The following is a 57,671-nucleotide window of genomic DNA, read 5'->3' as shown; positions in this document are numbered from 1 at the left end:
ACTCCAATCCGGCGACCATTATGACGGACCCTGACATGGCGGACAAGGTCTACATTGAACCCCTGACGCCTGAGTTTGTTGCACAGATTATCCGCCGGGAACGTCCCGACGGACTGCTGCCGACGCTCGGCGGTCAGACTGGATTGAACTTGGCCGTGCAACTCGCGGAGATGGGCATCCTGGAACAAGAATCGGTGGAACTGCTCGGTACGCAGCTCACGTCCATCCAGGAGGCAGAAGACAGAGAAAAATTTCGGGCCTTGATGCGTCGACTGGAACAACCCGTCCCGGAAAGCGCCATTGTGACGAACGCGGAAGAGGCTCGGGCGTTCGCGCGCAAAATTGGCTTTCCTATCATCGTCAGACCCGCATACACACTCGGTGGAACGGGTGGCGGGATTGCGACCACGTGGGACGAGTTCGACGAAATTGTGGAACTCGGCCTGACGCTGTCCCCGATTCACCAAATCCTCGTGGAGCAAAGCATCGCCGGGTACAAGGAGATTGAGTATGAAGTCATTCGCGACGGCGCAGACAACTGCATTGTCGTCTGTAATATGGAAAACGTGGATCCGGTCGGGGTCCACACCGGCGACAGCATCGTCGTTGCCCCGAGTCAGACGTTGTCCGACGCGGATTACCAGATGCTACGGTCCGCGAGTCTGAAAATCATCCGCGCGCTTCAGATTGAGGGCGGATGCAACGTACAGTTCGCGCTGGATCCACACAGTCAGCGGTACTACGTGATTGAAGTCAACCCGCGCGTCAGCCGCTCCAGCGCGCTCGCGTCGAAAGCAACCGGATACCCCATTGCTCGCGTCGCCGCCAAAATCGCAGTCGGCTACCGTCTGGACGAAATTCGCAATCCTGTGACAGGTGAGACATTTGCCAGCTTCGAGCCCGCGCTGGACTACATCGTCGCCAAGATTCCGCGTTGGCCATTTGATAAGTTCCAGAGTGCCAATCGCAAGTTGGGTACGCAGATGAAGGCGACTGGGGAAGTCATGGCCATCGGCCGCTCCTTTGAAGAAGCGTTGATGAAAGCCATCCGCTCCCTGGAAGTCAAACGCGATTCGTTGTGGACGAAGGAAGCGCCAGCCTGGTCAAACGAAGAGTTGGAGCGGCGTTTGAAAGAACCGGACGACGAGCGCTTGTGGGTGATTGCTGAGGCATTTCGCCGTGGCTACTCGGTCGATGAGATTCACGATTTCACGAAGATAGACCGTTGGTTCCTCTACAAACTTGGGAACCTCGTCCAGGTGGAATTGGACCTGAAAGCACAAGCAGCGACTGTATCCAACCCGTTGGACCTGTTCCACGAGCACCCTGAATGGTTGCGCGCCTTGAAGGAGATGGGCTATCCAGACACGGCGATTGCTCGGTTCCTCGGTGTGCACGCGGCCGACGTGACGGCCATTCGGCGGGATCTCAACCTGCGTCCGGTGTACAAAATGGTCGACACCTGTGCCGGGGAGTTCGCAGCGGCTACGCCGTACTACTACAGCACGTACGAGGAGGAAGATGAAGTCGAAACGTCGGATAGGAAAAAGCTCCTGGTGCTGGGATCTGGTCCTATTCGAATTGGTCAGGGCATCGAGTTCGACTATTGTTCGGTACACGCTGTGTGGGCCATTCGCAAAGCCGGGTACGAAGCCGTTATCATCAACAATAATCCCGAGACAGTGTCTACCGACTTCAACACTTCTGACCGGCTGTATTTTGAACCCTTGCACATCGAAGACGTGATGCACGTGGTGGAGCGGGAGCGCCCAGACGGAGTGATTGTGCAGTTTGGGGGGCAAACCGCCATCAACCTGGCGGAGCCGCTGGCCAAAGCGGGCGTGCCCATCTACGGCACATCCATGGAGGACATCGACAAAGCGGAAGACCGCGAAAAGTTCGATGCCCTTCTCGCAGGGCTCGATATTCCACGCCCAGAAGGCTATTCCGTCACGTCGCTCGAAGGGGCTCTGGATGCGGCGCACAAGCTCGGGTATCCCGTCCTGGTTCGCCCATCCTACGTGCTGGGCGGCCGCGCAATGCAAATCATCTATTCCGACGAAGAACTGCGCGGCTACATGGATGAAGCGGTGGAAGTCTCGGACAGCCATCCGGTGTTGGTCGACCGTTACTTACAAGGCGTGGAAGTGGAAGTGGACGCTATCAGTGACGGAGAAACGGTGGTCATTCCCGGCATTATGGAGCACATTGAGCGCGCAGGCGTGCACTCCGGTGACTCCATCGCCGTCTACCCACCGCAGTCCATCGGCCAGGCGGTCAAGGACCGCATCGTCGACTACACCATCCGCATCGCGCGGGGGCTGCATGTCAAGGGGCTGGTCAACATCCAGTTTGTCGTACAAGGTGACAAGGCGTACGTTCTCGAAGTCAATCCGCGGTCATCGCGGACAGTACCGTTCTTGTCCAAAGTGACCGACGTCCCGATGGTTCAACTCGCCATGCAAGCGGTGCTTGGGCAGTCCTTGGCGGCGGCAGGTTGGAGCACGGGCCTCGTTCCAGAACAGCAGCGCGTGTCTGTGAAAGTGCCGGTGTTCTCGTTTGCAAAACTTCGCCGCGTCGACATCACGCTCGGGCCAGAAATGAAGTCGACGGGCGAGGTGATGGGGTCGGAAACGACGTACGCCAAGGCGCTCTACAAAGGTCTGTTGGCCGCCGGGACGACGATACCGCTCTACGGCACGATATTGGCCACCATTGCTGACAAGGACAAGGAAGAATCATTCCCGATTTTGGAAGGGTTTGCGAACCTCGGGTTTCGTCTGGCGGCGACGGAAGGCACCGCCAAGTACCTGCGTCAACGCGGGCTCGAGGTGCGCGTGGTCAACAAACTCGCGCAAGGAACCCCCAACCTCGTCGACGATATTCGCGATGGACAGATTCAGTTGGTCATTAACACGTTGACCAAAGGCAGGAAGCCAGAACGTGACGGATTCCGCATCCGCCGCACTGCGGTGGAGCACGGCGTGCCTTGTCTCACATCGCTGGACACGGCGGCTTCACTCCTTGAGGTACTGTCAACCATTCGATTTGCAACTGTACCGCTTGCGAGCACCAGCCAAGGCGGTGGCCAGCCGTGACGAATGTGTTAGATATGCTCGCGAGTCATGCGTACGACTTTGCGCGCAGCCATTCGTACATTGCGCTGGACGTCCCTTCACTCGAGCGTGCCAAATCGTTGGTGGAGCTGTTCGGGAAAGCCGTGGACGGCTACAAGGTCGGCCTGGAGTTGTTTCACGCCGCGGGCATGGACGTGGTGGAGTGGCTCGTGCGGAGCGGAAAGCGCGTCTTTTTGGACGTCAAGTTGCACGACATTCCCAATACCGTGGCGGGTGCCTTGCGGGTGTTGCGTGACAGCGGCATCGACATGGTGAACGTACACGCCTTGGGTGGTGCAAAAATGCTGGAAGCCGCCCGGAATGCCTTGGAAGGAAGTGCACACCGCCCGCAGCTGATTGCAGTGACCGTGTTGACCAGCCTCGGGGACGATGCGCTGCATCAGATGCAGCTGCCGCCGTCGTCGGCGCTGGTACCCCAGCTTGCCCAGTTGGCCTACCAGTGCGGGCTAGACGGGGTGGTTGCATCTGCCCTTGATATCGAAGCGATTTATACACACGTGCCCGCGCCGTTTGTTACGGTCGTGCCAGGTACTCGGCCAGCGGGCGCCGACGTACATGACCAAGTGCGCACGCGGACGCCGGGGCAAGCGATTGCATCCGGCGCGACGCACCTGGTCATCGGGCGAGCCGTCACCCAGGCGGCCTCTCCGCTTGCCGCGCTGAAGTCCATCTGGGACGAAATGGAGCGAGCGCAGATGCACAGAGTGGACACAGAGAGGAGTCATACGTCGCATGAGTGAATTGGTATTTTTGCGGAGTCCCTCGGACGTGAGTCGCAGTTTGGCGCTTGGGTTGTTGCAGATCCGGGCTGTGGAACTTCGTCCCGACGAGCCCTTTACTTGGTCCTCGGGATGGAAGTCGCCGATATACTGCGACAACCGCCTGATTTTGGGTTATCCCCTCGTACGAGAACACGTCGTCCAAGGATTCACATCCATTATCGAAGCATACTATCCAGGCGTGGACATCATTGCTGGAGCTGCAACGGGTGGGATTGCGCACGCTGCGATGGTCGCGGATCGGTTGGGTCTGCCCACGGCGTACGTGAGAAGCAGCGCAAAAGACCACGGGCGGCAGCAACGAGTGGAAGGCCGCGTGTTTGCAGGTGCGTCCTGTATTCTCGTGGAAGACACGCTGTCCACTGGAAAATCTGCGTATGACGCGGTGGAGGCTCTGCAGGATGCGGGCGCTCGCGTGCTGGCGGTCTGCTCAATCTTTTCATACGACTTCGAACACGCTGCACAGCGGGTTGCTGCCTCCGGGATTCCGGCGTACCGCTTACTGGACTACGAAACGCTCATTGACGTGGCCGTCGAGCAAGGGTACGTCACATCGTCCGATGTCGAGCGGCTGCTCTTGTGGAGGAGCGCTCCGGATCAGTACGGACAATCGGGACAATCGCAAAAGTCGGAGTGACGAACTTGGCTTGGTGCGGCGGCACCCATGTTGCGTAGTTTCAACACCGTGTGAGCGGCATGTATATACAAGCAAGGGCGTGTTCCACCGCGTGGACACGCCCTTTGTTGATTTGGTAGCGACGCTATGCAATGGTCGGTCCAGGAATCTGGTTCCAGGTGTCCTTTTTGCGTGGGACAGACTGGCCGACGTAAACGGTCCCGTCTGGATCCACCTTGTAGTCGTATACCGCGAGCGGATCTGGCGCGGGTGAACTCGGTGTCGGTACGCCGTAGATGTCGTACATGCTGCCGTGGCAAGGGCACGTGAACCAGCTCTGGCCGTTGTTGTACTTGGCAGCGACTGATTTTCCGCCATCCTCGGATCCGTTCACGTGACAACCCAGGTGCGTACACGTGTGGGACATAATCATCAACTTGTTCTGGTACTTGATGACGAAGACGTCGTTGTCTTTGTCCTGAGAATTCCAGGCGTCGTCAATGTGCTCCTTGAACTTGACGTGTTTCGGAAGTTTGTCATCGAAATCGGACACTTTCCAGCCCGTTTTGCTGTAGGAGCCGCTGGCGCTGCGATGTAGGGGATCGAAAGCACTTACCACCATGGGCGCTAGCATTAAGGTTCCCATGAACGCACCGGTTCCACCTAATACGTAGCTGAGGAACTGGCGGCGGGTCAGGCCTTTGTCGTCATCGAACGAAACGTGTGGCTGCCCTGCATCGTCTTTCCGGTCCATCCCTATGCCTCCTTACAAAGCGTCTACCATCTACAGTCGCGATGCAAACGTCGATAAATTCAGATAAGTACACACTACCTTTATACTACCATGTTGAAACATCCAGTCATAGCATAATTGTATAGATTCATGGAATCATCTGAAATCTATGTGTGCAGGTACCCATTCTTCTGTAAACAGGTTGCGCACAGCCCCTGCGGACGGCAGGAGATTGTGCGCAATCGCAAGCGTTTCTAGACCCAACCGCGCCAGCGCATGGCCTCGGCAAACGGCTTGACACCCATCATGTATGCGGCAAGCCGCGTGGATACTTTATAGCGTTCGGCCGTCTTTAAGACGTTGTGCACCGAGCCTACCATCAAGGATTCCAAACGGCGATTGACTTCCTCTTCCGTCCAATACAAGCCTTGGCTGTTCTGAACCCATTCGAAGTAGGAGACCGTCACGCCACCGGCGTTGGCCAACACGTCCGGTACAACGAGAATGTTGCGTTCGGCGAGAATTTCGTCTGCCCTCGGCGTGGTGGGCCCGTTCGCCGCTTCCACGATGATGGACGCCTGGATGTCATTCGCATTTTTGCTCGTGATCTGATTCTCCAGGGCCGCTGGAATGAGGACGTCGCACGGTTTCAACAGGAATTCATCCTGCGGCAACACGTGGCTAAACGCGGGAGTCACCATCCCGAAGGAATCCCGCTTCTCAAACAACTCGGGAATATTTAAGCCGTTCTCGTCGTATATGCCGCCGCCAGCGTCGCTGATGCCGACCACTTTTGCACCCATTTCGTGCAGAATCATGGCCACGTTGCTGCCCACGTTGCCAAATCCCTGGACAATCACGCGCAAATCCTGCACCGACCGATTTTGCGTCGCGGCCGCTTCGCGCATCGCCACGCACACGCCCAGGGCGGTCGCCCGTTCACGTCCTTGCGATCCGCCGAGGACGAGCGGCTTTCCTGTAATAAATCCGGGTGAATCATACTCGCGAATGCGACTGTACTCGTCGTACATCCACGCCATGATTTGGGGGTTGGTATACACGTCTGGTGCTGGAATGTCCTTCGTTGGACCGACGATTTGGCTGATGGCTCGAACGTAGCCGCGGGCGAGCCGTTCTTGTTCGCCGATAGACATTCCGCGCGGATCGCAAATAATACCGCCTTTTGCACCGCCGTAAGGGAGGTTGAAAATGCCGCATTTGATGCTCATCCAGATGGAAAGCGCCTTGACTTCGTCAAGAGATACGTTGGGATGAAAGCGAATGCCGCCTTTGGTCGGGCCAACGGCATCGTTGTGCTGCGCGCGAAAACCGGTGAACACTTCGACGTGACCGTCGTCCATGTGAACCGGGATGCGCACCGTCAGCACGCGAATTGGTTCTTTCAACAGTTCATACACGGCCTCACTGTACCCGAGTCTGTCCAAGGCCGATTTGACAACTTGTTGCGTATTTGTCAGCACGTTGTCTCCTGGTGCCGGCATGCTTGCCCCTGCAGCCAGTCTTTTGCTGACTTTTGCCATGTTGTGACGCTCCTCTCAACGACATGGGCCCTTCTCGGCCCATTATGTTTGAGTCTCCGTTTCATAATAAATCAGTCGGGGCAGGATGGAAAGTGTAATTCCACAGAATGCGGGGTGCGGGCCGTGCAGAAAACTTCCATATCTAGGAGAATTGCGCTCTGGAGCCATTTGCGCATGGCCGCGTCGTCCTTTGTGTTTCACTTGTTGATCTCGCTGCTGGTGTTGGTTTTGGTGTTTCTGCATCCGCCAGACATGTTCTCCGGCGACACCGACACTGCTAGAAATTACCTAAACACCATTATTTCGTCGCTATCCACCATCCTGGCGCTGTGTATCTCCATCATCTTGGTGGCCATTCAGTTGACCGCAAGCAACTACACACACCGCGTGCTGGATTTTTACATGCGGCTACCCTACAACGTGTCTCTGTTTCTCTTCTACCTTGTGACCATCATGCACAGCTTCATTTTGATGGCCGACATCAAGGATCCGGAGCGAGATCCGCTGCCCTCCTCGCTAGCCCGGGAAATGAGCGCGGACCTCGTCCTCGTCGTCATCTGCTTTGTCAGCCTGCTCATCTACATGTACGCGGTGGTGCAGCTGCTGAAGCCGGAGAAGATTATCCTGCTCGTCCTCCGAGACTACCGGAAGGCGTATGAGCGCGGTAAATTTCAGGCTGCCCTGGAAAACGTGGAACAGATCTGCGACATTGCGAAACGCGCCGCGTCGTTCAGTGACTCTGTCACCGGCATGCGCTGCATGGAAGCCATGCTCGTCATTGCAGCAGACTTGCCCTTACCGGCTGGGCTGGACGATCCGCTCCTCAGCATCCACCAGAATCTCGTAGACCAATGGGTGGAAATCATCGGCGTCGCCGTGAAGGAGAAGGAGACCGGGTTGATTTATGGCGTCCTCGACGGTTTACAGGTGCAAGGTGAGAATTACGTCCGTCAGGGTGCTTGGCAAGCAGCAGAGTTGGTCATCCGCGCGTATCGGCATTTGACGTTCAGCGACTTCCTCGCCGACGGACAGGTGTTTTATGCGGACAAGGTGGCAGACCGACTCTACGCCCTGGCTCACTGTGCAGCAAAGCAGGGGGATAGAGGGGAAACGTTCTCGGTTCGCACGTGGAACGTGATTCGTACCATTGGCGAGAATACGTTTGTGGAACATCCGTCTTCCACGTCGAGTTTGACGGACGGATTTCTCATGTCCAGCAAGTTCTGTGAGACGCTGGGTATGATGAAGGATGCACAGGAGCGAACGAAAGGCATGGTTCTTTATTTTCAACTGTGGAAGGCGTTTGTTGTCGCAGCGATGCGTCGCGACGTGGCGCGTTGGGCTCGTTGGTGGGACGAACACATGATGGACCCAGGGGTGCGTGAGCAAGGGCGAGAACTGGCGCTGCTCATCGCGCTGCATGAGGACAAGCAGGCGGCCAAAGACACCCTGTGTTACATCTGGCAGGTGTCCCTACACGACGTGGATTTAACGCGGGCGCACGCGATGGCCGACCACTACGCGGTGGCACTGTTCGACGGCTGGCCGTGGGACGCTGTGGTGCAGCGAGTGAAGGAGACGTAGGGTCTAGTCCAGCGTGTAGGTTCGTGGGAGCGGGACGAGGGAGCACGTGCTCTCTTGTCCGCTCCAAGCCATCGCACATCACTGCTTCCGGCGTAAAATCTCTTCCACGTGACCGCGCTCCGGCGTGACGTACAGCGTTTTCTGATGATCGTACAGCACGTGACCAGGCCGCGCTCCGTTCGGTTTCCACACATGTCTGATCTGTGTAAAGTCCACAGGCACGTTCGCTGAGTTCCTGCCTTTGCTAAAGTAGGCAGCGAGCAATGCCGCTTCTTCCAACGTGCGCTCCGGCACCTCTGTCGCCCGATTTGCCGTAATCACCACGTGGCTTCCGGGCATGTCCTTGACGTGCAACCAAATGTCAAACGGTTGACTGGACTTCAATGTCAATCTGTCGTTCTGGGCGTTGTTGCGCCCGACGCGGATGGTGTACCCATCGGAACTCACGTAGACGTCAGGCGTTCCTGCTCCGCCGCTCGCTCGCTTTTGCGGATGGCTGCGCCGCTTCCTCGTGGCTTTCGGCTGGAGAAAGCCTTCTTTTTCTAGTTCGTCACGCAGTGCCTGCAACTGCTCGGCGTTGGCGTCCTGCAGGTACACGAGGATGTTCTCCAAATATTGCATATCCTGCTCAATCTGCTCGAGCTCTTTCTCGAGGAGCGGCAGGGCGCGCTTCTTCTTGCTCGCCAAGCGGAAGTAGCGCTGGGCGTTGTGGGTCGCCGACAGGGCGGGGTCCAAGGGAATGGTCAGCGGTTTCTCATCGTCGTAGAAGTTTGGCAGCGTCACTTCCGTGGCACCTTTTTGGACCAGGTGTGCATAGGCCGTCAACAGTTCCCCCTGTATGCGGTACTGTTCAAAGTCCTGACTTTCCGCATGTTGTTCTTGCATTTTTTGACGCTTGCCGCGCAGTCGGTCCAGGTGAGCCAGCACGGCGTTTTCCAGGTCGCGCGACAGATTCGACGTGTGGACTCTACCTACAGCTTCGGCGTAGACCAACTGTAGCGCATCGCTCAGCGACTCAACGGCCCGAAAAGAGGGATAGCTATGCAGTGCGTAAGGCGCTGCCTCGGCTGGGATACCCAATTCATCGAGTCCAATACTCGGATGTTCCGTTCCGTGTAGCACCCCGTCTACCAGGCTTCGCAGTTCACGAACCACCGCATCTGCGCGTACTGGCACACCTTCTTCCGCACTGCCGGCTCGGTACAGAATTTCCCGGGCGGCCGTCGGTCCGATGCCAGCGACCAAGCCGCACAGGGCGAGGTTCTTTCGTTTGCCGGACTTCTCGGATAGCTCGAGTGCAGCGACGTCTTCCACCGTCACCTCTAGGTACGACTTTTTGTTCTGAGGCGGCGCAGGTTGGTAGGGGAGGCCTGGCAACACCTGACGTACACGGGACATCTCGCGCGTGACATGCACAATACTGTCCACAATCCGCTCGGGTTGGCCTGCATCGTTCGCCGTTGTCAGAATCAGGTTGCTGTGCTTGCCCATGACTTCAAGAATGAGCACGTGTTGCACCGTGTCGCCAATCTCGTTCAGAGATTCAAATACGAATTCCAGGACTCTGTCCCACCCCTGCTGTCTCACCTCCAGCAGTCGCCCGGACTCCAGTCGCTTGCGCAACAACATGCAGAACATCGGCGGTTCTTCTGGATTCTTCGGCCGTTCGCCAGTGAACAAATGCGCGCGGGCAAACGTTTTGTGCGCGGACAACAGAAGGCGGTGGGTGGCTTCCCGCGTCCGCAGTGTGAAAATCAGGTCTCGCTCACTCGGTTGGTGAATTTTATCAACGCGCGCCAGTTTGAGGCGGCGATTCAAGTCCATGCACAAGGCGCGAAGGGTCAACGCGTCCATCGAATGTCACTCTTTCCAATCGGGGTTTTGTCGTGGATAGGGGCTCGAAGGGAGCCACTTCCGTTGATCTGTTTCCTACTTTACCAGATGTTTGGCCTCGGGTCGCCGCTTCTCGCGCCGCGCAAGACCGAGTTGGACATCTTTCCTCCGGTACAAGCATACAGATTACGAGACACGATTCACGAAGGGGTGGCTCCAGTGGGGAATAACTGGCATTCGCTGACGGCGAAGGACTGCCTCGGTTTGCTCGAATCCCAGCCGGCCGGGCTGACCGAAAGCCACGTTGAGGAACGGCGACAGAAGTATGGGGCAAACCAACTGGTCGAGGGCGAGAAGATGTCGCTGCTGACCATCTTCTTTAACCAGTTCCGCGACTTTATGATCATTGTCTTGCTCGCAGCGACGCTGATCTCCGGCATACTGGGCGAGTACACCGACGCAATTACGATTATTGCCATCATTGTGCTGAACGGTATCCTCGGCTTCATTCAGGAAGTCAAGGCCGAGCGTTCACTTGCTACGCTGAAGGAATTGACTGCTCCCATGGCACGCATACGCCGCGACGGGAACGTGGTGACCGTTCCGGCCAAAGAGCTCGTCCCGGGCGACATCGTCTTACTGGAAGGCGGTGACCGGGTGCCGGCCGATGGACGGATTTTGACTTCTGCGGGATTGGATGTAGAAGAGTCGTCGCTCACGGGTGAATCGGTGCCGGTGACCAAACAAGCAAACACCGTGGTGGATCCCGCGTCGCCCGTCGGAGACCGGGTGAACATGGTGTATATGGGGACGTTGGTGACGCGCGGCAAGGGTGAAGTACTCGTCACTGAAACTGGAATGAGTACGGAAATGGGGAAGATTGCTGGACTCATGCAGCAGTCGGAGGAATCGCTGACGCCGTTGCAGCGTCGCCTGGATCAATTGGGCAAGGTGTTAGTTTGGGTTGCCTTGGGCATTACCGTCCTTGTGGTCATGACGGGTGTCATGCACGGCCACAAGTTGTACGAGATGTTCCTTGCGGGCGTCAGCCTTGCGGTTGCCGCCATTCCAGAAGGACTGCCAGCCATTGTCACCATTGCTTTGGCCCTTGGTGTCCAGCGCATGATCAAGCGCAACGCCATTGTGCGCAAGCTTCCGTCTGTCGAGACGTTGGGGTGCGCGACAGTCGTCTGTTCGGACAAGACGGGGACACTGACGCAGAACCGCATGACCGTGCAACGCGTGTGGGCCACCGGCGAATGGTTCCGAGTGACAGGTTCTGGGTATCATCCTGCGGGTGAATTCCTCTACGAAGATAGGTCCATTCAGGCGCTGCGCAGACCCGCCCTCAAGTGGCTGGTGGAGATTGCGGCCGCGTGTAACAACGCGGTGATGAAGTTGCAGGTGACCGAGGACGGCGAACAGTGGCAGTGCGAAGGGGATCCTACCGAAGGCGCGCTGTTGGTCATGGCCAAAAAAGCAGGATTTGACGACCCAGACGGAACGTATACACGCGTCGACGAGCTGCCGTTCGATTCGGACAGGAAGCTGATGTCTGTACTTGTCAAACGGGGTGAAGACGTTTACCTGTTGACGAAGGGCGCTCCGGATGTACTCCTCGACCGATGCACAAAAATTCTTTCCGGCGAGCGTGAAGAACAGATGTCTTCGGGACTTCGCAAACAGGCGCTCGCAGCCAACCAACAGATGGCGGGAAACGCCCTGCGTAACCTAGGTTTTGCCTATCGGAAGTTCCGAAGCGTCGAAGCGGCCAAAGCAGAAAAGGATCCGGAGTTGAACCTCGTATTTGTCGGGATGTGCGGCATGATGGACCCACCGCGTGAGGAAGTGTACGATGCCATACGCCGATGCCACACGGCTGGCATACGCACCGTGATGATTACGGGCGACCACCAGGAGACGGCCACTGCGATAGCTCGTCAGCTGAACATTCTCCCTCCAGGTGGATTGGTCCTCTCTGGCATGGAGTTGGATGCAATGGACGACGACGCGTTGCGCCACAATGTGGAAGACACGTACGTTTTTGCCCGGGTGTCGCCTGAACACAAGTTACGAATTGTCAAAGCGCTGCAGGCAAACGGGGAGATTGTAGCCATGACAGGTGACGGCGTCAACGACGCGCCGGCCATCAAACAGGCGGACATCGGTATCGCCATGGGGATGTCTGGGACGGACGTCGCCAAGGAAGCGTCAGCGTTGGTGCTGTCGGATGACAACTTCACCACGATTGTGGCTGCCGTGGAAGAAGGGCGCGGCATCTACGACAACATCAAGAAGTTCATCCGCTACCTGCTGGCGAGCAACGTCGGCGAGATTGTCACGATGTTTGCTGCCATGCTAGCCGGTTTGCCCCTCCCCTTGTTGCCGATACAGATTCTTTGGGTGAATCTGGTGACGGACGGGTTGCCAGCCATCGCGCTCGGGGTGGACCCCGCGGAGAAAGACATCATGGATCGGCCGCCGCGTGACGTCAGGGAAGGCATCTTCGCACACGGTCTCAGTACCAAAATTCTCAGCCGCGGACTGCTGATTGGTCTAGTGACACTGGCCGTGTTCTACTGGTCATGGAGGACGACGGGCGACGTCGCGAGTGCACAGACGATGGCCTACAGCACGCTGACCATGTCGCAGTTCATTCTTGTGTTCGATTGCCGCAGCGTCGAAGGGGGCATCTTGAAGCGCAATATGTTTGAAAACGTGTGGCTACTCTTGGCGGTGGCGTCCTCCTTGGCGTTGTTCCTGCTCACGATATACGTGCCAGCCATGGCCACCGTGTTTCAGACCGTGCGACTGGGGCTGCGGGAATGGTTGATTGTCGTCGTGGCGGCCGCGGTGCCAACATTTGCCCTCTCGTTGCGACGTGCCGGACGAAAGGCTTTGAAAGCGAAAATGGCGACACACTAATTCTCACGTGCGCCTTGGTGTTTAGGGGCTGTCTGCTGTGGAACCGCGGTTCCACAGCAGACAGCCCCTTTTCTGCCTCTTAATGCGAGGAATCCCCTGAAAATCGAACCTAGGGCGAGCAAGGAGGAGATAACTTGTATCCTTGGCCTCATGTAGAGTAGAATAGTATCACGTTTAGGGGGCACGTCAATGGCGTTGTGCAGCATGACTGGATTCGGGCAGGCTGTGGTAGAGCAGGAATCGTACCGCGCAAAGGTCGAAATCCGCAGCGTGAACCACCGGTTTGCGGAGTTTAACATACGCGCACCGCGCGATTTGCTGTTCGTGGAAGAAGAGATACGGGCGTATCTGTCGACACGTCTAGCGCGTGGGAGATCCGATGTCTTTGTGTCCGTCGAGGAAGTTGCGGCTCGACCGTACAACGTCCAAGTAGACTGGGGACTCTTCGACGCGTTGTGTCGTGTGGAGCGCGAAGCGGCAGCGAGGAGCGGGCAGGTTGCGCCAGCCTCTGTCTCCTGGACGACGTGGCTGACGTATCCGAATGTCTTGCAAGTGCAATCCGCGGTGAATGAGATAGAACCGTTGCGCCGAGTGGTCATGGCAGCGGTGAAACAGGCGTGTGATGCGCTCGTGGCCATGCGCGAGCGTGAGGGCGCGCGGTTGAAACAAGACCTGCTGGCAAAACTGTCGGAGTTGAGCAGAGTTGTCGGCGGGATGTCCGATGTGTCTGGAGAGGTGAACCAGCAGTTACGCGACAAGTTGCAGCAGCGCCTGGCTGAATGGCTACCACAAGTCGACGAACAGCGGTTGTTGATGGAGGTCAGCCTTTTGGCTGAGCGGAGTTCGGTCGACGAAGAGCTGGTTCGTTTGCGAAGCCACATCGACGAGTTTCAATCGTCACTGGGCGAAGGCAGTCCAGTCGGCAGGCGACTTGACTTTATTGTTCAGGAGATGCACCGCGAAGTGAACACCATCGGGAGCAAGTCGTCCGATATCCGTATGTCGAAGGCGGTCGTGAACGCCAAGACGATTGTCGAACAACTGCGGGAGCAGGTACAGAACATTGAGTAGCCAGCCGAGCATTCAATCACGCTGTGGGCGGCGCATGTCGCCGTTCGTAAAAAGGGGAGCTTCGCGGTGAGTATTAAGCTGATTAACATCGGTTTTGGAAACATCGTCTCGGCCAACCGTATCATTTCGATTGTCAGCCCCGAATCTGCACCTATCAAGCGTATCATTCAGGAAGCGCGCGACCGGGGTATGTTGATTGACGCCACGTATGGGCGCCGGACGCGAGCGGTGATTATTACGGACAGTGATCATGTGATTCTCTCAGCCGTGCAACCGGAGACCGTGGCACATCGCCTAACCGCGAAAGACCAAATCCTTGACGACGAGGAATGATACACATGCCGAACAATCATTCAGGGATCTTATTTGTGTTGAGTGGGCCATCCGGAGCCGGAAAAGGTACCGTGTGCAAGGCGTTGATGGAACGCATACCAGACATGTGCCTCTCGGTGTCCGTGACGACGCGTTCGCCTCGTCCTGGAGAACAGCATGGCATCAATTATTTTTTTCACACCAGGGAACAGTTCGAAGAAATGATTCGCAATGACGAGTTGCTGGAATGGGCCCAGGTGTTTGATAATTATTATGGAACGCCGCGAAGTTTTGTGGAGAGTAAACTCGCGGAGGGTTATGATGTACTTCTGGAGATTGACATCCAGGGGGCGATGCAGGTCAAACAGACGTACCCGGAAGGCGTGTTCATTTTTCTGATCCCGCCGTCTGCCACCGAGTTGGAAGCACGCATCTTAGGCCGGGGGACAGAGACTGACGAATCCTTCCGCATGCGCTTTGGAGCGGCGCGGCACGAACTGCAAATGATGAAAGAGTACAACTACGTCGTCGTCAACGATGTGGTGGACGCCGCATGTCAACGCATCGAGTCCATCATCACGGCGGAGCACTGCAGCGTGTCTCGGAATTTGTATTTGCTCTCTGAATGGTAAGAATGGAGTAGGACACGAAGCGTTGTCACATCGCTCTCGCAGAGCGCGCTGTGACAACGACCGGATGGACGCTTCTGGATTGAAGCGATTTCGGAAAGGAGCAGACGCGATTATGTTGTACCCGTCTATTGATAAACTGATGGAGTTGGTGGACAGTAAGTACAGCCTCGTCGTAGCCACGTCGAAGCGAGCTCGAAAATTGCAGGAGAGGGAGCTCGCAAATCCGGGCTCTTCAACGACGAAAAATGTCAGTCGTGCGCTCTGGGAAATTGCCAACGGTCAGGTCAAGTACTACCGTACACGGGATGGCATCAAGTGACGCACTAAATTGGGCTTGAATCGGTAGCAGAACAACCTTGGTGGTTGTTCTTTTTTCACGTCAGCGGTTTAGAACATAGCGACTCCAATATGTTCAACACCATATATCGTGTTTGCGGCATGAGGAAAACAAATGGGCGTGTTGCCAATCGCTCAACGTAAGTAGTGAAAGCGCTGCGGCGGGACCGTCGCAGGCAAGGAGAGGGTGACGTCGACGTGGGGAAGACCATTCTGTTGGGGGTGGCTGGAGGCATTGCGGCGTTTAAGTCTGCCTCCGTTTGCAGTTCACTTGTAAAAAAGGGCTATGACGTTCAGGTGTTGATGACGGAGAACGCCACAAAGTTTGTGCAGCCGCTGACGTTCCAGGCGCTCAGCCGGAACCCAGTGCTCACGGACACCTTTGAGGAACCCAACCCTGCGGAGATTGCCCACATTGCCAAGGCGGACGCGGCGGATGTATTCGTGATAGCACCGGCCACAGCGAATGTGATTGGGAAGTTGGCGAACGGAATAGCCGACGACGTGTTGACCACCACAGCGCTGGCGGTGACCTGTCCACTCGTGATTGCTCCGGCGATGAACGTCAATATGTATCAGCATCCTGCGGTGACGGAGAACCTCCAACGGTTGCGACAGCGCGGCGCCATCGTCCTGGAACCTGGGACAGGCCTGCTGGCATGTGGTTGGATTGGCAAAGGCCGTCTGCCTGAACCGGAGGACATTGTCGCGGTGGTGGAGGCGGTGTTGCACCGGAAAACCGATTTGAACGGTACGCGGGTTTTGGTGACCGCAGGTCCGACGGTCGAGGACCTCGACCCGGTTCGATACCTCAGCAATTCGTCTACCGGCAAGATGGGCTACGCCATTGCACAGGCCGCGGTGCAGCGCGGGGCGGACGTGATCTTGGTATCCGGGCCCACACACTTGCCGCCGGTCCATGGCGTGGAGATGGTGCGGATTCGCTCTACTGAAGATCTGCTGCACGCTGTGCAAGCACACGCACCTTCCTGCGATGTGTTCATCAGCGCAGCCGCTCCGGCGGACTTTCGTCCGGTGCAGCGGTTGTCCCATAAATGGAAAAAGAGTGACGGAGTGCCTGTCCTCGAATTGGAGCCCACACCTGACGTGCTCGCCACCGTGGCTCAATCGAAACATGATGGTCAAGTGTTCGTGGGATTCGCAGCAGAAACGAAGAACGCCGTCGATTACGGAAGAAGGAAACTCGAACGGAAAAACCTGGACATGGTGGTTGTCAACGACGTGACCGAGGATGGGGCGGGCTTTGGTGTAGATACCAATCACGTGACGATTCTCCGCAAGGACGGACCGGACGTCGCGCTGCCCCTGATGAGCAAGTCAGCGGTTGCGGACGAGCTGTTGGACCTCGTTGTAGAGGCACTGCGTTCAAAACGCAACAGTCATCCGGAGATGGAGCCACATGCCTGAGTTGGCAGTCGAAGTCGTGGTAGACGTACGGGCACGTGCGGTCGCACGTGTGTTTGACTACAAAGTGCCGGATGTATGGGCCGATAGAATACAGGTTGGGCATCGCGTATACGTTTCGTTTGGCAAGCAGTTCTGTCAGGCGTACGTGGTTGCCAAAAAGGAAGTGGCAGACGCCAGTCGGTTGAAACCGGTACTGGAATTGTTAGATGAGCAACCTCTGCTCACGGCAGATTTAATGGAACTCTGTCACTGGCTCTGTTACCGGTACGGCTGCACCCTGCTTGAGGCAATACAGGCGACACTGCCTGCTGCGTTCCGATTGCAGCAGAAACGGGTCTACGAACCGGTTGCAGCATCACCCGGTCCACTGGACCCACTGGGCCAACGACTGTGGCAGGCGCTGCGCTCTGAACCGCTGTCTTTTCACCAACTGGTCGCACGGTTCGGTGCCGAGGCCGTGTTGGTGTTGGAACGGCTCATCCACGACGGATGGGTTCAGGAGAAGCTGGCGCACAAGGACCAGGTATCCGCGAAGACGGAGCCGGTGCTCGTCAGCCGAGGAGACAAAGCGGTGTTGGAGGAAGCGCTCAGAGCCCGACAAAAGCGCGCACACAAGCAGGCTCGGATTTTGACCTACCTTTTGGAGAACGAAGAAATTCAATTGCGGCAACTCGGTCTGAGACCTTCGGACCCTGCAGTGCAGTCGCTTGTAGCGGGCGGGCTCGCAGACATGGTGGACAGAGAAGTGTACCGGACGCCACTTGGCATCGCGGCAACGGATGAGACGCGTTCGGAGACCTTGACGGTCTGGCAGGAGCGGGCGCTGAAAGAGATTGTGGACGCGCTCGCGGAGCCGGCGTTTCGCGCTTTTGTCATGCACGGTGTGACGGGTAGCGGAAAGACGGAAGTGTATATGAGAGCGATGGAAGTCTGCCTAGAGCGCGGGGGCGGGGCGATAGTGCTGGTGCCGGAGATATCGCTCACGCCGCAAATGGTCAGTCGATTCGTTGGACGGTTCGGCGATCGCATTGCTGTCCTTCACTCCGGACTTTCAACAGGTGAAAAACGGGATGAGTGGATGCGCATCCGGAGAGGCGAGGCGCAAATTGTCATTGGTGCCCGATCCGCCGTGCTGGCCCCGGTCAAAAACCTCCAACTGGTGGTCGTGGATGAGGAGCACGAACCTTCCTACAAGCAAGAGGAGTCCCCGCGCTACGACGCGCGCGACGTAGCTTGGTGGCGTGCGGAGCAGAACGCTGCAACATTGGTGCTTGGATCGGCCACCCCATCGTTGCAGTCCCTGCACTTGGTTGAGGGCGGCCGCGCTCAGATTCTATCATTGCCACAGCGGGTCAACGGCAGGCCGTTACCCCCCGTACAAATCGTGGATATGCGGCAAGAGCTGAGGTCTGGGAACCGAAGCATATTTAGCCAGGCATTGCAGGAAGGTTTGGAGAGTGCGGTGCAGGGCGGAAATCAAGCCATCTTGTTTTTGAATCGGCGAGGCTACGCGGCGTTTGTCCTGTGCCGGAATTGCGGGCACGTGCCGGAATGTCCAAGCTGCGACATTTCCCTTACCCTCCATAAAGGGCGACACGGGGAGTGGCTCCGCTGTCATTACTGTGGTTACACGGAAAGTCTGGGCCAACTTTGTTCCGAATGCGGAGAGCCTGCTCTGCGCCCACACGGGCTGGGCACCCAGCAGGTGGAAGAGGTTTTGGCGGAGCGTTACCCGGATTGGCGGGTTCTGCGCATGGACGTCGACACCACGCGCAGGAAAGGAGCGCACCAAAATATCATTGAGCAGTTTTTGCACGGACAGGCGGACGTGTTGATTGGCACGCAAATGGTCGCCAAAGGTCTCGATTTTCCGCAGGTGGCGTTTGTCGGCGTCATCTCGGCAGACACCATGTTGGCCCTACCCGATTACCGCGCAGCGGAGCGAACGTTTCAGTTGTTGACGCAAGTTGCGGGGAGAGCGGGACGCGCGAGCGTGTCAGGCCGGACTGTCATTCAGACGTATCGGCCGGAGCACTACGCCATCACAGCAGCTGCTCGCCACGATTTCACCGGCTTTTACGATGCGGAGCGGAGGTTGCGGGAGACCTTTGGTTATCCGCCGTTCTGCGAACTTGCTGTGTTTACTGCCATTCACCGGGAGCGCAGATTGGCAGAAGGTGCGGCAAAACGTTTTGAACGGGAACTGCGCAGAGCACAGGACGCTGCAGACCTCACGGTGTTGCCCGCCGTGCCTGCGGGTGTGGAGCGTATTGAAGATTATTACCGATTTCAAGTTGTGGTAAAGTATTCTCAGTGGTTTTCCGTGCGTTCCGCCGTCGTGGACGCATTCAGCCTGGTTCAGGAAAAAATGAGGGCGTTCTCCGGAACGTGTACCCTCGATGTCAACGCAGGCCGCATCTAGAGGCTGTCATATATCGCGCTGACCCTGCATGTGAAAGGAGTCTGTTGACGTTGTCCATTCGAATCATTCGCACCGGGGATGACCCGGTTTTACGTCAAATCGCCAAACCCGTTCCGCAGATTACGCCCGCCATTCACAAATTGCTGGACGACATGGCCGAGACGATGTACGATGCGGAGGGAATTGGCCTCGCGGCCAACCAAATCGGCATCGCCAAGCGAATTGTCGTGATTGACGTAGGAGAGGGTTTGGTTGAGCTCGTCAATCCGGAAATCCTGAGCTCCAGCGGCACCCAGACAGATTACGAGGGCTGCCTGTCTTTGCCTGGCATCCGAGGCCGTGTGACGCGTGCTATGAACGTGCGCGTTCGGTTTCAGAACCGCCACGGCGAGACGGTGGAGCTAGATGCCGACGGTTTGTTCGCGCGGTGCATTCAGCATGAACTGGACCATCTCAACGGGATTCTCTTCACGGACTACCTGAAACCGTCCGAAATTGTTTACGAAAAGGAGTCTCAATGATGGGAGACGGCTTGTACCGAGTCGTGTTCATGGGAACGCCAGATTTTGCGGTTCCGAGCTTGCGCGCGTTGGCTGCCCGCAGCGATTGCGTGGTCGCAGCCGTGGTGACCCAGCCGGATAAGCCTGTGGGCCGCAAACGGGTATTGACACCACCGCCTGTGAAACGCGTGGCCCAGGAACTCGGGCTTTCCGTATGGCAACCGCAAAAAGTGGGTGCGGACGACGTGATCAACCAGTTGCGCGAGGTGAAACCAGACGTCATCGTGACGGCTGCCTATGGTCAACTGCTTCCGCAACGTCTGTTGGACATACCGACGCGCGGGTGTCTGAACGTGCACGCCTCGCTGCTTCCACGGTGGCGGGGGGCTGCGCCGATTCACCGTGCCATTCTCGCCGGCGACGCGGAAACGGGTGTGACCATCATGGAGATGGTTCGCGCGCTGGATGCCGGCCCCATCGTTGGGGTGGAAAAGGTGGCAATTGCGGAAGACGACAACGTGGGCACATTGCACGACAGATTAGCCGAAGTCGGCGCAAGGCTGTTGATGCAGGTGCTTCCTGGATATCTCGACGGCTCCATCACCCCGACGCCGCAGCCGGAAGAGGGCGTGACGTATGCGGATCGGATTTTGCGGAGCGACGAATTTGTGGACTGGCGCCGTCCGACGGATGCCGTGTACAACCACATTCGAGGTCTGTCGCCGTGGCCGGGTGCGGTGACGACGTGGAACGGCTTGGATGTAAAAATCTGGGCGGCCGAACGGGTGCCAGGTGAGGTCATTGGCAGTGCGCCTGCGGAGCCAGGGCAGGTGCGGAATGTTGCCGGCGTTGGCATCTGCGTACGGACCGGGGACGGGTGGTTGAAGCTCAAGCAAGTGCAGCCGAGTGGGAAGAGACCCATGTCCGCGGACGACTGGTTCCGCGGGATTGCAGCCGAGACCGTGCAGTTTCAAGCATCTGAGGTGAAGGCATGACGGCAATTGCCCGTACGGCGGCGTTTACGGCACTTCGTGACGTGACGGAGCGCCGTAAGTACACGAACTTAGCTTTGCAGCACGTGTTACAACAGCATACATTATCTCCCCGGGATCGCGCGCTTTGTACTGAAATCGTGTACGGTACCGTACAGCGTCAGCGGTCCCTGGACGCGCTTATACAGCCGTTGTTATCACGGTCGCTCGAGGACTTGGACACCGCCGTTTTGACCATATTGAGGATGACTGTGTATCAACTGGCGTTCTTGGACAAGGTTCCGCCGTATGCAGCGATTCACGATGCGGTGGAGTTGACCAAGCAGTCGTCGAGAAAGGCGACGGGGTTTGTGAACGGTGTATTGCGGAACTTCGCGAGGGACAAAAGGCCGGCTCGTGAACGGCTTGCGCAGCTCGCCGACCGCTGTGCAACCTGGGCGGACAAAATTGGGCTTCTTCACTCGTATCCGACCTGGTTGATTGCGTCCTGGGAGTCCGCATTTGGCCGGGAACGGGCGGTCGCTTTGGCAGAAGCGTGCAACCAACCGTCAGGATTCTCGGCGCGCGTCAACTTGCTGCGAACGTCGCGGGAAGACGTGCTGGCGGAACTGCGGCACGAGTACGGAGATGTGGCTGAACCGTCGCGGTTGGCAGCGTCGGGGATTCGGTTTTACAGTGGACTGGACATTCACAAGTGGTCGGCCTTGCAGGATGGCCGGGTGACGATTCAGGATGAAGGCGCCATGCTCGTCGCACCGCTGCTGAATCCACAGCCAGGCCAGCGTATTCTGGACATGTGCGCGGGACTCGGCACAAAGACCACGCATATTGCTGAGTTGCAAGGCGATGAAGGTGTGGTGGAGGCGTGTGACATCCATCCACACAAGCTGCAACACTTGCGGGCGGCTGTCCAGAGGATGGGATTGCAGAGCATCAGAGTGACGCTGGCCGACGCGAGGTCGTTGCCAGACCGACCTGGTGCAGAGGAAAGGTATGACGCGGTCCTGTTGGATGCACCTTGCTCCGGGTTCGGGGTGTTGCGCCATCGCCCAGACATTCGGTGGAAACGGACGCAGGACGACGTTCGCTCATTGACACAACTGCAGCGTGAATTGCTGCAAAGTGCGGCTCGACTCGTGAAGCCGGGGGGCGTTGTGGTGTACTGCACGTGTACCATGATGCCGGAAGAGAACGAGGAACTTGTGGAATCCGTCCTGGCGGACCCGACGACTGGTTTGACTTGGGCGGATTGGAATGGTGTAGTTGAAGAGGACATGGCAGTTCGGGCCGAGGCGGGCCGCGGGTTACTACTTACTCCAGAGTTGTTTGGGACAGACGGATTTTACATGGCTCGTTTGCGCAAGAAATTGTCCTGACACTATAAAAATTGACACGTAGCCGCCATGGTGCGCGGCAACGCGGCGGTAGAATACAATTCAGCGTTTTGTAAAACGCCATCGAGATCCTGGCCGCCGAACACCTGTAAAATGAGTTTGGCAAAACGCCGAGTGGACGAGGAGTTATGACAATGCCCCATCTATACGATATGACACTGACAGAGATGCAACAGTGGATGGCTGACCAAGGAGAGCCAAAGTATCGCGCCAAACAGATCTTCCAATGGCTATATCAGCGTCGTGCGGTTTCGGTAGAGGACATGACCAACTTGTCCAAGGCACTGCGCCAGCGCCTTGGACAGGAGGCGACCTTGGGCACGTCCCGCGAAGTCACGCGACAAGTGTCCAAGGTGGATGGTACGGTCAAATTTCTGTTAGGATGGCCGGACGGTGTGACGGTCGAAACGGTCTTAATGCGCCACGAATACGGAAATAGCGTCTGCATTTCGACGCAGGTTGGATGCAAAATGGGTTGCACGTTCTGTGCATCCACCCTGGGGGGCATGATTCGCCAGATGACCGCTGGCGAGATGGTGGAGCAGCTGCTGTACAGTCAGCGACTGCTGGATGAGTCCCACGAACGCGTGTCCTCCATTGTACTGATGGGTTCTGGGGAACCGATGAACAACTTTGATGCGGCCATGAAGTTCATTGACATTGTGAACGATCCGAACGGCCTGAATATCGGCCAGCGCCACATCACCATTTCAACCGTGGGTCTGGTGCCTGGCATCATTCGGCTTGCCGACGAAGGTCGCCCCATCACGCTTGCAGTGTCTTTGCACGCCGCGACCGACGAGCTGCGGTCTTCCATGATGCCGGTCAACAAAGCCTATCCCATTGCAAAATTGATGGAGGCTTGTCACTATTATCACAACAAGACAGGCAAGCGGATTTCGTTCGAATACGCTCTGATTGGCGGAAAGAACGACAGCCTGGATGATGCGAGGCGGCTCGCTCGACTGCTCAAAGGGCTGCCGAGTCACGTGAATTTGATTCCCGTGAACTACGTACCGGAACGGAATTATCACCGTACACCGAAGGATCAGATTCAGGCGTTTGTGAATGAACTGCGCAGTCTCGGTGTCAATGCCACCGTGCGACGGGAAATGGGACACGATATTTCCGCCGCCTGCGGGCAGCTGCGGGCAGAGCACGCAGGCAAGCTGTAAATCAAGTCCGGCACACAAGCTGGATGCGGACCTTTGGAGGGATGGGGATCAATGCTGTATGCGGCGAGGTCGCATATCGGTTTGGTACGCCAAGTGAACCAAGATTGTTACTCCGTGCACACGGAACTCACGCCGTGGCAACTGCTGGTGGTCGCAGATGGGATGGGCGGCGCTTCTGCGGGGGAAGTCGCGAGCAGGATGGCTGCAGACGCGGTGAGTCAGTTTGTGCGCGCTGAGATTGAACGTCTCAGTGACTCGCCCGCAGATTTGCTCCTGCACGCTGTCCATGAAGCAAATCGAAAAATCTGGGATGCGGCGAAGTCTGTCGACGAGTACGTCGGCATGGGCACGACGCTCGTTGCCGCCCTCTACAACCACGAGCAAGTCATTTTCGTGCACGTAGGCGACAGCCGAGGATACATATGTCGCGGACAGGAACTGCGTCAAGTGACGCGAGATCATTCCTTGGTTGCGGAACTTGTGCGGAGAGGGCAACTCACTGAGGAGGAAGCGCAGCGCCACCCGCAACGCAATATCGTCACGCGATCTCTCGGAACCGCTGAACACAGCGAACCGGATGTCGACATCATCCAATGGTCACCGGGGGACACGCTGCTGTTGTGCACGGATGGTCTGTCCAATTTGGTCACGCAGCAAGAATTGGCGTCGCTGCTGGAACCGCTGGGACAGGCGACGAGTGACGAGGAAGTGGAAGCCGTTGCGGACCAATTGATTCGGCTTGCGCTGGAGCGCGGAGGCCCGGACAACATAACGTTGGTGCTCGTTGTCCACCGGGAGAGGGGCGATGAGCGATGAGTCAGCGCTTAGGCGAGCGCTACGAGTTGCAAGAGCAAATAGGCGGCGGTGGAATGGCGGTGGTCTATCGCGCGGTGGACACGCTGCTGAATCGCCAGGTGGCGGTCAAAATGCTGCGGCCGCAGTACGCGGGTGACGAAGAATTTGTCAGACGCTTCCGCCGCGAAGCGCAGTCGGCGGCCAGTCTGTCGCATCCGAACATTGTCAACCTGTACGACGTCGGTATCACGCCCAATATGGAGCACTATATTGTGATGGAATACGTGGATGGGCCCACGCTCAAGGAAGTCATCCGCGAGCGCGCGCCTCTCTCTGTGAAAGAGACGCTGGACATCGCTCGGCAGATTTGTGACGCGCTGGAACACGCGCACGATCACAACATCATCCACCGGGACATCAAGCCGCACAACATCTTGCTCACCAAGTCAGGGCACGTGAAAGTCACGGACTTTGGGATTGCGCGCGCTTCCACCGGGAACACAATTACGCACCACCAAAGTCATTCGGTGCTCGGCTCAGTGCACTATTTTTCGCCGGAGCAGGCCCGCGGGGCACCCACCGATGTGAAGAGCGATATCTACTCGCTCGGTGTCGTCATTTACGAAATGCTGACTGGTCGATTACCTTTTTCTGGGGATTCGCCGGTGAGCGTGGCGCTCAAACACTTGCGAGACAAGTTCGTTGAACCTCGTGAAATCAACAAGTCGATTCCGCAAAGCGTGGAGAACATCGTCTTGCGTTGTCTGGTCAAATCGCCAGACGCTCGATACCCAGACATGAAAGCACTCAAAGCGGACCTGCGGGATGCGCTCTTGCACCCCAACGTCCCGAAATTTGTGCCGCCAGACGAAGTGTCGGACCAGACGATTGCAGTGCCGATTATTGGCGGAGGAAGTTTGCAATCCGCCATCAGCGGGTCGAATGCCGAGAAGGAGCCCGAGCCGAAAAAGCGGAAGTGGTGGACAGTTTTAGCCTGGTCAGGCGTTTTCGTGGGCGTCTTGTGCATCGGTGTAGTTGCAGCCTATTACATCGTCATGCGCCTGATTCAGGTGCCAGATATCGCGATTCCAGACGTTCGCAACAAGAACGTCGCACAGGCGGTCAAACTCCTTGAGGCCGCGGGCGTTCCGGAGAGCCACATCAAGCAGCAGCACGAGGCAAATCAGAAGCCCAAGGATGTTGTGTACGACCAGGACCCTGAAGGGCCTACGCACATCAAAGAGGGCCGCGACGTGACGCTCTACGTCAGCGATGGGCAACAGCAGATGCAAATGCCGGATCTCATCAATGTACCGTTTGATCAGGCGAAGCAGGAACTCATTAACTTGGGTATTCCTAAGAACAACATCATCGAACAGGACGTGCAGAGCAGTCAGTATGATGCGGGCAACGTCGTGGCGACGGTCCCTGCTGCCAACGAGAACATTACATTGAACACGAAAATCACCGTACAGGTCAGCCAAGGCAGTATGGTGACGGTTCCCAGTGTGATTGGTATGGACGAAGCAGATGCCAAGCAGGCCTTACTCAATGCTGGACTGCAGGTTGGGGCTACCTCCTACGTGCCCGGGAACGGCGTCGACGGGACGGTTCTGGATACGACACCGTCCAAGCCAGGCGCGAAAGTACCGGCCGGTACCGTCATCAGCCTGTACGTCGTCCGTAATTCCGGGGGATCCGGTGGAGATACGGGCAACGGCTTGAACAATACGAGTGGAATGGGCAATGGCGGTCCTTCAGCGAACCCGCCCGCCAACGCCAAGGCAAAATACGTCACTGTGAACGTGAAAGACAAAGACAAAGTGCCGATTCACGTGCAAATCTTCACGACTGATGCCACCGGTACGCGCGTGCCAGTGGTGGACGAAACCATTAAGTCGACGAAGGCGTGGAAAGTGACACTGTACGTCACCCCGGACAAAGCCGGCGAAGTGATGGTCTACCAGGACGGGCAGATGACGAATGATCAGCCCGTGCCGTATCAGTAAATGATGAAGAAAGGAGGACGGTGTGTGCCAGAAGGGGTCGTTATGCGCGCACTCTCAGGATTTTACGACGTGGCGGATCAAGAGGGGGTGCGCCGCTGCAGAGCACGCGGCGTATTTCGCAAACGTGGTATCACGGTGTTGGTGGGCGACCGGGTCAAGTTTGAGCCGATTGGACGTTCCGAGGGCATTGTAACGGAGGTCTTGCCGCGGAAGACAGAACTCGTTCGTCCGCCGATTGCCAACGTCGACATGGCACTGTTGGTATTTTCCTTGCGGAACCCGACGTTTCACACCAACCTGTTGGACCGAGCTTTGGTCGCAGTGTCGAGTGAAAACATTGAACCGGTGATTGTCGTGACCAAGTGTGATTTGGGAACGAAAGACGAGTTGGAACAAGCCGTCACGCCGTACCAGAAGGCGGGGTACAAAACGTTGGCGGTTTCCGTCCACGCCGGTCACGGCGTCGAGGCCGTACAGGACGTGATTTTCGGCCACGTCGCTGTTTTCGTCGGTCCCTCGGGCGCGGGCAAGTCGTCCCTTGGCAACGCACTGTCCCCTGGCCTTGGGCTCAAGATGGGGGAAGTCAGTGAAAAGTTGGGACGAGGCCGTCACACGACCCGGCATGTGGAGCTGTACCAGTTGAATCCGGAGACCTTTGTCGCCGACGCCCCAGGGTTCAGCCAGCTGGAGATCACCGTAGCCTCTGACCAGCTGCGGAACTACTTCCCTGACTTCCATGAGCCTGCGCTTCGCTGCGCGTATCGAGGATGTCTGCATGTAGACGAAGTGGACTGTGGCGTTCGAAAGGCGGTCGCGGAGGGGGCACTATTAGCGGCCAGGTATGCCAGCTATCGGTCTCTGTACGAGGAGATTCGGCACAAGGAGGAGACGAAATATTGAACGTTCGGATTGCACCCTCGATTCTGGCTGCGGACTTTGGGAGATTTGCGGAGGAAGTGCAGGCCGTACTGGAGGCCGGCGCGGATTGGATACACATCGACGTCATGGATGGCTCGTTTGTGCCAAATCTGACCATGGGACCAGGGGTGGTCGAGGCGTTGCGCAAGCGCTTCTCCTGCGTGTTGGACGTGCACTTGATGGTGGATAGGCCAGAACGTCACATTGACATGTTTGTTGAGGCCGGCGCGGACCTGATCTCTGTACACGCAGAGGCTACGCCGCACATTCATCGGGCCGTACAACACATCCGACACCGGGGTGTCAAAGCAGGTCTGGCGGTAAATCCAGGGACAGGGCTGGACGTCGTTCGAGAAATGGCTAGCGACATCGATATGTTGCTACTGATGACCGTAAATCCTGGTTTCGGCGGGCAACCGTTTCTGAACAGCGTGCTTTCAAAGATTGAACGGGCTCGCCAAATGCTGGACCAGCTCGGGCGGGCGGACGTGCCAATTGAAGTGGACGGCGGGATTGGACCGAAGACCATCGGTCCAGCACACAGAGCGGGCGCCGAGATATTTGTGGCTGGATCTTCGGTGTTCGGCGCAACGGATTACCGCGCCGCCATTGCGGCTTTGCGGGAAAACGCAAGCCAAACTCCCTGAATTTCAAAGGATGTCCCTCGGCCATACTGGGAGCACACTGTGCACATATCCCGATTACGGGAATATATATGTACCGATATCCAGAGGCATCATCGTGTGCGTACCGATGGTTGAAGAACAGGGAGGCGAAGCGGCTGTGAAATTTTACACCATCAAACTTCCTCGATTTGTGGGAGGTATTGTAAAGGCTTGTATTGGTGTGTTTTCGAGAGACTGACCGCTCAGACGGTGGGGGCAAAGAGCGGGCGCGCAGGCATACAAAACACAAAGAAAGCACCCGTCGGGTGCTTTCTTTGTGGCCGGCGGCGCATCGCCGCGTTATGAAGGGTCCATTGCGGACAATCATTATACAGCACGTTTTACCTTACCGGCTTTCAAACAACGCGTGCATACTTTGATGCGTTTCACCGTACCGCCTTGGTTGACCTTCACGGACTGGATGTTCGGCAACCAACGGCGCCTTGTCTTGTTTTCCGCGTGGCTCACGAGGTTACCGGTTTGCGGTTGTTTGCCACAGATCTCACAGCGTTTTGCCATTTCTCCGCACCCCCCTTTGAGCCGCAAAGCGCATAAGTTATACACACAAACACTCGCTGTGGTATTTTAGCACAAGAATTTCTCGAGACGCAACTGTGCATTCATCGGTACACCGTGATATAGTACAATTGCACAGAGCAGCAGTTGCAGGGGGTGCCCGCATGCCAAAGACGATTGAGACGCCTTTGGGGACCATCGCCGTCTCAGAAGACGTCATCGCGACAACAGCCGGAATCGCGGCGATGGACTGCTACGGTTTGGTCGGAATGGCGTCCAGGAAACAAGTAAAGGACAGTTTGAGTGAATTGCTTGGGCGGGACAATCCAGGCCGTGGCGTTGAGGTTCGGATTCGGGATGACGAGGTGTACGTAGATCTGTATATCATTGTCAGTTACGGCACGAACATTTACGAAGTAGCACAAAATGTCCGTGAGAAAGTCCGATACGTCCTCAATGAATCCATCGGAATTGCCGTAGACAAAGTGAATATTTTTGTGCAGGGCGTACGCGTGACAACAGAGCATTAGGAGGCCATCAATGACTTCCCAACAGCATTTGACCGGCACTGGATTTGCGGAGCTCATTCGCTCTGGGCACGCACGCTTACAACAAATGGTGGGCGTGGTCAATGCCCTTAACGTTTTTCCCGTGCCGGATGGGGATACAGGTACAAACATGGAGATGTCACTTGCCTCGGGAGTGGCACAATTAGAAAATTCGTCTGACAAAAAGTTATGTGACATTACGCAAGCGTTTGCATCGGGCTTGTTGATGGGTGCCCGAGGAAATTCTGGTGTGATCCTTTCGCAATTGTTTCGGGGCTTTGCCAAAGTCACGCAAAACCTGACGGAAATGGACGTGCTGGTATTTGCTAAGGCTTTGCACGAAGGGGTACAGATTGCGTATCGCGCCGTTGCGAAGCCGGTGGAAGGGACCATCCTGACGGTAGCGCGCGAAGCAGCCGCGGCGGGACTCCGCGAAGCCAAGAAACACCCGGATTTTGCCGAATGGATGCACCATGTGCACGCCGCAGCAGCGAGAGCACTTGCACACACGCCAGAACAGCTCCCGGTGTTGAAACAGGCGGGTGTGGTGGACTCTGGTGGGCAAGGGCTTGTATTTATTTTTGAAGGTTTTTACCAGTGGTTGAAAGGTGAACCGTATTCCATCGAGCGAATGGAGACTGTCGACTCCGCGCTGAAGCTCGATTTTGCGGGCGCGCATATCGACCACCATGGAGAGTTCGGGTACTGCACGGAAGCTCTCATCCGGATTGAGTCGGGAAATTCTGAAGACGCTCAGGCGTCGTTGCAATCTACGCTCAGTCAATATGGAGATTCCCTGTTGGTGGTCGGAACCGATGAACTGGTGAAAGTTCATGTTCACACGTTGCACCCGGGACGGGTTCTGGAAGACGCACTGGCGTTTGGGCCACTGGTGAAAATCAAGATTGACAACATGACCGAGCAACACGCGCATTTGCCGGAAGCAAGGTCGGAGCATGTGGAAGACGTGGCTCAGAGCGCCCCGGTGCGCCGAAAGCCGCTTGCGACGGTGGCCGTCGCTGCAGGGGATGGGTTATCTGAGATTTTCAGCAGCCTCGGCGTGGATGTGGTTTTGGCTGGCGGACAGACTTTGAATCCGAGTACAGAGGAGATTGTGTCTGCCATCCGGTCTGCACATAGTGACCATGTGATTGTTCTGCCCAATAACAAGAATATTGTGCTCGCCGCACAGCAAGCGAAAGAAGTATTGGGTTCGACGGTTCACGTTGTGCCGACCACCACGGTGCCAGAAGGGATTGCCGCGATGATGGCTTTCCACGGAGATGCTTCGGTAGACCAGAACGTTGCGCGAATGACCGAAGCCATTGAACTCGTACATTCTGGCCTCGTCGTGCGTGCTGTACGCGACAGCGTCTTTCAAGATAGGCAGATTCGAGCAAACCAATACCTCGGCTTTGACCGTCAACAACTGGTGTACGTTGGGGATTCCCGAGATGAAGCGGTGATGGACGTCGTCCGTGAGATGGGCAGCGCAGACGCTGAACTGCTGACGGTGTTTTACGGACACGACGTGCCAGAAGACGAGTTGCATCGCCTGGTGACACAAATTGAACGCCAGTTCGATTTGGAGGTAGAATTAAAGTACGGTGGTCAACCGGTATACGACTATATTTTGTCATTGGAGTAGTCAGCAATGCTCCGTTCTCTCCCCGTAACTCATATTCCAGGTGTTGGGCAGGCCAAGCAAAAATGCTTAGCCGCATTGGGCATTCATAATGTCTACGACCTTCTACACTATTTCCCACGAAAGTACGAGGATAGGAGACCCCGCCCGTTGGAGTCGTTCTCAACGGAGCGGGTCACCGTGCGCGGTGTGATTGAAGGAGCTGCCCGCATTCGTTGGCACGGCCGTAAATCCGTGTGCTCAGCGTGGCTTAGGGTGGATTACAGACATCGGGTCACTGCGATTTGGTTTAACCAACACTACCTCAAACCCAAACTGGTAGACGGACGCGTGGTTGTCGTTACAGGGCGTTACAATGCAAAGAAGCACACGCTGGTCGTTTCTCATACAGATTTTGGCGGTGTCGAACCGGATAGCGGGTACATGCCTGTCTATTCAAGCACCAAGGACTTCTCGTCTACGCAGATCCAGGCCGTGATTGACAAAGCGCTGCAGACGTACGCAGGACAACTCGAGGAAGTGCTTCCGCAGGAGCTCGTCCGCAAGTACCGCCTTGTGTCTCATCAAGAAGCGGTATATAAGATGCACAAACCGGAGACCGACGAAGATCTGCGACAAGCGCACCGAAGGTTAGCCTTTGAGGAATTCTTCCTATTTCAATTGCAGTTGCAATGGTTTCGTGCCCAACGGCAGCAGAAAACCCAAGGTGTAGGTCGAGTGCTGCCACAAGACGCCTTTCCGATGTATCGAGATTCGTTGCCACATCCGCTGACCAGAGGACAGGAGGCAGCGTGTCGGGCCATCGCGGCCGACCTCACCCGAGACACACCCATGCAGCGCTTGATCCAGGGCGACGTTGGTTCCGGAAAGACGTGGGTTGCGTTTTGGGCCGCGTACGCCGTCTTTCGTTGCGGCGAGCAAAGTGCGCTCATGGCGCCGACGGAAATTCTTGCGGAACAACATTATTCGGAAGCCACGCGGCGATTGGTCCCCCTTGGGATGACTGTTCGTTTGCTGACAGGAAGCACGCCGGCGAAGGAGCGTGCGGAGATTTTGAAGGAGCTCCAGAGCGGTGAAGTCCATCTCGTGATTGGCACACATGCGTTACTGACCGAAGACGTGGTGTTTTCTTCGCTTGGACTGGTCATGACCGACGAACAGCATCGCTTTGGGGTATCGCAGCGCTCGATTCTTCGGCAAAAGGGACGAACGCCGGACGTTCTGTTCCTGTCTGCCACGCCGATACCGCGCACTTTGGCTTTGGCGATTTATGGAGATCTGGACGTGACGGCCATCCGGGAATTGCCGTCTGGGCGCAAGCCCATACGTACCACTTGGCTCCGGATGTCCGAAGAAGAGACGGCCATTCGGTTTGCGCGGCGCGAGCTCGCTGCTGGACGACAAGTGTACGTGGTGGCGCCGTTGGTGGAGGAATCAGAGCGCGTGACCGACGTGTTGTCTGCTACGGAATTGGAAGCCCGATTAAAGGACCGATTCGCCGGGCACACAGTAGGCCTACTGCACGGGAAAATGAGTGCTCGAGAAAAAGATGAGGTGATGCGTGGGTTTGCGGCGGGTGATATCCAGGTCCTGGTCAGTACGACGGTGATTGAAGTGGGCATCCACGTTCCCAATGCGACGGTCATGATGATTTACCACGCAGAGCGGTTCGGATTGGCTCAGTTGCACCAATTGCGCGGTCGAGTGGGCCGTGGGGAACACGCCAGCTATTGTATACTGTTGTCAGATGCGACGTCGGAGTATGCTGTGCAACGCATGCAGACGATGGTGGCTACGCAGGATGGCTTCGTCATCGCGGAAAAAGACTTGGAACTGCGCGGTCCGGGAGAGTTTTTAGGAGTGCGGCAAAGTGGCTTGCCGGAGTTTACTGTCGGTGATTTAGTGAAGGACTTTCGCATCATGGAAGTGGCTCGTGATGAAGCGGTAGCCCTCATTCAGAACCCGGACTTTTGGCTGTTGCCGGCGTATCAAGCGTTGAAAGCCGCCGTGCAGCGGATTCCGTATGATTCGTACTACAAAGATTAGTGCTAGGCATCGTTCAACCGGTGGTCCGTCAAAGGCATTTGCCGTAGCAGGAGTAGGAGTGTAGCAATGAAGTCCTTGTTGGGTAAAGTGACACTCAAGGTATTGCCGAAGCGAGCTCTTACGGCAATCGTAGGAAGTGCAGCAAGACAGCCGTGGAGCAGACACCTCATTCCTTGGTACATTCGTCACTACCAGATAGATTGCACAGATTCAGAACGCGCGCCGGGCGAGTACCAGTGCCTGGTGGATTTTTTTGCGCGGGGTTTGCGTGCCGGTGCTCGACCGGTGTCCGCCAGTGGAGCGGTATCCCCGGTAGACGGAACCGTGAGCGAAATGGGAATGATGGATCGGGGTACGCTGCTACAGGCGAAAGGTGACAAGTATTCCCTCGAGTCTTTGGTGGGTGGAGAGGACTTGGCGGCCGAGTTTCGCGGCGGGCACTACGTAACTATCTATTTGAGTCCTCGCGATTATCACCGGATTCATGCGCCTTTGTCCGGGACTGTGACGTTCTGGCGGTACATTCCTGGTACGTTGTACCCTGTCAACGCGTCCGGAGTCCGCAATATCAGAGGCTTGTTTACGAGAAATGAGCGCCTTATCACGAAATTGGAGACGTCGCTTGGCAATGTGGCCGTGGTGAAGGTGGGGGCTACCATCGTCGGCAGCATCCGGACACCATACGGGCCCTCATATGAACCGCCGTTTCGCCGACGGAGGTTGAATATGATGAGCGGCACGGTGTGTGTTCCAGTGCACAGAGGACGGGAACTCGGGCGATTTGAATTCGGATCCACGGTGATATTGCTGTTCCAGCCGGGCATGGTAGAATCCGTTCATGTGCGAACGGGAGATGTGGTGCGCATGGGCCAAAAGATTGCGGAGGTACGGGAAGACACAGGCGACGGATGCGGTGAAGGATAAGGTTCCGACACCTCGGGCACACTGGTCTCGAGGTGGTTCGTATGAAACCCATTCGGAGCGCCCTTTACGTATGTCGGAAGGGATTACGCTGGTACTGGAAGTGGACGTGTTACGCCGGAGAATGTTACGGCGATTTCCACGGACCATGGTGATCTGCAGGGTGATTGTTCACCCTGCTTTTTTTGTGTGATGCGCCCAACTTGCTCCGCAGCGTCAAAACTTGTACAGTGAGAGGGAGTAAAAGTGTTTTGATATGACTTCCGACGAGGTGACCATGGGGATGAAGATTATAATCGCCGGAGGAGACGGTTTTTGCGGCTGGCCGACTGCTCTACACTTTTCTGCGAAAGGCCATGAGGTGGCCATCGCCGACAGTTTGATTCGTAGAAAGTGGGACGAAGAACTCGGCACGCAGTCTCTTACGCCTATCCTGTCTCTTGAGGAGCGCGTAGCGGCGTGGAAAGAAATATCTGGACGAGAGATTCAAACATTCGTCGGCGACTTGATGGACTACGAGTTCGTTGAACATGTGTTTCGGACTTTTCAGCCGGATGCCATCGTGCACTACGCGGAGCAGCGCTCAGCGCCGTACTCGATGATTGACCGTGAACACGCGGTGTTCACACAGGTCAACAACGTGGTTGGCACGCTCAACGTACTGTACGCCATCAAGGAAATTGCGCCCGAATGTCACTTAATTAAATTGGGAACAATGGGTGAATACGGAACGCCGAACATCGACATTGAGGAAGGGTATATTCGAATTCAGCACAAGGGTCGCGAAGATGTGTTGCCCTATCCGAAGCAACCCTTTTCGTTCTACCACTTATCCAAAGTGCACGACAGTCACAACATCATGTTTGCATGCAAGTCGTGGGGCCTGCGGGCAACGGATTTGAACCAGGGCGTCGTGTACGGATTATGGACGGAGGAGACAAAGCGGGATCCGCGGTTACATAACCGCATTGACTACGACGGTGTGTTTGGTACCGCTTTAAACCGCTTTTGTATCCAGGCGGCGGTCGGCCATGACTTGACTGTCTACGGTAAAGGTGGACAAACGCGCGCGTTTCTCGACATTCGAGATACGGTGCAATGTGTGGAGTTGGCAGCGCTGCATCCTGCGGACTTTGGTGAGTTTCGCGTGTTCAACCAGTTCACAGAGCAGTTTTCCGTTCTTGAATTGGCAGAGCGGGTTACCAAAGTTGCGGCGGAGATGGGGTTGCGGGCAAACATCACACACTTGCCAAATCCCCGCGTCGAAAAAGAGGAACACTATTACAATGCGGTGCATACCAAACTGCTAGATCTGGGTCTCAAGCCACACTTGTTGTCTGACCAGTTGATCCGTGATTTGATTGAAACGGCAATACGCTACAAAGATCGGGTCGACTTCGGAGTGATTGCACCAAACGCGAGCTGGAGGTAGGCCTGGCGTATGCGGATTGCAATGTTTACGGAAACGTTTCTTCCGGGGACAGACGGAATCGTTACGAGATTGTGCGCGACATTGAAACACTTACACGCTGCTGGACACGAGGTGTTGTTGTTCGCCCCGGAAGGCGGTCCGGAAACGTACGAGTCCGCAAGGGTCGTTGGATTGCCTTCGTTTTCCTTTTTTCTCTACCCGGAAAAGAAGTTTGCGTTTCCACGGAGGAAGATTGGACGGGCGCTCAAGGCGTTCGATCCGGACCTGATTCACGTGGTGAATCCGGCATTCCTGGGACTGGGCGGAATCTACTACGCGAAGCGCTTCCACCTTCCCTTGGTGGCTTCGTATCACACAAATGTACCTACGTACGCGCGCCACTACGGAATGTCATGGTTGGAGCCGGCCTTGTGGTGGTATTTTCGTACGCTCCATAATTTTGCAGACGTCAATCTCTGTACCTCGAAGGCGATGCTGCAAGAGTTGGAGGTACATCGCTTCCGCAACCTGGGATTATGGGAGCGCGGCGTTGACGTGGAACGATACGCCAATGCCAAGCGCTCGGAGGAAATGCGGCACAGATTGTGCGGCGGCGACAGTACCAACAAGAAGATCTTACTGTACGTCGGGAGGCTGGCGCCCGAAAAAGGTATTGAACGCCTCCGACCTTGCTTGGACCAGTTTCCGGACGTATGCTTGGCCATCGTGGGCGACGGTCCGCACAGGGCGCAGTTAGAGCGTGTCTTTCAAGGCACACAGACGGTGTTCACAGGGTATTTGCATGGTGCCGAACTGGCCGAAGCGTACGCTTCGGCCGACGGTTTCGTGTTTCCGTCCACCACCGAGACGCTCGGCTTGGTGTTGTTTGAGGCCATGGCTTCACATTTACCCGTGATGGCGGCGGACAGTTTGCCGACGCGGGAAGTTTTGGAGGATGGAGATGCAGGCGTCATCTTCAATCCGGAACAAACGGAGGACATGTGTCGCGCCATCCAACTGCTTCTGTACGACGCGTCCGTCCGGGAGCGGGTGCGCCGCCGTGCAGACGAATTGGTGCGCGGTGTGGATTGGGCGGCCCCGACGCAGCAACTGCTGAACCACTATGAGCAACTTTTGTCACGGCGGGTCCCTTTGGCCTCCGAGGTGGTACGGCAGAGCCGCTCCTAGTTGACCTTCGTACACTGCAGCAAGGAGGCCGTCCGCGTGCCGTCTAATTTGACTCGGCTTCAAGAATGGCCGCGCGCTTCATGGAAACGGTATGTAAAGTTTCTGGTGGTCGGCGGCATGAATGCTGTCGTCGACCTTTTTGTGCTCAATGTCCTACTTTTCTTGAGCACACCGAAGACCGCGTTAGAACTGACCCTTTGCAATTCCATCGCGGTTGCCTGTGCCATTGCAAACAGTTACCTGTGGAATCGCCGATGGACGTTTAAGGATGCCACGGACGGCAGTCTGCGCCAACGATGCTTGTTTTTGTTGCAGGCGCTCGTGAATATTGCCATAAACGACGCTGTCGTCATTCTGTTCACGCGGGAACTCGACAGCATGAACTTTGCGTCGCCGGTGGTAGAGAGCAACGTGGCGAAAGCAGCTGCGATGCTGGTTTCCTCGAGTGTAAGTTACTGGTTCATGTCGGTCCTCGTGTTTCGACTGAGACCTGCACGGCCCCGCTGATGCTATCTCTCCTGCATCAGCGGAATTCGGGGGCCAGCGTCGTACTACCGAGAACGGTTTCAACCCAAGCCGCCACTTGAAGCAACTTGGCGTCTGCGTACATGGGCCCAACCAGTTGGAGGCCGACAGGTAAACCGTCCGGCGATGTGCCGCACGGGAGCGAGAGGGCAGGCAGGCCGCTCAGGTTCCAAGGGTTGGTGTACCGTGTAAGATGGGCTCGCACGTTGACCTCCACCGTCTTGACATGTGCCTTCCACTGGCCGATGCCTGTAGCGGGCAGGCCGGTGGTCGGTGTCACAACCGCGTCCACATTGGCAAACACCGTTTTCAACGCACTGCGGAAACGGGAGCGAAAGTCTGCAGCCGCGACGTATTGGCTGCCGCCAATGGAACGTGCGGCGTCGAGCCGACGTCGGACGTCGTCTCCGTATTCATCCTTCCTGGTTGCGAGCAGTTCTTCATGAACTGCCAGCGCTTCGCTGCCAATCACCACGTTTTGCATCTCTGGTGCATCGCTCATCATGGGAATCTCCACTTCCCGCAATTCAACACCTGACGATTGCAGTTGCTGTAACGCGGCGTGCACCGTCTGCAGCACAGACGGATGGCACCGGTCAAAAAAGAAATTCGCAGGTATGCCGAGGCGAATGGGACGTTGTAGAGGTGCCCCTTTGTACGACCGTACCGGAAGCCGGACTGTGGAAGGATCTCGCACATCCGGGCCAGCCATGACGGATAACAGAAGCGCTGCGTCCGCAACCGATTTAGTCATTGGCCCCACATGATCCAATGACGGGGCGAGTGGAAAGACGCCCGCCTTACTCACCAGACCGTAGGAGGGCTTCAATCCCACGTGTCCACAGAGCGCCGCTGGAATGCGAATGCTGCCGCCCGTGTCTGTGCCGAGTGCAGCGGTGCACAGTCCAGCCGATAGAGCCACCGACGATCCTCCGCTGGATCCGCCGGCTATCTTGTTTTTGTTCCAGGGGTTGCGAGCGTTTCCGTAATGCGGGTTTTCCGTCGTTGTGCCGTACGCGTACTCGTGCAAGTTCGTTTTGCCGACGACGATGGCGCCCGCCTGCTCCAATCGCTGGACGACAGTCGCGGACACGTCGGGAACGTGGTTGGTAAAATGTCTCCCGCCATACGTTGTTCGGATACCGGCTGTATCAATCAGGTCTTTCACGGCCACCAGAGCGCCGGCTAAGGGGCCTACAGGCACTTCGCGCGCCCGTTTGTCATCCAGCATACGCGCTTTATCCACGACGTCCTCGGCCACTGTAATGTACGCGTGAAGGCCGGGGTTGTATTTTTCAATCCGCTGCAAATACCATGTCGCCAGTTCCACGTAGGACAACTGCCCTCGATTCAAGGCGTTTTGTGTTTCTGTCAGGGTCCAAAGGTGTGGATTCATGCTGCATGATTCCTTTCTGCATCTATCAAAGTATTACGAATAAACAAAAGGCGTGTCTTCCAGTGCCGTTGAGCCGATTATACTACGCTGGGTGCGAGTTCGGATCTACCTGGCAGACATTTTAGGAGAACATGCATCCGGGTGTTTTCGCATGACGCAGAAAACCCACGCCCGGGTACGCGTGGGTTCTGCCGTTCGCGCTGCGCGCGAACGATTTCTGGGAGAGGAGAAACCGGAGGGAAGCGCTTATGGGGAACGTAAGGCTTCTCCCGCGGTTGCCTACAACAGCTCTCGCCGTTGTTATCCATAGTTTTGCCAACTTTTCACGTACTATACTTGTTGGTGAAGATTTTTGTCGGACGATTTGCACTGTGTTACAGTGAAGCGGAACATTTGTGTGGGTGTTTGGTATGGAGTGATGCAGAGCGATGCGCGTGATTTCTGGAGAGTGGAAAGGGTTGACGTTGGTTGCGCCGAAGGGGCAGGTGGCGAGGCCGACCACGGACAGAGTGAAGGAGTCCATGTTCAATTTGCTAGGCTGGAACTGGACTGGAGGGGTCGCGGTGGATCTCTTCGCCGGGTCTGGTGCACTCGGCATCGAAGCGTTGAGCCGCGGTGCTGAGTCAGCCATCTTTGCGGACATTCACCCAGCAAGTCTGGCGGCGCTGAGGGAAAATCTCACCCGTTGTAAAGCTGGGCATCGTGCAAAGGTGTACCGCGCCGACTGGGAAGACGCATGGAACAAGATTTGTGCCGCGGGCCTGGATGTCGGTTGGGTGTTTGTGGATCCTCCGTACAGCAAGAACCTGTGGGTTCCCGTGCTGACTTCGATTTCTCGGTGTTCTGTACATCCACGGTTTGGGGTGGTATGTGAACACCCGAAGGACGTGCTCCTGCCGAGTCAGGTGGGGGATTTAGAAGTGGCGAAGAGCAAAGTATACGGAGACATTGCTGTCACGATGTACCGCAGCTACGGCGGTGTAGACATGGGGGATGATTTGTGAAACTTGCAGTGTATCCTGGAAGTTTTGATCCATTTACCAACGGCCACTTGGAAGTCGTCGAAACAGCGGCGAAACTGTTCGACAAGGTGGTTGTGGCGATTTTAGTGAATCCTGACAAACGCCCGCTTTTTTCAACAGATGAGCGGCTGTCCTTGATTGCTGCAGCCACTCATCATATACAGAATGTAACCGTAGACCACTTTGAAGGGTTGTTGGTGGACTACGTTCGGAAAGTGGGTGCCCGTGTGATTGTACGAGGGCTGCGTGAGCCAGCTGACTATGAAAATGAGGTGAAGTTGGCGCACATGAATCGAAGTCTGGAGCCATCTGCAATTACGGTGTTCCTGCCGACCCATCCAGGTCTGTCGTATGTGAGTTCGTCTCTGGTGAAACAAGTCGCATCGTACGGCGGGAATGTCGAGCCATACGTGCCAACGGTGATTGCCAAGGCGTTGCGGCAGAAGTATCAAAAACCTGAGTAACCACCTGTATCGCGGCACCGTCGCATTTGACCAATGGAGCATGACAGCGGACGTGCTGCATCCGACGAAGCAGGCGTGTGGCAAGTCGCATCACTGGAACGAGGTGATGAACGCATGGCCGGGAAAACACTGGGTTTGGCCCTGGGGTCTGGAGCTGCAAAGGGATTTGCGCACGTTGGCGTGCTGAAAGCTCTGGATGAATACGGGGTGCGCCCAAAGGTGATTACGGGGTCGAGCATGGGAAGTTTGATTGGGGCATTCTACGTGACGGGGATGCAACCGCGCTTCATGGAGCGACTGGCCTGTTCCCTCAGTTGGCGCCATTGGCTAGATCTGACGGTGCCAAAAATCGGGCTCATTTCCGGTGAAAAGATCCACCAGATGGTAGCGCTTTTGACGCGTCGGCTGCAGTTTCACGAATTACCGGTCAAGTTTGGCGTTGTGACCACAGAACTGACACAGCGTCGGGCGGTTCTACTGACGTCCGGGAACATCGCGGATGCCGTTCGCGCGAGCATCTCGATTCCGGGAGTCTTCGTTCCGTACGTCACCGACCAGGGGGTGTTTGTGGACGGCGGTGTGTTGGAACGGGTTCCTGTTCAAGCCTGTCGCAGTCTAGGTGCAGATATCGTGATTGCAGTGGATGTCGCGGCGGCGCAAAGAGCCACCGTGCCTGAAACCATCATGGACGTGATTATGCAATCCATTGATCTGATGCAACATCAATTGGTTGAACCTCGGATCCAGGGGGCGGACGTGCGCATTGAACCGGACGTGTCAGACATTGGAACGTCCCAGTTCAATCGAGCGCAGGAAGCCATCACCGCTGGGTACAAAGCGGCCATCGCGGTGATGGATGACATCTTGGCTGCGGCTCAGCAATGCGAGTCTGAACCGGTGTAGGGCATCGCGCGAGATGCCAAGTCATTTTCATTGACACCATTGGACGATAGAAGGTATACTCAACTTTGTTGCCGATAGGGTGGTATTCATGAATATTAGCTTCCGGAGTGTTCAAAAGGCCGGCACGGGTCTAGATGTGCACGACTCGGTGTACCTGCCTCGCTTGGCAGAGGAAAACAAACAGGTTCGCGACATCAGTCCAGTAGAGGTAGCGGTCCATGCGGCAGGGTCTGAGCACCAATGTCGCGTACATGGGGCACTCCGCGCCACGGTCACGTATCAATGTTCTCGCTGTCTGGAAGATGCTTCAGAAACGCTCGACGTCCCCTTTGATGAGTCGTTTACGAATCTGGAGTCGAAGGAAAGCGAGGACATTCATCTCGTCGCTGACGACGAAATTGTACTGGATCCGTACATCGAAGAAACCATCATTTTGGCGTTAGAGTATTGTCCGGTCTGTGCCGAAGATTGCAAAGGCTTGTGCCCGGTTTGCGGCTGCAATCGGAACCGCCAACAGTGTGCGTGCAACACGCGGCGGGTAGATCCGCGGCTCGCGGCGTTACAGGACTTGCTTTCATCGGACGAATCACAGTAAGATGTTAACCGGCAGTCTGTAAAGGGGGTGTCGTCAGTGGCAGTACCGCAACATAGAACGTCTAAAACCCGCAAACGCTTGCGTCGGACGCACTTCAAGTTGGAGTTGCCGGGCATGGTTCAATGCCCGCAGTGCGGCGAATACAAGTTGGCTCATCATGCTTGCAAGAACTGTGGTTCTTACAAGGGACGTCAGGTATTGAATGTGAAGTAAGGAACGTAAAAGCCGGTCGTGGATACCGGCTTTTTTTTCTTGGGCTCCAGACCGGAACGGTCACGCACGGGGAGCATGAAGTACATAGAGTGAATGTTTAGACTGACAAGGGTGGGCGCGACGTGGTCAAGTTTTGCTTGCAGACCGACGTGATTTTCACATACAATTTAGTAGCAGGTCATATTATCTGGTTATAACTGCACGAAAAGAGGGATGGCGCTGAATAAGTTTGAACGAAGGAAAGCTCTCAAACTGTACGTTCAGGAGAATCCCTTTGCCACGGACGACCAGTTAGCGGAGCGTTTCGGCGTCAGCGTGGCGACGATTCGCCTGGACCGAACAGCGCTGAACATCCCGGAGGCAAGGGAGCGCATCCGACAGGTTGCCACGAAACACCACGATGCCATTCGCGCCCTCGAGCAGAATGAAGTGGTCGGTGACATCGTGGAATTGAAGTTGAATCGCTACGCCGTGTCGGAGTTCAAAGCGACGGCTGCACACGTATTTTCGAGAACCAAAATTGTTCGCGGACATCACTTGTTTGCCCAAGTGAACTCCCTCGCGACCGCCGTGATGGACGCCGATGTGGCAGTGACGGCGAAAACCGAACTGCGTTTTTATCGAGTAGCTTACCTTGGAGAGACGCTGAGGTCCCGCGTGGATGTGGTGGCAGTGAGAGGGCCTGTCGCCAAGTGTCGGGTGGAGACCACGTCCGAAGCCGGGAAAGTTCTCGACGGCGTGATTTGGGTTGTCACCGAGCCGTCGGGAGTATATGAGTTTTCGTCGAAGGAGTGGAAGGATGAAAATCGTCGTTGACGCCATGGGCGGTGACTACGCACCTGAGGCTCCCGTCAGTGGTGCCATCGAGTTCGCAAGACAACGTCCAGACGTGGAACTATTGCTGATTGGAGACGAGTCACGCATTCGCCAGGTCGGTCACTTGCCATCCAATATAGAAGTGATTCACACCGAATCGGTGGTAGAGGCCGGCGATGAACCGGTACGCGCTGTGCGGCGCAAGCCGAATTCGTCCCTGGTGATGGCGGCGCAGATGGTCAAAGATGGAAAGGCAGATGCCATGATTTCCGCAGGTAATACCGGAGCGCTGGTGGCGAGCGGACTGTTGGTTGTCGGGCGACTACAAGGGATTGACCGACCTGCTCTGGCTCCGGTGTTGCCTACGTTTGACGGAAAAGGCGTGATGCTGCTGGACGCAGGTGCGACGATGGATGCAGACAGCAAGCACCTGCTTCAATTTGCGGCCATGGGCAACGCCTACTCCAAGTACGTCCTCGGCATCGACAAGCCGCGGATTGGTTTGTTAAACGTCGGTTCGGAAGAAGGAAAAGGCAATGCCGTCGTCAAAGAAACGTACTCGTTGCTGAAAACGGCCGATTTGAACTTTACGGGGAACGTCGAGGCGCGCGAATTGATGAACGGCGTTGTCGATGTGGTCGTTTGTGACGGCTTCGTGGGCAACGTCGTGCTCAAGCTGGTGGAAGGTGTCGGCGCGGGCGTTTTCGGAGCACTCAAGGAAGCGTTCCTGCAAAACTGGTGGACCAAGTTGATGGCCGCTGGGCTCGCGCCTTCGTTGAAGTCGTTTCGACGTCGATTCGACTACGCCGAGTACGGTGGAGCACCGTTTCTTGGGGTGGCCGGCGGATGTTTTAAAGCGCATGGCAGTAGTAACGCACGTGCTTGGTACGTCACCTGTACTCAAGCGGCGCGGTTTGTGGAAAACGACGTCCTACACCACATCGACAGTACCTTGGACATGGACCAAGTTCGCGGCCAGTAAAGGGAGGAACGATAAAATGGCAGATCGAATTCGCGCAGGCATCCTCGGAACGGGATCGGCCCTGCCCAAACGGGTGTTGAGCAACGCTGATCTTGAAAAAATGGTGGACACGAGTGACGAATGGATTGTAACCAGAACAGGGATGCGCGAGCGGCGCATTGCAGAACCAGGGGAAGCCACGTCGGACTATGCGACCGTGGCCGCTGAACGGGCGCTGGCAAGCGCAGGGGTTGCGGCGGAAGACGTCGACCTCATCATCTGCGCGACCGTGACTCCGGACATGATGTTCCCAGCCACAGCGTGCATTGTCCAGGACCGCATCGGAGCCAAAAAGGCGGGGGCGTTTGATCTGTCCGCGGCCTGCACAGGCTTCTTGTACGCGCTCGCCAACGCCATCGGACTGATAGAGTCGGGACGAATTAAGTACGCGGTGGTGATGGCAGGAGACCTGTTGTCTAGGATTACAGACTACACCGACCGCAGTACGTGCGTCCTGTTTGGCGACGGTGCGGGAGCCGTGGTGCTGGGTCCAGTGGAAGGGGACCGCGGCTTCTATTCGTTTGACCTGGGTTCTGACGGCAGTGGAGCGAAGTATCTGTACCAACCTGCGGGCGGATCCCGCATTCCTGCATCTGAGGAGTCTGTTGCAAAAAGACTGCACTTCCTTCACATGGAAGGGCGGGAGACGTTCAAATTCGCCGTGAAAGCCATGGCGAGTTCTACAGAAAAGGTACTGCAAGAAGCAGGCTTCACCCGGGAAGACATCGATCTGCTCGTTCCGCATCAGGCGAACATCCGGATCATCGATGCCGCGCGCAAGCGCTTCGGTCTCGAGGAGGAGAAAGTGGTGGTGACCGTACACAAATACGGAAACACATCGGCTTCTTCGATTCCGATTGCGCTGGATGAAGCGGTGCGTGAAGGGCGTGCAAAGCCAGGAGACCTGGTGGTTATGGTCGGCTTTGGCGGCGGCCTGACGTGGGGCTCCACTGTCGTCCGTCTGTAAAGTGGAAGTCCGACAAACCGGGTGTACACAGGTAGGAGGAATTGCGTTGAAAACGGCTTTTGTATTTCCGGGGCAAGGCGCCCAGTACGTGGGGATGGGCAAAGACTTAATAGACAAATACGAAGTGGCCCGCCGCACGTTTGAGGAGGCGGATGCTGCCCTCGGTTTTTCACTGAGTCACATCATCTTGGACGGGCCGGAGTCGGACTTGAAGTTGACGTACCACACGCAGCCCGCACTGCTCACTGTGAGCATCGCCGCGTATCGCGTGTTTGCGGAGCAGTCGTCCGTCACACCCGTCTGCGTGGCCGGGCACAGCTTGGGCGAATACACGGCGCTGGTGGCTGCTGGTGTGTTGGACTTTGCGGACGCCGTTCGGTTGGTTCACTGGCGCGGTAAGTGGATGGACGAGGCCGTTCCCGCGGGGGTCGGCGCCATGTCAGCCGTGCTCGGTATGGACGCTCGTTCGCTGGAACAGGTGTGTGAAGACGCGTCGGATGGCTCGGAAGTCGTGGAATTGGCCAATTTGAATTGTCCTGGCCAGATTGTGATCTCAGGCACGCGCGCGGCTGTGGAGCGTGCGGGCGCCCTGGCGAAAGAGCGAGGAGCGAAGCGTGCGATTCCGCTCGAGGTGAGTGGTCCGTTCCACTGCAGTTTGATGAAACCCGCAGCGGAAAAGCTCGCCCGTGCGTTGGCGGAGACCGCGTTTCACGAGAGTGCGATTCCGGTGGTAGCCAACGTGGACGGGGTGGCGCGCACGCAAACAGACGAAATTCGCCGCGCGCTGGAAGCGCAGCTCTACTCTTCCGTTCGCTGGGAAGATGATGTGCGTACCATGCTGGGGCTTGGCGTGGAAACGTTCGTCGAATTTGGCCCAGGTACCGTGCTGTCCGGGCTGATTCGGAAGATTGCGAAAGGAATTCCAACCTTGCACGTAGAAAATGATGCTTCGCTGCAAGAAACCTTGCAGGCGCTTCACGGATAAGCTTCACGGATCAGTTGAACACATCATACGAAGAGTCTGCAAGGAGGGAAGACCGTGACAGGACGAGTTTCCATTATAACGGGTGCGTCGCGCGGCATTGGTCGGGCCATCGCAGTCGAGCTCGGTAAGGGCGGCGGCCAAGTGGTTGTCAACTACGTCGGGCGGGTTGATGACGCGCGTGAGACGGCGCGCCTCGTCGAACAGGCCGGTGGCCGAGCCATTGTTGAACAAGCGGACGTCAGCCTGGCAGAAGATGCCGACAGGTTGGTAGAATCGGCACTAGCGGCGTTTGGCCGCCTCGACGTGGTCGTGAACAACGCCGGCATCACCCGAGACACGCTCATTTTGCGCATGAAGGACGAAGACTGGGACGCTGTGATGAACACCAACCTCAAAGGGGCGTTCCACCTCATCCGATCCGCCGCGCGCCCGATGATGAAGCAGCGGCGTGGTCGAATCATCAACATTGCATCGGTGGTGGGGATTGTCGGCAATGCGGGCCAGGCCAACTACGTCTCAGCGAAGGCCGGACTGATTGGATTGACGAAGACGGCTGCACGAGAATTGGCCGGTCGTGGCATTACAGTCAACGCAGTTGCGCCGGGATTTATCGAAACAGACATGACGGCGGAATTGCAAAGCGATGTAGTGGCCAAAATGGTAGAGCAGATTCCGCTGGGCCACGTCGGCAAGCCGGAAGACGTCGCAAAAGCTGTCGACTTTCTTGCATCGGATAAGGCGGCCTACATCACTGGCCAAGTTTTGAATGTCGACGGCGGCATGGTCATGTAGTATACTCTTGTCCAGAGGCTTGCCGTTTTGCCATCATCGCCTGTTGCCGCGGGACACTGTGGACTGGGATTGAAGTCTGTGCCCAGCGACCCGGCTGATGTTGCGGATGCGGCTTGGCCTGTGTATTGAGGAGGTGGGAACGTGTCTGATACGTTCAATCGTGTAAAGAACATTATCGTAGACCGGCTCGATGTAGAAGAGTCGAAGGTGACGTTGGAGTCAACCTTCAAAGACGACCTCGGAGCGGATTCCCTCGATGTGGTCGAGTTGATTATGGAGCTGGAAGACGAATTTGATCTCGAAATATCCGACGAGGATGCCGAGAAGATTCGTACGGTTGGAGATGTGGTTACATATATCGAGCAACACCAGTAAGCAGTACCAGCTTCCACACTAAGCAACAGAGTCCCGCGCAGTTGCCGGGGCTTTCTGTTATGTAGCGGGGGTGACGGCGTGAAACGAGTGGTTATTACAGGAATGGGTGTTGTGTCACCCATCGGCAATGACGTTTCCACGTTTTGGGACCGCCTGATTGCTGGCCAGTCTGGTATATCGCGCATTGAATCCATGGACGTCTCGGAGTATCCTTGTCAGATTGCCGGAGAGGTAAAGGATTTTAATCCGGAACAGTACATGGATAAAAAGGAAGCACGCCGATTCGACCGTTTCACGCAGTTTGCAGTGGCGGCTTCCGTACAGGCTATGCAGGATGCAGCGCTTCACATCACAGATGAGAACGCGGAACGCTGCGGTGTCTACATCGGGTCCGGGATTGGCGGTATCCACACGTTACTGGACAACTATAAGTTGTTGCTGGACAGAGGCCCGAAGCGGGTCAGTCCGTTTGTCGTACCGACCATGATTGCCAACATGGCATCCGGTCAAATTTCCATCATGTTTGGTTTGAGGGGTCCGAACAGTTCGCCCATCTCCGCGTGTGCAACGGGCACCAATGCGATAGGCGACGCGTACAAAATGATTCAACGCGGCGCTGCGGACGTGATGCTGGCTGGCGGCGCTGAGGCGGCGATTGTCGACTTGGCTTTGGCCGGATTCGGCAACGCGAAGGCGTTGTCTACCCGCAACGATGATCCGCAGCGGGCGAGCCGGCCGTTTGACATGGATCGCGATGGCTTTGTCATGGCTGAAGGCGCCGGGGTGGTCGTCCTCGAATCCCTTGAGCATGCAGAGGCGCGAGGGGCCAACATTTACGCGGAGATCATCGGCTACGGCATGTCTGGTGACGCGTACCATATCACAGCCCCGGAACCGGAAGGGCGCGGTGCGTACCAGGCGATGCGCGACGCGCTGAGTGACGCTGGCATTCAGCCGGAAGATGTGGGTTACATCAACGCACATGGGACGTCCACGGATATGGGGGACAAGTTGGAGACGCTCGCCATCAAGAAGACTTTTGGAGATCACGCGTACAAGTTGGCTGTCAGTTCCATCAAGTCGATGACGGGGCACATGCTGGGCGCCGCTGGTGCTGTGGAAGCGATAGCGACGGTTCTGACGCTGCGCGAAGGCATCTTGCCGCCGACCATCAACTACGAGACACCGGACCCAGAGTGCGACCTGGATTATGTGCCGAACCAGGCTCGCAAACAGGACGTGGAGATTGCGATATCCAACTCGTTCGGCTTTGGTGGGCACAATGCAGTCATCGTTTTGAAGAGGTTTTCAGCCATGTCGTAATCGTGGTCAGTACCCCCGACCCGGGTCGGGGGTGTTTTGTTCTAGCGATTCCGCTTGAAACATACGTTGCTGTACACGCTTGTCAATACAAGGACAGATATTATCAAGGGGTTTTGCCGAAATGGCGGGGACAAAATGGGATGAGTTGTTGTCTGCGCTGGGAATTCAGTTTGAATCTCAAGCATTGCTCAAGCAAGCTTTTACGCATGCATCCTACCGCAATGAACACCGTAGACCACAATTGAAAGACAATGAACGCCTGGAATTTCTCGGTGACGCCGTATTGGAACTGGTTGTCAGTGATTACTTGTACCGAACGAAATCAACCCTGCCTGAGGGGGAACTGACCCGGTTGCGAGCATCCATTGTTTGTGAGCCCAGTCTGGTGCACTTCGCTCGTCGACTGCATTTTGATCAGTTCATCCGTTTGGGACGGGGTGAAGAACGGTCTGGTGGGCGAAATCGCCCCGCGCTTCTCGCCGACGTATTCGAGGCGTTCATCGGTGCGTTGTACCTGGATCAAGGACTCGAGGCGGTTCAATCCTTTATGGCAGTACACTTTTTTCCGTATCTGCAGGAGTACGCTGCGAGCTTGGACTACAAGACGTCGCTCCAGGAGTGGGTTCAGCAGAACGGCGGAGGAAAGGAGCTGCGGTACGTGATTGTCGAAGAACGCGGCCCAGCCCACGCGCGCGAGTTTGTCGTTGAGGTGTGGATTGGCTCGGACATGATGGGACAGGGTGTCGGTCGGTCCAAGAAGGAAGCCGAGCAAAAGGCCGCGCGCGAAGCACTGGGTAAACTCGGAGAAGCGCCAGGGGGCTTAGCAGGTGTTTCTGAAAAAGATTGACGTCGTCGGGTTTAAATCGTTTGCGGACAAGACGAGCATCGAGTTTTCACCTGGCATTACTGCCGTCGTTGGGCCCAACGGGAGTGGCAAAAGCAACATTGCGGACGCCATTCGCTGGGTCCTCGGTGAGCAAAGTGCGCGCAATTTACGTGGCAGCAAGATGGAGGACGTGATTTTTGCTGGGAGTGACAGCCGTCGTCCGACCAATTTCTGTGAGGTATCACTGACGTTGGACAACTCGGACGGGCACCTCCCGGTGCAGTTCGCCGAAGTGGTCATTACCCGGCGTGTGTATCGGTCTGGAGAGAGCGAGTACTTACTGAATAAGCAGTCCTGCCGCTTGAAGGACATTCTCGAGCTGTTCATGGACTCTGGTATGGGCCGTGAGTCTTATTCCATTATTGGACAAGGGCGCATTGAAGAAATGCTGTCCACTCGTCCAGAAGACCGACGCGGTCCCTTCGAAGACGCCGCCGGCATTGTCAAGTACAAGTTCCGGCGGCGCGAGGCGGAACGGAAGTTGGCGGAGACGGCTGCGAACATCGTGCGCGTGGATGACATCCTATCTGAACTTGAGCGCCAGGCCGGGCCGCTCGAAAAAGAAGCAGAACGCGCGGAACAATACAGGCAGTACGAGCAGGAATTGACCGCCCTGGATATTTCGTTGCTGGTGCGCGATATTGAATTGCTACAAGAGCGGTGGAAGGACGTCACTGCGAACGTCGACCAAGCAGCGCGCCAGAGACAACTCGCCAGTGATGCGCTGAAGCAATCGGACCTGCGACTGCAGCAGGTCAAAGCTGCATTTGATGCGAAGAGCACGGAAGTGGAGGCCGTTCAGAAACAGCTTTTAGAAGCTGTGGAAGGCCGACAGCGGGCGGAAGGCAACTTGGAACTGGCGAGGGAACGGGCGAAGAACGCAGAGCAAAGCGTTGCCGACCGGGAGCGACAACGCGCCCAGATGTCGGAAGACAAGCAGGCCTTGGAGGCGCAGGTGTGCGCGCTGATGGAGCGCAAGAGCCGCGTGGAAGCGGAGCTTCAAATCAAGACGGCTGAGTTGGAAGCTGCGGCACACGCTGTGGATCCTTCGGAACGCCAACGATTAGAGCGCGAGATTGAACAACTGAACGCAGATCTCATCGAATATCATCACAAAGCTGCTGCCTTGCGCAACGAACTGAAGATGTCGGAGGAGTCGATGTCCCAGGAAGGCCGAAAAAAGGCACGGTTGGATGAGGATAGACAGCGGTGGGAAGAAGAGCTGCAAAAGCACCAGGCGCTGCGGAAGCGTCTTCACGAAGAAGGAAATCAGGTAATGGAAGCGCTGCAGCGGAATGCGGCGGAGCTGGATGGAACGTCTCACTCGCTGCGCGAGCGCGCTCAGGAAGAAGCGTCTATCGTCACAAAAATACACCAGGCCAAGTCGCTGGTGGCCTCCCTGCAGTCCAAGTTCGATCTCTTGCGGGAACTGGAAGAAGGCTACGATGGGTATGCCCTCGGTGTCAAAACGGTGCTGCAAAACGCGGCTAAGGGACGGTTGCAGGGGGTGCACGGGCCGCTCGCCTCACTGATACAAGTACCCAAACAGTACGAAACGGCCATTGAAACTGCGCTTGGCGGTACTGTGCAAAATATAGTAGTCAGCACAGAAGCAGATGCAAGAGCTGCCATTGAGATGTTGAAGAAGCGACAGGCCGGGCGGGCGACGTTTATGCCGCTGTCGGTCATTCGCGGACGGTCCATCGCCGCGGGCGAACTCGCCAAGCTCACTGGCGTAGAGGGCTATGTTGGAGTCGCTAGCGATTTGGTGCGGTGCGCCCCAGAGTACACAGAAGTGGTACGACATTTGCTTGGCAACGTACTGGTTGCGCAAAAGCTCATCCATGCCAACGAGATTGCGCGAAAATTGGAGTATCGGGTGCGCATTGTCACGTTGGAAGGCGACGTCGTCAGCCCGGGTGGTGTGATGTCCGGCGGTAGCCACGTGCGCAAGGGCCCCGGTCTTTTGGGAAGATCTCGAGAAAAGAACGATGTGGAACGCCAAATTCGTGAGGCAGAGCAGGCGGTCGCGGACTGGGAAGCAAAGCAGGCCGCGCTGCGCGCCGAAATGACGTCTTTACAAGAGCGCCAAAAGCGTCTTCTCGAGGAAAACGAGAATCTGAAAAAGACGTTGAACGCGTTGGAGACGCAAAGCCGCGAAGCGGCAGCGAATGAGCAGAACGCAGCGGACCGATTGCAGAACGTCATGTGGGAATTCGAGCAACTGAACAGTGGGCAACAGGTGTGGCAGGAGCGCCTTGAGCAGGCACGGCGGCAGCTGCAGGAGACGGAGTCGGAATTGACTCGGATTGAGCAGGCGTTGGCTCAGAAACGCCGTGAGTTGCAGGAACGTGAGAAAGTGGTGGAAAGCGCACAGGAATCACTGACCGCGCTGCGCGTGGAAGTGGCGACGCTCACGCAGGAGTCGGATGTGTTGCAGGGGCAGTTGCGTGAACTTGCGGATCGGAGTCGGCGAATCGCGACCAGAGAAAGTCAGCTGGTCGACGAGATCAGGGAGTTCTCGACCACGCAGTCGGCGTGTCTGCAGGAAATTGCGGATACAGAGCAGCGGCTTCAGGAACTCACGAATGTCGTCCGCGACCTAGAAGCTCGGTTGGCTGTGATTCGGCAGGAACGACAGTACATGGAAGCGAGTGTCGCGGAAGCCGAAAAGGCGTATCGGGCGCAGCAACAAGCTGTCACTTCCGCAGACGAGCAGTTGCATCGAGCGGAAGTGCTCGCAGAGCGCATCGACATGGAACTGAACCACGCTTTGCGAAAGATGGGCGACAATTACCATATGACGTACGAATGGGCCAAAGAGCATTATCCACCCGTGGAGAATGCAGAGGAATCCAAACGGATGGCGGACAGCTTGCGGCGGAAGATGGCCGCGCTCGGTGAAGTGCAGTTGAGCGCCATTGACGAGTGGAAACGCCTGTCCGAACGCATTCAATTTTTGGAGCGGGAACGCACAGACCTGGAAGAAGCGCGCAATCACCTCGAGTCGGTGATTGAGGAGATTGACGAGGAAATGTCGAAGCGCTTTGCGCAGACTTTCGAACAGATTCGCACGGAATTTCAGGTCTCGTTCCGTCAACTGTTTGGCGGCGGCCGCGCGGATTTGACGCTCACGAATCCGGAGGACTTGCTGAGCACGGGCATTGATGTCATTGCACAGCCCCCCGGAAAGAAACTGCAGAACCTGAACTTGTTGTCCGGTGGCGAGCGTGCACTCACTGCAATGGCCCTGCTCTTTGCCATCCTCAAAGTGCGACCCGTTCCGTTCTGTGTGCTGGACGAAGTAGAGGCTGCTTTGGATGAAGCCAACGTGAGCCGGTTTGCACAACAACTCCGTCGATTTTCGACGGACACGCAGTTCATCGTCATCACGCACAGACGTGGCACGATGGAAGAGGCGGACGCATTGTACGGCGTGACGATGCAGGAATCAGGGATTTCGACGTTGATTGGCGTGCGCCTTGCCGACGTGGATGTAGAGACGGAGCCGGCGTGACGTCCATGCACGCCGAAGGCGCTTAGATTCATTGAAGGTGGTGGATGCTGAGTGGGGTTGTTGGACAAATTCCGAAGGGGTTTGGAGAAAAGTAGGGAAGCCGTGTTCGGACGGCTCGGGCGGCTTTTCCAGGGACGGAAACTGGACGAATCGGTCTACGAGGACATGGAAGAAATTCTGATTTCCGCCGACATTGGGGTGGACACCTCACTGTGGCTGATAGAACGAGTCCGCAAACTGGCGAAAGAACAGCGTGTCACAGACGCTGAAGCGCTGCCGCCGTTGCTGCAGCAAGCGATGGAAGAGGCGCTGGCGGACTGCGACACATCGATGCGCATCGCTTCGGAAGGACCTACCTTGTACTTGTTCGTTGGTGTCAACGGCGTCGGCAAGACAACGACCATTGGCAAGCTGGCACACCGTTACCTGCAAGAAGGCAAGAAGGTCATCATGGCTGCCGGCGACACATTCCGCGCGGCCGCTATCGAGCAGCTGGTGGAATGGGGAAATCGCGTGGGATGCGACGTGGTGCGCCACACGCAAGGGTCAGATCCAGCGGCGGTCGTGTATGACGCCATTGTGGCCGCGAAGTCTCGGGGGATTGACATTATTCTTTGCGACACCGCGGGAAGGCTTCACAACAAGGCAAATCTCATGGCTGAATTGGCTAAGATCCGAAAGGTCGTGGCCCGCGAGATGCCTGATGCACCCCACGAAGTTTTACTCGTTGTTGACGGAACGACGGGTCAAAACGCGGTACACCAGGCGGAGGCGTTCAAAGAAGTCGTGCAGGTGACGGGGTTGGTCGTCACGAAGCTCGACGGCACGGCGAAAGGAGGCGTCCTGTTGCCGATTGTGCGCGAACACGGAATTCCCGTGAAATGGGTTGGCCTGGGCGAAGGCATGGACGACCTGGAACCTTTCTCTGCGTCGTCGTATGCACAAGCTGTCTGTCGCCCTGACGGTGTGTAAAGGAGTGGCGCTTGACAGTGACACGTGAGACCCGTATGATAGATAAGGTCACGAAAGTAGTCAACCTCTATGACTTGTACGGCACACTGCTGACACAGCGGCAGCGCGAACTCGTGGAGATGTACTATTTCGACGATTGGTCGCTGGCGGAGATTGCCGAGAACCTGGGCGTCAGCCGCCAGGCTGTTCACGACAATCTGCGGCGTGCAGAGGAGCAGTTGGACAGTTACGAGCGCGCACTTGGACTTCTGGAGAGTCAGGCAGCGTACGCCGCCAACGCACGTGAAGTGCTGGCACTGTGGCAGTCGCTTCGGGATTGGGTGCCCGAACCATCCCGCGGTCAGTTTGAAGCCGCCTTGGAACGGCTGACCAACGTGGATGGGGCTGGTGAAAGGGGAGACGACCGTGCTTGAAGGACTGTCCAGCAGTTTACAGAAGGCGTTAAGCAAGCTGAGGGCAAAAGGTAAACTGACAGAAGACGACGTTCAAACTGCGATGCGGGAAGTCCGCCTCGCTTTGCTAGCGGCAGACGTTAACGTCAAGGTTGTCAAGCAGTTCGTGGACAAGGTCAGGGAGCGAGCCGTTGGCCAGGAGGTCCAGAAAAGTCTGACGCCCGGTCAACAAGTCGTCAAGATTGTCTATGAGGAACTGACAGACTTGATGGGTGGCACTGAAGAGCGCATCCGGATGGCGGCGAAACCGCCGACTGTGGTGATGCTCGCGGGTCTTCAGGGTGCTGGTAAGACGACGGCTGCCGCAAAGTTGGCGCTGTCGTTTCGAAAGCACCAGCACAGGCCCTTGTTGGTGGCGGCCGACGTGTACCGCCCTGCCGCCATTCAGCAGCTACAAGTGCTGGGGCGGCAAATCGATATTCCTGTCTTTGATTTGGGCACGGAAGTGGATCCGGTAGAGATTGCTCGGCAAGGTCGAGAGGAAGCCATCCGCCAAGGAGCAGACGTACTGATTATTGACACGGCGGGGCGCCTGCATGTCGATGAGCGACTGATGGATGAACTGAGTCGCATCAAAGCTGAGGTTCCACCCGACGAAATTTTGTTGGTCGTGGACGCCATGACCGGTCAGGACGCGGTACACGTAGCTGAAACCTTCCATCAACGCCTGTCCATTACCGGTGTCATTCTGACCAAGATGGATGGGGACACTCGCGGTGGTGCGGCGTTGACGGTTCGAGCGGTGACCGGGTGTCCGATTAAATTTGTGAGCCTCGGGGAAAAGATTGAACCACTAGAGGTGTTTCATCCCGACCGCTTGGCTTCGCGCATTCTCGGCATGGGCGATGTGCTCAGTCTGATTGAAAAGGCGCAAGAAAACTTCGACCTGGAAAAGGCGAAGGAAATGGAGCAGAAGCTCCGGACCGCTCAGTTCACGTTGGACGACTTTCGCGAGCAACTGCGTCAGGTGAGAAATCTCGGGCCTCTGGATCAAATCCTGAAGATGCTTCCCGGCATCGGCAAGCTCAAGGGACTGGAAAACATCCAGGTGGACGAAAAGAAATTTCTACACATCGACGCCATCATTTCTTCTATGACCAAAGAAGAGCGTGCGAATCCCAGTTTGATGAACGCAAGTCGGAGACGGCGGGTGGCGCTCGGCAGTGGTCTCACTGTCCGAGAGGTGAACCAGGTGCTCAATCAGTTTGAACAGGTACAACAGCTGATGAAGCGCTTCGCAGGTGGCGGCAAGAAAATGGGTCGCCGAAACGCACTGAACGCTCTCAAATCGCTGGGCAACCTGGGAGATCTTCCGGGTGGCATGAACGTGCCCTCTCTCGGCGGCGCTGGATCACAACAGAAGCGCCAGCATCGAAAAAAGAAAAAACACTAACTTTGGAGGTGCCAATCATGGCAGTAAAAATTCGTTTGAAGCGCATGGGTGCAAAGAAAGCTCCGTTCTACCGCGTGGTTGTTGCTGAATCTCGTTCTCCACGCGATGGTCGGTTCATTGAGGAGATTGGTACGTACAATCCGTTGACGGATCCCGCGCAGATTTCCATCGACGAAGAAAAGGCATTGCGTTGGCTGGGAACAGGTGCACAGCCATCCGATACGGTTCGCTATTTGTTCCGTCAGGCAGGAATTCTGAAGAAGTTCCACGAATCGAAACTGCAAAAGTAATCAGGCTTCGACGGTAGGCACGGGGAAGCGGGAGGACGCGTATGAAGGAACTGGTGGAGTTTTTGGCCAAGTCCCTGGTTGAGCATCCAGAAGCTGTGACTGTCAAGGAAGAGCAGCGCGGAGATACTACAGTGTACCGACTGACGGTTGCGCCTTCTGATACGGGTAAAGTGATTGGGCGGCAAGGGCGGATTGCAAAGTCCATCCGCAATGTCGTGAGTGCAGCTGCATATCGCCAAAAGAAGCATGTCGTCGTCGATATCGACTCGTAGATCTTCTCTGTCAAAGGCAGCTTTTGTGCTCTGCGTCCCGTGGACGCGTGCCAAAAGGAGGAATTCCGGTGCTAACGATTCGTCAACCTGTGGCTGTGAAGTTCATCTTGACGGAAACAACCAAGCAACAAATTTTGGCTGAGCAGCGTCGACAAGTAGACCGTTTGACTGCAGAAATTGAGCAAATTGAGCAGCAGGGAGCGGCTATGCTGGAACAAGCGATGGCACAAGGTGGTGCCCAGGCGCAAGAACTCCGGGAGCGGTTGGAGCAGGAGAAGAACAACCGCATTCAGCAACGTGAGCAGGTCATCCAGCAGATCCAGCAAATTCAGCAAATGGAACTCGGCACCGAAGTCCCGAACATGAACGTTGAAACGACAGTTGATGTACACGTCGGCGACGACTGGTCGAAAATATTACGTGGTGCAGAAATCATCATCAAGGACGGTATCGTCCATGAAATTCGTCGCGGTGGCGAGCCGGTGTAGTATTGGCTTTCATGCGACAACCTTGATAACCAAACGGGGTCACTACATCCATTGTGCGATGTGTTGACCCCTTTGTCTTGGAAAAGGTGAGGTGAGATGGTGGCGACCGAGTATTTTACAGTGGGCATTGTCGTCGGAACACATGGAATCCGCGGGGAAGTCAAAGTGTTGTCGAAGACCGACTTTCCGAAGCAGCGGTTCGGCCCCAAGTCGAAACTGTGGCTGCGGAGAGAAGGGGAGCAGCCTGTTTTACAAGTTCAAGTTCGATCCGCTCGACCCCATAAAAATGTGTGGCTGGTCTCGTTTGAGGGGTATTCAAACATTAATCAAGTGGAATCCTGGCGCGGGATGCAATTGTGTGTCCCTGAAGACGAATTAATGCCTCTTCCGGAGGGGACGTATTATATTCATCAATTGGTGGGTCTCGAAGTGTACACGGATGATCAGAGGTACGTTGGCAAGCTCGTCGAGGTACTGATCCCTGGTGCAAATGATGTGTACGTCGTACGAGGCCCGCTGCAAGAAAAAGATGTCTTGATTCCAGCCATTGCAGACGTCGTGCAGGAAGTGGACCTAGACGCAGGCCGGATGATAGTGCACTTGTTGCCTGGCATGTTAGAGGAAGACGAGGAGTAGAACCTTATGGCGCCATGCCTGGAGATTATTGTATTGACCCTGTTCCCGGAGATGTTCACAGGGATACTGAACGAAAGCATCTTAAAGCGAGCGATTGCGGATGGTCAACTGTCCGTCCGCCTTGTGAACTTTCGTGACTTCGCGAATGACAAGCATAAAACGGTAGACGACTATCCGTTCGGTGGAGGCGCTGGCATGCTTCTGAAGCCTGCACCGCTCTTCGAAGCCATTAGACACATTCAATCAGAATCCAGCGGGCCGGCCGGGCGTGTGGTTCTGATGACGCCACAGGGGAAGCCCTTTACACAGAAACTGGCGCAGGACTTCGCACAGGAATCGAGGCTTGTCCTGGTGTGTGGACATTATGAGGGGTTTGACGAGCGGGTGCGGCAAGAATTGGTGACAGACGAGGTGTCCATCGGAGACTTTGTCCTTACGGGAGGAGAAATCCCGGCGATGGCGGTGATTGATGCTGTCGCTCGCCTGTTGCCCGGAGTGCTTGGCAATGAGGAATCCGCCGAGGATGATTCGTACACTTCGGGGTTACTGGAGTACCCTCAGTACACTAGACCTGCGGTATACGAAGGACTCGCCGTTCCAGACGTATTGCTATCTGGGAACCACAAACGCATCGCTGAGTGGAGACATGTTCATGCTTTGTATCGCACGTGGGTTCGCAGGCCGGACTTGTTGCGTACATACGCCATGAGTGAGAAAGACAAAGAGTACATCTCTCGGTGGGAGCGCGGGGACTTTAAAGACATCGACGTGTTCGACCGATATCACGAACTGAAACGAGTGTCGGATCCAATCGACTGAACGCGGGGAGCGCCCAATGGCACCTGCCACACTGTATCCCGTTGTGGTGCCATTGGGCCTGAGTTATCGTATGGGAATCGTGTCAGGATGGTTCTCAAGTTTTTATGGAAACAACTGTAACGCATAAAATGTCGAATGACGCTTGATCTCATTTATATGCCGTGATATATTATTCGACGTCGCCGCTGCGGCGACGATGAAAAATGAAGCAACAAACCGCGTCACATCAGCGTTTCTGAAGTCGACAGCGACCATCGTTCTCCAAGGGAGATTCGTGATATATTGGTCGATGTCGCTTAGACAACGAGTGAAGCGGTCGGACAGCAAAACCAAACGTTTCCGCTTTACTTGAATGAGTGGAATGTGGTAACATAGTTGGGCTGTCTCGGGGCGGAGACTCCGGTCAAAGCTCCAACACAGAGTGGTTCCTTGAAAACTAAACACGCGCAGAGAGTGATTCAAAACACGCAAGTGTTT

54 protein-coding genes (1 of these 54 running past the window's edge) are annotated in these 57,671 nt (G+C 56.3%); 49 read left to right on the top strand and 5 right to left on the bottom strand.

The genetic code is table 11. The features are described from left to right. The 3 genes in view from carB to pyrE are tightly spaced (each overlapping or abutting the next) and all read left to right on the top strand, a layout consistent with a single transcriptional unit that may run on beyond the window. Positions 1–3,098, top strand: partial view of a carbamoyl-phosphate synthase large subunit gene (gene carB, locus YWK_RS0105325; protein WP_026963989.1) — the 3' portion only. It extends 142 nt beyond the left edge of the window; only the last 3,098 of its 3,240 coding nucleotides appear in the window; its start codon lies beyond the left edge, outside the window; it ends in the stop codon at positions 3,096–3,098. Further along, the gene (gene pyrF / locus YWK_RS18460) at positions 3,095–3,877 is read left to right on the top strand and encodes an orotidine-5'-phosphate decarboxylase (protein WP_245578515.1); all 783 of its coding nucleotides are present in this window, start codon (positions 3,095–3,097) and stop codon (positions 3,875–3,877) included. The genes carB and pyrF overlap by 4 nt, the downstream gene beginning before the upstream one ends. Further along, positions 3,870–4,553, top strand: coding sequence for an orotate phosphoribosyltransferase (gene pyrE / locus YWK_RS0105315; RefSeq protein WP_026963988.1), 684 nt, complete (start codon positions 3,870–3,872; stop codon positions 4,551–4,553). The genes pyrF and pyrE overlap by 8 nt, the downstream gene beginning before the upstream one ends. Before the next feature lie 124 nt (positions 4,554–4,677). On the opposite strand, the gene YWK_RS18455 is transcribed toward pyrE, so the two are convergent. Together YWK_RS18455 and YWK_RS0105305 are read right to left on the bottom strand one after the other, a co-directional pair. Then, entirely contained in the window at positions 4,678–5,286 is a 609-nt protein-coding gene (locus YWK_RS18455; RefSeq protein WP_051375176.1) for a Rieske (2Fe-2S) protein, read from the bottom strand. Between the two features lie 233 nt (positions 5,287–5,519). Then, positions 5,520–6,806 carry a Glu/Leu/Phe/Val family dehydrogenase gene (locus YWK_RS0105305; protein WP_084453501.1) on the bottom strand — a complete coding sequence of 429 codons (1,287 nt, stop codon included), beginning with the start codon at positions 6,804–6,806 and terminating at the stop codon, positions 5,520–5,522. A gap of 174 nt (positions 6,807–6,980) precedes the next feature. Between YWK_RS0105305 and YWK_RS0105300 the strand changes: the two genes are divergently transcribed. After that, complete coding sequence (locus YWK_RS0105300) at positions 6,981–8,390, top strand: DUF2254 family protein (protein ID WP_026963986.1); 1,410 nt, start codon at positions 6,981–6,983, stop codon at positions 8,388–8,390. A 78-nt stretch (positions 8,391–8,468) separates the two neighbouring features. Here the strand turns inward: YWK_RS0105300 and YWK_RS0105295 are convergent, their stop codons facing one another. Continuing rightward, positions 8,469–10,244, bottom strand: a complete 1,776-nt coding sequence (locus YWK_RS0105295; protein ID WP_026963985.1) for an Rqc2 family fibronectin-binding protein — start codon at positions 10,242–10,244, stop codon at positions 8,469–8,471. Positions 10,245–10,442: 198 nt separating this feature from the next. Between YWK_RS0105295 and YWK_RS0105290 the strand changes: the two genes are divergently transcribed. The 16 genes from YWK_RS0105290 to spoVM all read left to right on the top strand — a co-directional run bounded on the left by YWK_RS0105290 (position 10,443) and on the right by spoVM (position 27,996). Continuing rightward, positions 10,443–13,148, top strand: coding sequence for a calcium-translocating P-type ATPase, SERCA-type (locus tag YWK_RS0105290; RefSeq protein ID WP_035466190.1), 2,706 nt, complete (start codon positions 10,443–10,445; stop codon positions 13,146–13,148). 189 nt (positions 13,149–13,337) lie between these two features. Next, on the top strand, positions 13,338–14,219 hold the full coding sequence (locus YWK_RS0105285; protein ID WP_026963983.1) for a YicC/YloC family endoribonuclease: 882 nt from the start codon (positions 13,338–13,340) through the stop codon (positions 14,217–14,219). Between the two features lie 66 nt (positions 14,220–14,285). Continuing rightward, complete coding sequence (gene remA, locus YWK_RS0105280) at positions 14,286–14,552, top strand: extracellular matrix/biofilm regulator RemA (protein ID WP_026963982.1); 267 nt, start codon at positions 14,286–14,288, stop codon at positions 14,550–14,552. Positions 14,553–14,557: 5 nt separating this feature from the next. After that, the gene (gmk, locus tag YWK_RS0105275; protein ID WP_026963981.1) at positions 14,558–15,163 is read left to right on the top strand and encodes a guanylate kinase; all 606 of its coding nucleotides are present in this window, start codon (positions 14,558–14,560) and stop codon (positions 15,161–15,163) included. Positions 15,164–15,185: 22 nt separating this feature from the next. Further along, positions 15,186–15,482, top strand: a complete 297-nt coding sequence (gene rpoZ, locus YWK_RS0105270; protein ID WP_415782780.1) for a DNA-directed RNA polymerase subunit omega — start codon at positions 15,186–15,188, stop codon at positions 15,480–15,482. A gap of 215 nt (positions 15,483–15,697) precedes the next feature. Continuing rightward, on the top strand, positions 15,698–16,927 hold the full coding sequence (gene coaBC / locus YWK_RS0105265) for a bifunctional phosphopantothenoylcysteine decarboxylase/phosphopantothenate--cysteine ligase CoaBC (RefSeq protein ID WP_026963979.1): 1,230 nt from the start codon (positions 15,698–15,700) through the stop codon (positions 16,925–16,927). Beyond that, positions 16,920–19,349, top strand: coding sequence for a primosomal protein N' (priA, locus tag YWK_RS0105260; RefSeq protein ID WP_026963978.1), 2,430 nt, complete (start codon positions 16,920–16,922; stop codon positions 19,347–19,349). The genes coaBC and priA overlap by 8 nt, the downstream gene beginning before the upstream one ends. 50 nt (positions 19,350–19,399) lie before the next feature. Next, positions 19,400–19,870 (top strand): peptide deformylase, encoded by a 471-nt coding sequence (def, locus tag YWK_RS0105255; protein ID WP_026963977.1) that lies wholly within the window; start codon positions 19,400–19,402, stop codon positions 19,868–19,870. Positions 19,871–19,881: 11 nt separating this feature from the next. Then, positions 19,882–20,844 (top strand): methionyl-tRNA formyltransferase, encoded by a 963-nt coding sequence (fmt, locus tag YWK_RS0105250; RefSeq protein ID WP_026963976.1) that lies wholly within the window; start codon positions 19,882–19,884, stop codon positions 20,842–20,844. Further along, positions 20,841–22,217, top strand: a complete 1,377-nt coding sequence (rsmB, locus tag YWK_RS0105245; protein WP_026963975.1) for a 16S rRNA (cytosine(967)-C(5))-methyltransferase RsmB — start codon at positions 20,841–20,843, stop codon at positions 22,215–22,217. Before fmt ends, rsmB begins: the two co-directional genes overlap by 4 nt. A gap of 152 nt (positions 22,218–22,369) precedes the next feature. Further along, on the top strand, positions 22,370–23,410 hold the full coding sequence (rlmN, locus tag YWK_RS0105240; protein ID WP_026963974.1) for a dual-specificity RNA methyltransferase RlmN: 1,041 nt from the start codon (positions 22,370–22,372) through the stop codon (positions 23,408–23,410). Positions 23,411–23,461: 51 nt separating this feature from the next. Continuing rightward, a complete protein-coding gene (locus YWK_RS0105235; RefSeq protein WP_026963973.1) occupies positions 23,462–24,226 on the top strand; it encodes a Stp1/IreP family PP2C-type Ser/Thr phosphatase in 765 nt (254 codons plus the stop codon). Further along, complete coding sequence (gene pknB, locus YWK_RS18450; RefSeq protein ID WP_035466149.1) at positions 24,223–26,214, top strand: Stk1 family PASTA domain-containing Ser/Thr kinase; 1,992 nt, start codon at positions 24,223–24,225, stop codon at positions 26,212–26,214. Before YWK_RS0105235 ends, pknB begins: the two co-directional genes overlap by 4 nt. A 24-nt stretch (positions 26,215–26,238) precedes the next feature. Next, positions 26,239–27,114 (top strand): ribosome small subunit-dependent GTPase A, encoded by an 876-nt coding sequence (gene rsgA, locus YWK_RS0105225; protein ID WP_026963972.1) that lies wholly within the window; start codon positions 26,239–26,241, stop codon positions 27,112–27,114. Beyond that, positions 27,111–27,779 (top strand): ribulose-phosphate 3-epimerase, encoded by a 669-nt coding sequence (gene rpe / locus YWK_RS0105220; protein ID WP_026963971.1) that lies wholly within the window; start codon positions 27,111–27,113, stop codon positions 27,777–27,779. Before rsgA ends, rpe begins: the two co-directional genes overlap by 4 nt. Before the next feature lie 10 nt (positions 27,780–27,789). Continuing rightward, positions 27,790–27,996 carry a stage V sporulation protein SpoVM gene (gene spoVM / locus YWK_RS22825; RefSeq protein ID WP_084453497.1) on the top strand — a complete coding sequence of 69 codons (207 nt, stop codon included), beginning with the start codon at positions 27,790–27,792 and terminating at the stop codon, positions 27,994–27,996. Positions 27,997–28,124: 128 nt separating this feature from the next. Here spoVM and rpmB read toward each other — a convergent pair whose 3' ends face one another. Next, complete coding sequence (gene rpmB, locus YWK_RS0105210) at positions 28,125–28,316, bottom strand: 50S ribosomal protein L28 (RefSeq protein WP_026963970.1); 192 nt, start codon at positions 28,314–28,316, stop codon at positions 28,125–28,127. A gap of 161 nt (positions 28,317–28,477) precedes the next feature. Between rpmB and YWK_RS0105205 the strand changes: the two genes are divergently transcribed. From YWK_RS0105205 to YWK_RS18445, 7 genes are all read left to right on the top strand, one after another. Next, entirely contained in the window at positions 28,478–28,843 is a 366-nt protein-coding gene (locus YWK_RS0105205; protein WP_026963969.1) for an Asp23/Gls24 family envelope stress response protein, read from the top strand. Between the two features lie 10 nt (positions 28,844–28,853). Continuing rightward, positions 28,854–30,509 carry a DAK2 domain-containing protein gene (locus tag YWK_RS0105200; protein WP_026963968.1) on the top strand — a complete coding sequence of 552 codons (1,656 nt, stop codon included), beginning with the start codon at positions 28,854–28,856 and terminating at the stop codon, positions 30,507–30,509. A gap of 6 nt (positions 30,510–30,515) precedes the next feature. Beyond that, positions 30,516–32,552 (top strand): ATP-dependent DNA helicase RecG, encoded by a 2,037-nt coding sequence (recG, locus tag YWK_RS0105195; protein ID WP_026963967.1) that lies wholly within the window; start codon positions 30,516–30,518, stop codon positions 32,550–32,552. A gap of 66 nt (positions 32,553–32,618) precedes the next feature. Then, positions 32,619–33,476: an archaetidylserine decarboxylase gene (asd, locus tag YWK_RS0105190; RefSeq protein ID WP_035466147.1), complete on the top strand. Its 858-nt coding sequence runs from the start codon at positions 32,619–32,621 to the stop codon at positions 33,474–33,476. Between the two features lie 280 nt (positions 33,477–33,756). Continuing rightward, positions 33,757–34,905, top strand: a complete 1,149-nt coding sequence (locus tag YWK_RS0105180; protein WP_026963965.1) for an NAD-dependent epimerase/dehydratase family protein — start codon at positions 33,757–33,759, stop codon at positions 34,903–34,905. 9 nt (positions 34,906–34,914) lie between these two features. Further along, a complete protein-coding gene (locus YWK_RS0105175; protein ID WP_026963964.1) occupies positions 34,915–36,072 on the top strand; it encodes a glycosyltransferase family 4 protein in 1,158 nt (385 codons plus the stop codon). A gap of 36 nt (positions 36,073–36,108) precedes the next feature. Further along, a complete protein-coding gene (locus tag YWK_RS18445) occupies positions 36,109–36,579 on the top strand; it encodes a GtrA family protein (protein WP_245578514.1) in 471 nt (156 codons plus the stop codon). A gap of 16 nt (positions 36,580–36,595) precedes the next feature. On the opposite strand, the gene YWK_RS0105165 is transcribed toward YWK_RS18445, so the two are convergent. After that, complete coding sequence (locus YWK_RS0105165; RefSeq protein WP_026963963.1) at positions 36,596–37,993, bottom strand: Asp-tRNA(Asn)/Glu-tRNA(Gln) amidotransferase GatCAB subunit A; 1,398 nt, start codon at positions 37,991–37,993, stop codon at positions 36,596–36,598. Positions 37,994–38,421: 428 nt separating this feature from the next. On the opposite strand from YWK_RS0105165, the gene rsmD reads away from it, so the two are divergent. The 22 genes from rsmD to trmD all read left to right on the top strand — a co-directional run bounded on the left by rsmD (position 38,422) and on the right by trmD (position 57,194). After that, on the top strand, positions 38,422–38,997 hold the full coding sequence (gene rsmD / locus YWK_RS0105160; protein WP_026963962.1) for a 16S rRNA (guanine(966)-N(2))-methyltransferase RsmD: 576 nt from the start codon (positions 38,422–38,424) through the stop codon (positions 38,995–38,997). Then, positions 38,994–39,479: a pantetheine-phosphate adenylyltransferase gene (gene coaD, locus YWK_RS0105155; RefSeq protein ID WP_026963961.1), complete on the top strand. Its 486-nt coding sequence runs from the start codon at positions 38,994–38,996 to the stop codon at positions 39,477–39,479. Before rsmD ends, coaD begins: the two co-directional genes overlap by 4 nt. Positions 39,480–39,593: 114 nt before the next feature. Next, on the top strand, positions 39,594–40,382 hold the full coding sequence (locus YWK_RS0105150; RefSeq protein ID WP_026963960.1) for a patatin-like phospholipase family protein: 789 nt from the start codon (positions 39,594–39,596) through the stop codon (positions 40,380–40,382). 88 nt (positions 40,383–40,470) lie between these two features. Further along, the gene (locus YWK_RS0105145) at positions 40,471–40,977 is read left to right on the top strand and encodes a YceD family protein (RefSeq protein WP_035466146.1); all 507 of its coding nucleotides are present in this window, start codon (positions 40,471–40,473) and stop codon (positions 40,975–40,977) included. Positions 40,978–41,013: 36 nt separating this feature from the next. Next, entirely contained in the window at positions 41,014–41,190 is a 177-nt protein-coding gene (gene rpmF / locus YWK_RS21370; RefSeq protein ID WP_084453496.1) for a 50S ribosomal protein L32, read from the top strand. Between the two features lie 213 nt (positions 41,191–41,403). Further along, positions 41,404–42,006 (top strand): transcription factor FapR, encoded by a 603-nt coding sequence (gene fapR / locus YWK_RS0105140; protein WP_026963958.1) that lies wholly within the window; start codon positions 41,404–41,406, stop codon positions 42,004–42,006. Next, positions 41,990–42,988 carry a phosphate acyltransferase PlsX gene (gene plsX, locus YWK_RS0105135; RefSeq protein ID WP_026963957.1) on the top strand — a complete coding sequence of 333 codons (999 nt, stop codon included), beginning with the start codon at positions 41,990–41,992 and terminating at the stop codon, positions 42,986–42,988. Before fapR ends, plsX begins: the two co-directional genes overlap by 17 nt. Before the next feature lie 16 nt (positions 42,989–43,004). Further along, positions 43,005–43,994 carry a beta-ketoacyl-ACP synthase III gene (locus YWK_RS0105130; RefSeq protein ID WP_026963956.1) on the top strand — a complete coding sequence of 330 codons (990 nt, stop codon included), beginning with the start codon at positions 43,005–43,007 and terminating at the stop codon, positions 43,992–43,994. Between the two features lie 46 nt (positions 43,995–44,040). Next, on the top strand, positions 44,041–44,979 hold the full coding sequence (fabD, locus tag YWK_RS0105125; RefSeq protein ID WP_035466144.1) for an ACP S-malonyltransferase: 939 nt from the start codon (positions 44,041–44,043) through the stop codon (positions 44,977–44,979). 54 nt (positions 44,980–45,033) lie between these two features. After that, complete coding sequence (gene fabG, locus YWK_RS0105120; protein WP_035466143.1) at positions 45,034–45,771, top strand: 3-oxoacyl-[acyl-carrier-protein] reductase; 738 nt, start codon at positions 45,034–45,036, stop codon at positions 45,769–45,771. Positions 45,772–45,912: 141 nt separating this feature from the next. Beyond that, a complete protein-coding gene (locus YWK_RS0105115) occupies positions 45,913–46,146 on the top strand; it encodes an acyl carrier protein (RefSeq protein WP_026963953.1) in 234 nt (77 codons plus the stop codon). Positions 46,147–46,224: 78 nt separating this feature from the next. Continuing rightward, positions 46,225–47,469 carry a beta-ketoacyl-ACP synthase II gene (gene fabF, locus YWK_RS0105110; RefSeq protein WP_084453495.1) on the top strand — a complete coding sequence of 415 codons (1,245 nt, stop codon included), beginning with the start codon at positions 46,225–46,227 and terminating at the stop codon, positions 47,467–47,469. A gap of 121 nt (positions 47,470–47,590) precedes the next feature. Continuing rightward, the gene (gene rnc, locus YWK_RS0105105) at positions 47,591–48,316 is read left to right on the top strand and encodes a ribonuclease III (protein ID WP_026963951.1); all 726 of its coding nucleotides are present in this window, start codon (positions 47,591–47,593) and stop codon (positions 48,314–48,316) included. Next, positions 48,297–51,872: a chromosome segregation protein SMC gene (gene smc, locus YWK_RS0105100; RefSeq protein ID WP_026963950.1), complete on the top strand. Its 3,576-nt coding sequence runs from the start codon at positions 48,297–48,299 to the stop codon at positions 51,870–51,872. The genes rnc and smc overlap by 20 nt, the downstream gene beginning before the upstream one ends. Positions 51,873–51,923: 51 nt before the next feature. Then, a complete protein-coding gene (ftsY, locus tag YWK_RS0105095) occupies positions 51,924–52,844 on the top strand; it encodes a signal recognition particle-docking protein FtsY (protein ID WP_026963949.1) in 921 nt (306 codons plus the stop codon). 17 nt (positions 52,845–52,861) lie between these two features. Further along, positions 52,862–53,257 (top strand): YlxM family DNA-binding protein, encoded by a 396-nt coding sequence (ylxM, locus tag YWK_RS18440; protein ID WP_051375175.1) that lies wholly within the window; start codon positions 52,862–52,864, stop codon positions 53,255–53,257. Then, positions 53,223–54,689 (top strand): signal recognition particle protein, encoded by a 1,467-nt coding sequence (gene ffh / locus YWK_RS0105085; protein ID WP_084453494.1) that lies wholly within the window; start codon positions 53,223–53,225, stop codon positions 54,687–54,689. The genes ylxM and ffh overlap by 35 nt, the downstream gene beginning before the upstream one ends. 17 nt (positions 54,690–54,706) lie before the next feature. Further along, on the top strand, positions 54,707–54,979 hold the full coding sequence (gene rpsP / locus YWK_RS0105080) for a 30S ribosomal protein S16 (RefSeq protein ID WP_026963947.1): 273 nt from the start codon (positions 54,707–54,709) through the stop codon (positions 54,977–54,979). Between the two features lie 41 nt (positions 54,980–55,020). Further along, on the top strand, positions 55,021–55,251 hold the full coding sequence (locus YWK_RS0105075) for a KH domain-containing protein (protein ID WP_026963946.1): 231 nt from the start codon (positions 55,021–55,023) through the stop codon (positions 55,249–55,251). 68 nt (positions 55,252–55,319) lie between these two features. Beyond that, on the top strand, positions 55,320–55,739 hold the full coding sequence (locus YWK_RS0105070; protein WP_026963945.1) for a YlqD family protein: 420 nt from the start codon (positions 55,320–55,322) through the stop codon (positions 55,737–55,739). A gap of 99 nt (positions 55,740–55,838) precedes the next feature. Further along, entirely contained in the window at positions 55,839–56,375 is a 537-nt protein-coding gene (rimM, locus tag YWK_RS0105065) for a ribosome maturation factor RimM (protein ID WP_245578513.1), read from the top strand. A gap of 18 nt (positions 56,376–56,393) precedes the next feature. Continuing rightward, positions 56,394–57,194 (top strand): tRNA (guanosine(37)-N1)-methyltransferase TrmD, encoded by an 801-nt coding sequence (gene trmD, locus YWK_RS18435; RefSeq protein ID WP_084453521.1) that lies wholly within the window; start codon positions 56,394–56,396, stop codon positions 57,192–57,194. The last annotated feature ends 477 nt before the right edge of the window (positions 57,195–57,671 follow it).

Source organism: Alicyclobacillus pomorum DSM 14955 (assembly GCF_000472905.1).
Lineage (GTDB): Bacteria > Bacillota > Bacilli > Alicyclobacillales > Alicyclobacillaceae > Alicyclobacillus_A > Alicyclobacillus_A pomorum.
The sequence above is the reverse complement of the archived record's forward strand: the minus strand, read 5'-3'. Positions and strand labels throughout refer to the sequence as shown.

Bases quoted from the DNA above. Each gene is read 5' to 3' on its own strand.
- rnc (WP_026963951.1), top strand. From the start codon at position 47,591: ATGGCGGGGACAAAATGGGATGAGTTGTTGTCTGCGCTGGGAATTCAG.
- rsmD (WP_026963962.1), top strand. From the start codon at position 38,422: ATGCGCGTGATTTCTGGAGAGTGGAAAGGGTTGACGTTGGTTGCGCCG.
- YWK_RS0105285 (WP_026963983.1), top strand. From the start codon at position 13,338: ATGGCGTTGTGCAGCATGACTGGATTCGGGCAGGCTGTGGTAGAGCAG.
- YWK_RS0105200 (WP_026963968.1), top strand. From the start codon at position 28,854: ATGACTTCCCAACAGCATTTGACCGGCACTGGATTTGCGGAGCTCATT.
- plsX (WP_026963957.1), top strand. From the start codon at position 41,990: ATGAAAATCGTCGTTGACGCCATGGGCGGTGACTACGCACCTGAGGCT.
- rsmB (WP_026963975.1), top strand. From the start codon at position 20,841: ATGACGGCAATTGCCCGTACGGCGGCGTTTACGGCACTTCGTGACGTG.
- rpsP (WP_026963947.1), top strand. From the start codon at position 54,707: ATGGCAGTAAAAATTCGTTTGAAGCGCATGGGTGCAAAGAAAGCTCCG.
- YWK_RS0105180 (WP_026963965.1), top strand. From the start codon at position 33,757: ATGAAGATTATAATCGCCGGAGGAGACGGTTTTTGCGGCTGGCCGACT.
- ffh (WP_084453494.1), top strand. From the start codon at position 53,223: ATGGGGCTGGTGAAAGGGGAGACGACCGTGCTTGAAGGACTGTCCAGC.
- fapR (WP_026963958.1), top strand. From the start codon at position 41,404: ATGGCGCTGAATAAGTTTGAACGAAGGAAAGCTCTCAAACTGTACGTT.
- pknB (WP_035466149.1), top strand. From the start codon at position 24,223: ATGAGTCAGCGCTTAGGCGAGCGCTACGAGTTGCAAGAGCAAATAGGC.
- YWK_RS0105205 (WP_026963969.1), top strand. From the start codon at position 28,478: ATGCCAAAGACGATTGAGACGCCTTTGGGGACCATCGCCGTCTCAGAA.
- spoVM (WP_084453497.1), top strand. From the start codon at position 27,790: ATGTCCCTCGGCCATACTGGGAGCACACTGTGCACATATCCCGATTAC.
- YWK_RS0105165 (WP_026963963.1), bottom strand. From the start codon at position 37,993: ATGAATCCACACCTTTGGACCCTGACAGAAACACAAAACGCCTTGAAT.
- YWK_RS0105075 (WP_026963946.1), top strand. From the start codon at position 55,021: ATGAAGGAACTGGTGGAGTTTTTGGCCAAGTCCCTGGTTGAGCATCCA.
- YWK_RS0105305 (WP_084453501.1), bottom strand. From the start codon at position 6,806: ATGGCAAAAGTCAGCAAAAGACTGGCTGCAGGGGCAAGCATGCCGGCA.
- asd (WP_035466147.1), top strand. From the start codon at position 32,619: ATGAAGTCCTTGTTGGGTAAAGTGACACTCAAGGTATTGCCGAAGCGA.
- priA (WP_026963978.1), top strand. From the start codon at position 16,920: ATGCCTGAGTTGGCAGTCGAAGTCGTGGTAGACGTACGGGCACGTGCG.
- recG (WP_026963967.1), top strand. From the start codon at position 30,516: ATGCTCCGTTCTCTCCCCGTAACTCATATTCCAGGTGTTGGGCAGGCC.
- YWK_RS0105295 (WP_026963985.1), bottom strand. From the start codon at position 10,244: ATGGACGCGTTGACCCTTCGCGCCTTGTGCATGGACTTGAATCGCCGC.
- YWK_RS18455 (WP_051375176.1), bottom strand. From the start codon at position 5,286: ATGGACCGGAAAGACGATGCAGGGCAGCCACACGTTTCGTTCGATGAC.
- rlmN (WP_026963974.1), top strand. From the start codon at position 22,370: ATGCCCCATCTATACGATATGACACTGACAGAGATGCAACAGTGGATG.
- YWK_RS0105175 (WP_026963964.1), top strand. From the start codon at position 34,915: ATGCGGATTGCAATGTTTACGGAAACGTTTCTTCCGGGGACAGACGGA.
- pyrE (WP_026963988.1), top strand. From the start codon at position 3,870: ATGAGTGAATTGGTATTTTTGCGGAGTCCCTCGGACGTGAGTCGCAGT.
- rpmB (WP_026963970.1), bottom strand. From the start codon at position 28,316: ATGGCAAAACGCTGTGAGATCTGTGGCAAACAACCGCAAACCGGTAAC.
- YWK_RS0105130 (WP_026963956.1), top strand. From the start codon at position 43,005: ATGGCAGATCGAATTCGCGCAGGCATCCTCGGAACGGGATCGGCCCTG.
- YWK_RS0105150 (WP_026963960.1), top strand. From the start codon at position 39,594: ATGGCCGGGAAAACACTGGGTTTGGCCCTGGGGTCTGGAGCTGCAAAG.
- gmk (WP_026963981.1), top strand. From the start codon at position 14,558: ATGCCGAACAATCATTCAGGGATCTTATTTGTGTTGAGTGGGCCATCC.
- YWK_RS0105145 (WP_035466146.1), top strand. From the start codon at position 40,471: ATGAATATTAGCTTCCGGAGTGTTCAAAAGGCCGGCACGGGTCTAGAT.
- YWK_RS0105235 (WP_026963973.1), top strand. From the start codon at position 23,462: ATGCTGTATGCGGCGAGGTCGCATATCGGTTTGGTACGCCAAGTGAAC.
- YWK_RS0105300 (WP_026963986.1), top strand. From the start codon at position 6,981: ATGGCCGCGTCGTCCTTTGTGTTTCACTTGTTGATCTCGCTGCTGGTG.